This window comes from Paenibacillus sp. 1SOY10, assembly GCF_056836745.1.
Genome location: NZ_JBXENK010000007.1, coordinates 115,343 through 173,013, shown reverse-complemented (window position 1 = coordinate 173,013; position 57,671 = coordinate 115,343). Strand labels below are relative to the sequence as shown.

Here is a 57,671-nt window from a genome sequence, read left to right as displayed (position 1 = left end):
TGTTTCCTAACGAATATCGACGAGCAGCTTAACTAAGAAAAATAATCCCCTCAGTTTTGATAACCGAGGGGACTATGAATACTAATAGTTTTGTTTTTTAGTCTGTCTACTTGACAGGGAGCACTTCATCTCTAGTGAGCTTTTTTATTTGAGTTTTAGTGCCTCTCTTATTACTTGAACTGAGAATATCTCTGTTCAAATATGGATGCAAAATGCCTTGCAGCTTTCTGCACTGGTTCAAGTCCCTTTCGGTATATTATTTCCATGGCTGTATCGGACCGCCTTAATCCGGTTCATTACCTTGTTCTTTATAGCGATTCATGTACTGGAAACCCTTCAGGCGCTTACATTCCTCGGCAGTTTTAATATCAATGATGCCATTCAGAATACGATAGGCGCACCGGTGGATGGCATTAAATCATCTCCACCTGGCGTTCATGACGCATGATCCAGCTTGCAAGCAGGCAACCAATGGCGAAAAAGATAATAGCAATAAGGAATTCAATTCCTACTATTCTAATCCACGTGTACCAATGATTGTAGCTCATAAAGAGAAAATTGACCAAGCTATAGCTTAGCAGCGCCATTATGCCATAGGCAGGAATGAGCTTCATGATTAATGTAATAGGATTTTGGCTATATCGGGACAGCATAAAAGCAATTGTGGTCGTGCCAAGGCTAAGCAGATAGATCATAGCAATATAAGTTAAAATATACTTGCCGTACGTATAGGGAAGCAAGTAGAAAAAGTCGGCATTTAAAAAAGAAGACATTCCGGTGTTCCAGAACACCCAGGTTTCATTGCTACTATAAATAATTCCCATTAAAATTAATAACACAGTAGTCAAAATTAAAGCAGATAGCATGATAGCCATAAACTGATGTCGAATCAGCTTGCGACCTAGCTGTGATGAGTATTGAAGAAAGCGTAAATGGCTTGAGTGATCATTGACGAGCAGCGGAGAGACTAATACCATTACGGCAAGAACCACCAACAAACTGAAGTTAATCATGACGCGGGCCGTATTGCTGTACACCCAATAGCTCATGAGACTACGATATTCCCCAGTTTCTTGAATCTGATCAATACGTGATTGCTCATAATCTGTTTTTACCATTTCCTCCTTCATATAGGATAGATTATATCTAAGATAGCCATTATAATTTTCCTCAAGTGAATTAAGACTTTGCAAATTGAAGCCAATATAGTTGGCTTCAGCACTAAATAAGATTCTGGCAGTATCAGACGCGGCCTGATCCACTTGAATTTGACTATGCATGGCTTGCTCTTCTTGCTCACGTACTGTTAGATAATCAGCATAATTGAATATACCCACCTCAGCAAAGGCTGGGTTGGTTGAGATGTACTCTTCTGCTTCAATTACGTATTGATTACGTTTTTCTACTATGAAGTCGTGCAGTTGCTTCTCTTCCGGAACTGGTCCATAGCGTAGCAATAATTCTTTACTTAAGGCAACATCCTCGGTTGAGGGATGTCCATTCGGAAAGTATTTGATGTCAAATGAGATAAATAAGTAATAGAATAAAGAGCATAAAACAGCAACTGTGATTACATTTAGAGGTCGCCAGATTTTTTTGAGTTCATAACGCACGATGTTCACGCCAAATCTCTCCTTTTATAATGCATGGCTGATAGTAGACAAAGAATAATTAAGATAAATAAAGATGCAAAGAGTCCTTTTACTTCAAAGTAAGGCCAGATAATATCCATATCTCCATCCGTAAACCAAAGACTTTGTTTGAGCCAAAGCCAGACAGGTGTTAATATCATCTGGAATTTAACCCATAAACTAATGGATGTTGAAGAAGATATATACATAGGTAGCAAAATCATTCCTACGTTTACGGCAAGGAATACGAAGAAACTGAGATATAAGTGCCGAATAAGTATACCAATTATAAAGGCTAGAAGAGAAAAGCAAATAATAACACCAACCCTTATGCCAAGGGTCGCCCAAAAATAGGTCTTTACACTAAAGCTTTCCCAAGTAATGAACGGTCTGGTTCCTGTCAGCACATCCATTCGATAATTAAACAGACTGGATACATGGCTTGGCCATATGGCACCATAATCATAAATTTGAAAGAAGAGCATGTAAGTCAAAAAGCATATTAGGGCATACATAAGTAAACCGATGGACAGAGCTGCCAACAGCTTAAAGTAAGTTATTCTTCTTCCTGTTCGTGTAGAGCAAACCACGTCTTCTGTTCGATGTATAGTTTCATAGCCAATGGAAAGAAACATGAGCAGCGTTAGTAATAGTCCACCTTCTGTCAACATCCAGCCGGATATCAGCTTAAATAATTGCTGGTGCATGGTATACGTTAACGATGCAAAATAAAGGGACATGCTCTCATCACTTGCCGCCTTGTTGTCAACAACCTGTTGCAGACTAGTGTACTTGGCACGCATTTTCTCTGCCCAATCAGGAGTCAGTTGAGTAGCTTCAATATAAATGTCAGCTATATAATCCGTTGAGTAAGTATCAAATACATCTATCGCATCTGAGGTGTCTGCCTGTAAATAGTCGAATGGTGCCCTTTGTTCTGCTGGAATATTGATTTGAGACAAAGTATGTTGGTACTCGTCGTCCAATATAACGCCAGTTTCATAAGCTGTGCTGCTTATCAGGCGTGCGTAGGGGTCCTGGTAGTTATCCCAGACGAGCAATAGATTCAGTCCTAGACACAAAATGACGAATCCCCAGATGGCAGTGGAACGCATCAGCTTGCTGCATTCGTGCAAGTAAATACTCACAGCTCGTTCTCATCCTTATAAACATATAAAAAAACATCTTCTAATCCAGGCTGTACGGCACGTCCAGGGCCTTTGTAAGGAGCATCCTCACAAATAAACCGAATCAATTTTCGGCTCCCTTCTTGACGCTCCGTTAAGATAAAATGCGGCTGTTTTACCTGATCAATCTCCCACGTTTCATAAATGTTCCCGTTTAAGCGTTGACTAATATTTTCAGGCGTATCCTGACAAATCAGCTTGCGATCCTTTAGCATAATGATTTCATGAGCAATAGTCTCAATATCAGACACAATATGCGTGGAGAGAATAATAATTCGGTCTTGAGAAAGCGATGAAATTAAGTTGCGGAAGCGAACTCGTTCCTTGGGATCCAGACCGGCAGTAGGCTCATCCAGAATAAGCAATTTGGGGTCATTCAGCATAGCCTGTGCAATCCCTACCCGCTGAATCATGCCGCCAGAGAACTTGCGCATCTTTGTATCCATCACATCGGAGAGAGAAACAAGTGCAAGTAATTGAGCCGTTCGCTGCTTGGCATAAGCTGCATCCAGCCCCTTCAAGGCAGCCAAATAATGTAGAAATTGTCTGGGGGTCTGGTGCTTGTAATAACCAAATTGTTGAGGAAGATAACCAAGAAGCTGTCGATATTTTTCATTTAAGTCCGCAATACTTTGCCCATTCCACAGAATTTCTCCTTTGGTTGGAAAGATTAAAGTTGTCAGCATTTTAATGAGCGTTGTTTTTCCTGCCCCATTGGGGGAGAGTAAACCGTATACGCCATTGGTTAGTGATAAGGATATATTTTCAAGAGCGGTAAATGAGCCGTATTTCTTGGTAACCTCATTAATTTCCAACATTTTATATAACCTCGCTTGTGTATAATATCAGATTTTTTTTGATCTCATGCAATAAGAGCATAAGTACTAATATGGCTATCACTACAGTTAACGCCAACGGGAGCTGTTTTAAAAAGGCATTCCATTGTGTACCGAACCAGACATAGGGGAGTAGTCCGAATAGAAACCAATAGACCAGAGAGCAAATCTGACTCCAGTAGGAGTGAAAATGCCTCATGGTAAAGGCACTGACAAAGGCGCACAGGAATAACGCACTTAGTGATAAAGAGAGTAATTTGGGGAATTCCTCCATTGTTATTAAGTAATGACTAAAGTAGAAGCTCATTATTATCGAGAACAGACTTCCGATGAAGGAAAAGTATAGAATACGGACAACAACCAGTTGCCGAACAGTGTAAGTCAAGGTCATCTTCAATTCGTACAGACCGCTTAGCTTTTCGATTGCTTCAGTCAAAAGTACAATAATTAAAAAACAAATAGGAGAAACGGCAAAGAGAGCAGCATACAAATAATCCTCGCTCCAAGTAGGCCAGAGCATCAACAATAGCAACGTTAGTAATACGGTCATTACCCATGTGCTGCCGGTTTTAAAAAATAGATAGCGTAATCCGAGAGCGCGATGTAATTCGATAAGGTATTGCCAAAGACTTTTAGGTTTGGTTAGACCTCGTTCTAAAATCTGTTTAATCTCTCTATCTAATTCATCCGAGGATAATTTATAGCCATTCATCTTTAAACTCCTCTCTAAGTTTTTTTAATAGACGGAAATATTTTGACTTCACTGTTGATTCGGGTAGTGATAACAATGCTGCAATTTCGCTGAAAGTGTGTTCACCATATACCTTTAATCGTAGAATTTGCTGGGAACGGACATCCAGTGTGTTTAAATAGCTCTGCAAACTTGCAGCAAAGGATTTTAGTTCATACTTATAATCTACGGCTAGTTCTTCAGCTATATCTGGCTCTGCGTACCAGTCCCTGTATTTTCGCTCCGTGGCCTTGCTTCTGTAATAATCTATCGTCTTATTGGTAGCAATACGATAAAGCCAGGTACGGAAGCTGGCTTGCTTTCTTTGATAGTTGGCAATGGATTGCAGCATAGAAATGAATATGGACTGGGTTAAATCTAAGGCGACTTGCTTATCCGAAGTCTGTTTGAAAACATATTGATAAATCTCCTGATAATATAATCGCACCAGTGTATCGGCTGCTTCTTTGTCTCCTGTTCTCTGTATTTTATATATGAAACGCCAATCGGCACTCAATTTGTCCCCTCCGTTTCTGAGTTCCTACTGTGTATATTCGATCAATAGTAAAAAATAGTTTCATCATGTTTAAATGAATTGAGAATGCTGGTACGGAAGTTGATCTGGTTGCTCAACCATAGGACACCAGTTGGGAAAAGAGGGGAAAGTGTGTAAGAAAAAAGGCGCTGTGTGAACAGCACCTTTGTGGAAACCTTATTGGGATCAATCAAGCTACTACATTTTTGTCTGTTTTTTATCAGCCATCACTTGCCTTAGTCTTACATATTTGATGGCGAAAGATTCCTTGCAGTAACATTGAGCCTAAGAAGAGAGTTAATAGCATCCACCAACCAGCCGACTCGAAAACTTCCTCTGGAAACATAAACATGTAGCCAAAATAGGACAGAAACAACGCTCCCTGAAGAATTTTAAATGTGGCTGCATCAGCTGCATTATTCAATGCCACCAGCCGTTCGTCGTTCTCTTTAATCGAGATCTTCCGCATTAAAGTGGGGGATTTCCTCATTCTCGATACTTTTAGAAATGAAACAAACGCCATACTCAATGGTAACAGTGACAATGCCAGCAATGCCTTACTGTCTGAAATGAAGGTAATATCCCAAGATAGGGATAAAAAACCGACTATCAACAGGATAAGGCCGATTATTAACGATACAACCATTACCATCTTGGCATCTCTTACAGATTTCTCACCACGCATGTTCATTCCTCCCAGAATAAATCATCCAATGTTTTGTTAAGTGCCTTGCATATCTCAATACACAGCTTAAGGCTTGGATTGTAGCTACCAGACTCGATTAAATTGATGGTTTGTCTTGTGACACCGACAATTTCGGATAAACGCTCCTGTGATACGTCAGCTTCGACCCTGGCAATCTTCATTTTCTTATTTTTCAAGCTGCCTCGGCTCCTCTCAAAAACAATGTAGCATACCACATGACTAAATGTCAATTATATATTACATTTAGTCATATGAGATTCGATATTTCTGCTCTAAAGTATTATGAAGCATTTGATCTCTAATTTTTTGCCCATGTTAAATCCAGGCCCTGTGCGTTGTAGATGTTTAGACTCCTCAATCACATTGGGTTTTGTGCTGAACCCGGATTTTGGGGGAAATGGCATTTAACATTTAGAGGGGTGAGGGTGTTGGTTGGTGTTATGATGGGACTAACACTGGTCTTGATGATTACAGGAGAAATTATGTAAGTGTACTACTTGGATCTATAGCTGCCGTCTGTATTTTATTTGTCACTAATATAATTTAATAAGTATAAAAAAGATGGATTGTCAGAAACAAATAAAAACAACCTAATACTAAAGCGCCCCCTGTCTACTTGACAAGAGTTGCTTCATTTCGTGATGAAATTCTTATTAATTAATTTCCTTGGTCAATAAACAACTCAATCCGACTTTTTATAGCATCCCTAACGTTTCGGAACTGAGTCAAGATTTCTTCTTCAGTACCAGTTGCTTTCGCCGAATCGTCAAAGCCCCAATGCGATTTAATCACATTTGCATTCATGATAACTGGGCAATGCTCATCAGCATGACCACACAATGTTATGACATAGGTAGCTGCCCGTTGAGTTTGTTCCTTTGATCGCTAATGCATTGATCATAACTGTAGGCATATTGTTCATGATAGAGGAGAGGATAGCCACTATAAATCCTGTACCAACCGTAGCGTTGAATAAACCTTGTTCGCCTAACCACTTAAAGACAAGGCCAAGCTGGTCAGTCAAACCTACGTTCCTGAGTCCATAAACAACGACATACATTCCAATGGAAAAGACAACAATCGACCAGGGAGCACCTTTAACAAGCTTCCAAGTATTGATCTCCCGGTTTTGTTTAGCTAGTAGTAGAAAAACAATAGCTACAACACCTGCGAAGATGGATACGGGAACTTTAATAAATCACTAAATAAATAGGCAATCAGAAGTACACCCAAGATGAACCAAGAAATCTTTAACATTCTTTTATCTTTAATGGCATCCACTGGTTTTTTAAGCTGGGATAGGTCATATTGCTTAGGAATACTTTTTCCTTCTTGATTTAGGTAGGGGAGCAGGCTTTGATTGCTTTGTAGCATCAAAACAAGTAGGGAGAGCAATCATCTATGCAAAGAAATTATTTGGGATCACGATTGGTCGCTTTATACTTATGCCCCTTGTTATCATAGGTAATCCAATCCCCGACCGGCACTCCTTTATCAAAATACCCCGAACGTTTTAACGTACCATCAATCCGATACCATTCCCAGTAACCTTCGGGCTTGTCTCCAATCAATCTCCCTTTGGACCACATCGTCCTGCCGTTCGCATGATACTTGATGGTAAAGCCGTCTATAACCTCCGATTTCTTCTTGACGCCGTTTGATTGATTCAGGTCGCAATTATTGTTCTCCATTGACGTTCCTCCTCTCACACATGCAGCACAGCATACTCGTGACAAAAAACAATTGACATACCGATAATTCCTGTTGCGACAGCCGGCTTTCTGGGCTCTTCGTTACCATGTGGAGCAAGAAGTCTTTGTATTTTTTAACCATATCTTTTACTCTTCAAGTAATGCAGTATACCTCGACCGATTGCTGAATGTTATTCAAAGAGCAACTGATACGTGTGAACGAAAATATCTATAAACGGGTAGGGTTAAGATGAGCTGGGAGTATCACTATATGCAGGGTGATGCTTCATATCCTCGTACAGCCAAACCATTCGGTCCAAAAACCAGAGCTTCCCACCGTAAACAAATGCGGCTCCAAGGAGCGTCATGAATGGATGGAGTAGAATGACACCGACTATAACCAACAGAGCACCAATTGCTGCGACACCGCTTAGAAGGTGAGGAACCCTCAGATGATAAGCCGGTATAGACACCTTGTCTCGGTTCAGCCAAACCCTTTCGCCTAAAACGCATTTTGAAGCCCAACTGCTGTAAACGGCAGGGCTTGAAAATATATGTGGATTGATGATCGTCCATACTATTGCGGTAACGATGGGAACGATTGACCAGTAGCCGAGCCATTCCCTACTCCAGAAAGCGGCTATAAGCAAAGGCAACACAGTATTTCGGCTCCATACAGACCAAGGATTAGCATGTCGTTGCCACGCCTTATCGTCAAGCTTGTATAGCTTGCTTAATTTGCGTTCGAATGTCATTGTTCACTCTTCTCCTTCCGTAGGTTGTTGGTAGATGCCTAATTCAATAATTTTCAAGTAGGGTCTCATATTTTCAACAAATTCCTCTAAAAAATGGAGCGCATGATCTGGCTGTTTCTTATGTTCTTCAACAAATCTGGAAGTAAGAATGCTTGATATACTGGTTATCATATCAAGAGCTATGGCTGGAGTGACACCGGGGCGCAGCCTTGAAGCATCCATATCATTGAAGCTAGCCAAAGAATGTTTGGCAAACTGAGAGCGGTATTGCGAAATAACTTCCTCCAGTTCGCTTGGAACTGTACCAAAGAATGAATTTACAAGCAAATGGTACGTTGCAGGCTCTTGTACGAAAAATTTTACTTTCACATAGCTGTTATAAAGAATGCGTTCAAAAAAATCGGAAGACGGTTCCCTTGTCTCGATTGCAACAAAGTCGGCGATACGTTGTAAGGCGGATTCAAGTACTTTAGCGTACAATTGTTTCTTATTTGAGAAATAATGAAATAAAATCCCTTTGGAGAATCCGGCTTGCAGAACCATTTGGTTGGTTGAAGATCCCTCATAACCAAACTTTGAAAAGTGCTCCAGGGCGATGTCTAGAATTACCTGTTTTTTATCCGCCATTATAACTCCCCCAGTTTTTAGTTCTCCACATTGACCAGGTGGTCAATGTAATTGAGCATATTATAATCTGCGCTGGATCGTGTGGTCAAGAACAAATTATTTATGGGTCGACCTGTATTTTAAACCCTTCGTAATAAGTTAGGAGAGTAATATACCATAACGGGTGGAATGAAATTTTGAATTGAATTGATTAATCTATTGCTTGAAATAGCGTATAATTGTTTTCAATTCAATAATTATGACTCGGTGGAGCCTGTCAAACACGGGATACTTGCGTTTAAAAACCAAGATTCTGTGCTTTTGTCAGGCCTTTTTGTGTTCTGAAGCCAGGTCATAAGTCAGTAACAAATACGAAAGGAAGTGTCTAATTGAGCTTTGTCCTTAGTCTCATTTTAATTATCGTTGCCACAAAATTAGCAGGAGATTTGTCTGCACGACTCGGACAGCCGACTGTTCTTGGTAAGCTAATTGCAGGAGTCATACTTGGACCTGCCGTTTTAAATTGGGTGCAAAACGGAGAACTTATTCATGTCTTTGCAGAGATTGGCGTGTTGCTGTTAATGTTCATTGCAGGACTCGAAACGGATATGGAGCAACTACGGAAAAATTGGCTTCCCTCCGTTGCGGTAGCGATAGGGGGAATTATTCTTCCCTATATCGGAGGGTATTCCCTTGCATTAGCATTTGGTTTGTCCCAAACGTATGCTTTGTTTATTGGTCTTTTGCTATGCGCAACCTCGGTTAGCATCACCGTCCAGACCTTGAAGGAAATGAATCGACTAAGCTCTAAGGAAGGCACTACAATATTGGGAGCAGCGGTAGTAGATGATGTTGTCGTTGTGATCTTGTTTGCGGTGATGATGAGCTTACTTGGCACAGCAGAAGCTGTTTCTATTCCATGGATGATAAGTAAAAAGCTCATCTTCTTTGTAGCTATTGTCGCAGCAGGCTGGTTCATTGTTCCGTTCCTTCTAAAATACATGTCCAAGTTTAAAGTCACAGAGGGATTAATGAGTGCTGCGCTTATTCTCTGTCTGGGATTTGCCTACTTTGCGGAGTCGATGGGTGTCGCCGGAATTATTGGTGCTTTTGCTGCAGGGCTAGCCATTTCCAGAACAGATTATCAGCATGCTGTTGAAACGAAAATAGAGCCTATCGCCTACACGCTATTTGTACCGGTCTTCTTTGTAAGTATCGGACTCAATGTTACCTTTGAAGGACTCGGGGACCAACTGCTATTTATGGTGTTGCTTACACTTGTAGCGATTGTGACGAAATTAGTTGGCGGAGGAATTGGTGCGAAACTAACGGGCTTTACTATGCGGGAATCATTGGCGGTTGGATCAGGTATGGTATCTCGGGGAGAGGTCGCCTTGATTATTGCTTCCTCCGGTTTAACAGCGGGTTTATTGCCAGCAACGTACTTTACTTCGGTTATTCTGGTTGTCATTGTTACGACACTGGTGACTCCACCACTCATTAAGTTGGTATTTCAATCAAAAGATTCATCTATGCCTCAGCGTGTCAAGTCGGAGCATCATCAATCCTCTTAGGAAGTGAGCTCCATGCGGCTAAGTACACGTCCATCTGTACACTTGGCGAGCCAAACCGCCTCAGGCCGTCTATTGAATAAAGAACAGGGCAAGGCTGCGGCGACTCGCCGTTTTGCCTTGCCCTGTTCGTCATGTGCTGTAGCTTAACCCTCTTCAACTGCAAAATAGTTTATGCCAATTTGAATGCTTTCGACTTGCCCCTGTTTGCCCTCATCGTGGATGAAGAACAAATAATTGCCTACCTTGCCGTTGGGGTAAGCCAGTACGAGGGTATTGCCAGTTACACGATAAGAGCCGGTCAAATCGCTTCCGGTTACTCCGTCTGTCGGCGCTCCGCCTTGGACGTTGCCCATCATCATTTTGCTACTCTTGAAAGTGCCATTTTCGTAGAAGATGATGCTTTCGGACCACGAAGTGGAACCGCCGGAAATTCCGATAAGCCCGGAATAGCCCTGATAGATATATTCTTGATTTAGCTTCAAATTGTCTTTAGTAGGTTTTACCCGGTTCAGTGGCACATCATCAATCAAAAGCTGCCCATTTTGTACACTGATATCATACACGTCTCCGTTGTCTAGCTTCATTTTTCCATTGTTAATCGTATAGCTGTAACACGTATCAAGTGTGCAGTCAATGGTTTCGGGCCCACCATTGCTTGGCGTGTCGAGTACAACCTTGCCACCAGGCAAGAACGTATAGATGTCCCAGCACATGCCCCCACACTCATATCCACCATAGTCATCTCTCAAGCCATAATACATGCCTTGCAGCTTAGATAGGTCTACTTTATCTGATATAGCAGGCTTGTAGAGGCCGCTACCATCGGGAGCAGGAGGAACGGTAATTGGACCAGACGGTTTATCCGATCCTTGGGACGCTTCGTATTCTGCCTTGATGCGGGCTAATTCGTTATCAATATGTTTTTGGGCTTCCTCCTTGCTCATCCCAAGGTTTTCCCAAAAGCTTTGGGTAAAGATCAGAATTTCTGGCACATAAGGGTTCCACGCGACTAGGGCATCAGTCGATTCACTAACAAACCGAAGTGGAACCAGCGTGTGTCCATTCTGAATTCGTGGCGCTTGTAAAAGCTTCATCGTCTCTCCATTTACAGTGGCTGAGGTGCTACCAATACGCAGGACAATGGTCAAGTCGTCCTTGGTGCCTGTGACGATGCTATTGACGTTATCCCATTTCACTTCCATGCCAAGCTCCTCAAAGAGGGGGCGAAATTGTACAAGCGTCGTGCCCTCAATACTAATTGGGGCTTGTTCAAACGTAATGACCTTGTCATTGAGCTTTGTCTGGATTGACTTCGATTCCGCCGAGACGGTACCATTTCCAGTCAGGAAAATAACTATCGCCGCCAGAACAACAACAAATCCCGCCAACAAGCGAATACGGGGGATATTGTACTGTGTAATTGCCATCTTGATTATATAGCCTCCTTTATGTACGTATATCTCTTAACCTTTAAACAAATTCCCTGCATCATAAACATATCTTATTTTTGAAACAACCGAAGCATGATCGTTTATTGTGCGTCATTGTTAACCTGTTGCAAATGGACAGACGAATATAGCGTTGTTATAATCAAGTTATGAATACTTATGAGAAGATACTCGCAGCAGCTCTTCAGGTTCTTGAAGAGGAAGGCGGAGCCAAATTTTCTACACGAGCTGTTTGCACGATTGCTCAAGTTACTGCACCTACACTGTACCATCACTTTGGCAATGCTGATGGGCTGTTGAGTGCGGCTATCATGGAGGCTTTCCGGCAGTTGCTCCAAAGAAAAAGCGCCGCAACATTGTCTAGCCATCCGCAGGAGGCACTTCGGCAAGGTTGGGATGATTTTGTTGGATTCGCTGCAACCCGACCTCGGCTGTATTCGGCGATGATGGGGCGTTTGCTGGAAGGAGCTCAAATTGAGGCTGCTGCAAGGGCATATCAGTTACTAGTGCATAGCGTTCAGGCCATTGCAGACGAAGACCAACTGGCTGTGCCGTTGGAGACGGCAGCGGGTATAATTTGGGCCTCTGCGAATGCGGCCTCCTTATTACATGTGACGGCCGAGACTCGTAGGACACCTCCACCCGAGCCTTCCGTTGTACACCTTATTCGAGAAAGTGCCATGCAACTCATATTAAAATCAGACAGTGAGTAGGAAGGGCTTCGATGACGAAGCTCTTTTTTGCGTCTTAAATACGCCATAACTTTATATTGCGGATTTATATATAGCAGTGCTATAGACATTCCGTTATAGCACTGCTATAATACGGATATAGCGGTGTTATAGTGAGCCGCTTCTGATTCCTAAGGAGGGTTACTATGTCATCGAAAAATCAAGAATTAGTAGTGGTTACGGGTACGTCTAGCGGCATCGGTTTTGCTACTGCAAAACGTCTGGCGGAAGAAGGTTATCATGTGCTTGCAGGTGTTCGGCGCCAGGAAGATGCCGATATAATTAGTCGGAAAAATATTGAAGCAGTCATCGTCGATTTAACGAAGGTAGACACATTAAAGGCATTGGCACAAAGAGTGGTAGATGATCCATATCATCGACCTTTGAGGGCGGTTGTAAATAATGCAGGCATTGCCATCAATGCCCCCTTGGAAATGGTCCCCCTCGATGATTTGCGCCGCCAGATTGAAGTCAGTGTCATTGGTCAGGTTGCAGTTATTCAGGCGCTCACTCCTGCATTACTAGCTAGCGGTGGTCGCGTAGTAAACATTGGTTCACTTGGTGGCAAAATCTCCATGCCGGGGTTTGGCATTTATTCGGCGGCGAAATTTGCCATGGAGGCGATTAATGACAGTCTCCGCAGAGAGATGGCCTCATCAGGGCTAAAGGTCATTATGATTACTCCTGGTGGCGTTAGCACAAGGATGTCCGAGCAAGGAATTACGACAGCGGAAAGGCTCGCCAAGTTGATGACTCCAGAACAGCATCAGCGTCATGACCGTCTCTTCGCCGCTGTGAAAGCGCAGGCAGAAGCCTGGGCAAACCATGGAATTTCCCCTGAGAAAGTGGCAGCAGTCATTTCACGTGCTATTCAAGATCGCAAACCCAAAACCCGTTATCTAGTTGGTCGTGATTCGCAACTACTGACTCGCTTGGTACAATTTCTACCAGACCGGGTTCTTGATCGGATGCTTCGTAGCCAGATGAAATTGCAATAATATCTAATTATATTAGAAAACTCGCATCAGGCAGGATATTATCGTGCTCTGCCTAATGCGAGTGTTGCTTATTGGGTAACCTGCATAAGGCTTACCTTGAAATCGTCAAAGTCAATAGAAGCATTGGCATACCCATCGATGCCGAAGCGCTGGCCAGTCAGCTTGTTGCCGCCGATGTGGCGGAAGTTGTAGTCCGTTGCGACCGCTACATCATTGATATATACGGTATAGGTTTTGGCATTCCAGTTGGATACCATTTGAATGCTGTACCAGGTATCCAGAGAGAAGCTCTGAACGCTGTTCTTCGACCCTCCATCTTGCGCGATGATTTTACCCCCATCAAAAGCGGTAACCATAGAATAGTTGCCTGTACCGCTATCATTTCTGATCATGGCCCCATTGGCATAAGGAAAGTTGCTGTTTAATCTGGCGCGATATTCAATGACGATACGCTGATCAGCCTCAGTCATTACCTCCCCTGCAAAGGGCAGAAATAGATTGGCTTTACCCCAAGTTGCGGTTGTTGTCAGTCGAAGGAATTTGTTTCCGTCCTCTTGTTGCACAGTGGCGGTCGCCCCATTAGTGAGGTCTTCGGTGGTGAAACCGTAAGGATATTTGCCCACGGTGTCGCCAGAGAAATCCCGATAGGCGTTATAGACCACGCCATCCTGTATGTTATTGAGCGAATCCAGCAAATCGGCTTCCGCTTGAGCTAGTTGCTCCAGCTCCTCGTCATACTGCTCTTTACTTAGATCAGCATTTCCAGCCAACTGGTCTGCATGATTCACTTGAGCCACGAAGGCATCATATTTGGATTGACTATAGTTGCCCAGTCCCTCACCCAAAGGGTAGGAGTAATTAGCTAGTTTGTAGCGGAGTTGAGTGACAACTTCATCTAGTCCCCAACTGGGAACAACTTCTACAGGAAGGATGGAGGAGTAGAATTGTCCCTCCAGTTGCAGCGTAACAGGTACCTTGATTGTGCCAAGTGAGCTGAAATCAAGTCCGGCCAGCTCCCAACTGACGAGATCGGCTTCTTTGGATTCATGATTAGCCATGACGTCAACAACGTTAGGCATTCCAGGAATGACTCCGGAAGGTGTTCTCACGACAGAGACCACCTCAATCGTCTCGGAAGCCGAAGTGACCGTTAGTTTATGTGTCGCTATCTTGCCGTTGTATTCGGCTGTAATTACCGTTGTGCCCGGTTGTATTGCATAGACCGTATGGGTGACTGAGTCTGTCTCAATCCTGGCTACGCCCGGTTGGCTGCTGGTGTACTGGGTATTGGCTGTTGCATCTTGAACTTCATAGTTGTTATAGTGCGCGCTTACCTGCAAGGGCTCGCTTGTCTGCCCGCTAGTCAGGATAGGGTCCATTCCGCTCATCCTGACGGACTGTATCCATTTAGGCTCAGCCATAACGGTAACGGCGGCTGTTGTTGTTTTCCCGTCATACATTGCGGTGATGGTGGTGGTGCCTGCTCCAATCGCCTTAACCTTAGTTCCTTCGTCGATGACGGCGACGTTCGTGTTAGAAGAACTAAGTACCATACCCGTGTCGATAGCTGTATAGGTGGTGCCTGTTACGGTATAAAGAGGGAGATTGCGAATTTCACCCAGCCCCAGTGTGTATCCCGGAGAATCGAATAAAATCCCCGATGTATCCAGTGGGAGGAGGTCTATACTGTCCATTTCGGCGAAGTTATTTCCTTTGGAGAAGCGGAGGACATTATTGCCTTCCTCAAGATAGACCTTTACCGTGGAGGCTCCCCAACGATTCAAGCCGGAGTAGACCAGGTTCAGGTTAGCGCCGGAGCCGCCGTTGACCGACAAGATATAGGAGGCTTCCGCCGCATCGGGGGACCCGTTGGCATTACGCACGGATACCATATAAAATCCTGACACCGGTACCTTCACAGCAAATTGGACATAATCCTTGACGTTGTTGAGATTAGCAACCTTCATTCCGCCAGAAGCTGTGGTTTCCCGTCTGACGCTAGGATAGGAATCGCCATTAGGGGATTTTACCAGTAAGGCGTTTTCCGCTTCATAGCGCTGCCGCATGGGTTCTCCGGAAGGCTTGGTAATCGGTGTGTTGGGATCGACGGGCACTCCCAGATAGGGAGTATTGTCTTCGTTCCAGGTGAATTTCTGCGCGCGTACATTGCGGGTCCATCCAGATCCTGGCCAACGGGCGGAATGGTAAATAATCCAGTCCTCCGTACCGTCAGGCGAGGTGACAATGCTGTGATGGCCAGGCCCATAAACGCCATTGGCGCTAGAGAAGATAGGCTGATCCCGCTTGATCCAGGAGGCAGGGTCCATTAGATCGTCACCAATGCTGGCGGTGATAAGCCCAAGGCAATAACTGTCGGTCCAGCTTCCATTTGCAGAATAGACCAGGTTAATGGTATCACCTTTAATGGTAATTTGTGGACCTTCATTAATTCTTGCGGGGGATGATTCCCAATCATAATCAGAGGTTGAGATTAATACCCGCTCCGAGCTGATGGTTCGTGGATTGCTCATCTCGGCAATATATAAATTTTGAAAGCTCCCATCGGTGTCTTCCCATCCGGACCAAATAAAATAGAGCTGGTCATTAACCTCCAATGCTGTACCATCGATAGCCCAGCGGTCGGAAGAGTCGGTAATTTTCCCTTTGAACTCCCAGGTTCCGGTCATCGGATTAGCACTGGCATTTTCCAGCACGTACATGCGATGATTCGCATTAGTTCCGTTGTCAGCCGCGAAGTAAATGTACCATTTGTAGTCACCGTCGGTATCTTTGAGATAGTGCATTTCAGGGGCCCAAACGTTGGAACTATACATAGTATCTTTAACCGGTGTCCAAGCGAGGCTTCTCTCGCCTGCCTCAATCCCGGTGAGGGTCTTCGCTCTGCGAATCATGATGCCGCTGGCATTAACGAACACGTTATAATAATAGCCGTCTGTGTGCTTGTAGATCCAAGGATCAGCGCCTGTCTGCATAATGATATTGTAGAAATCCGATACCTGCGCTCCTTCCAGGGCTGTTGCTGACGCTGGGGTCTCCGCCGCTGCTGCGCTCCATTGCGGCAACATCAGCAGTAGGGCGAGACTGAACAACATATACTTGAATTTTTTCCTGACCATTTACAGTCCTCCTTGGGCTTTTAATGTAATCGCTTTCATTGTTTCGACATCATTATACCTTTCCAAAAAAATTTAAAACTGTACTATTTTTAGTTTTTTCTGTAATTATTTTGGGAAAAAGGGAGTTCACCCTGATGATCAATTGAATCTAAATTGAATGAATCATGTTATTCTGTTAATAACTTTACTGGGAGATGGTGTAGATGTTTAGCATTTTAGTAGCCGAGGACGACCAGGCGTTAAGAACACTGTTCTGCACGGTATTGTCGAAGAACGGTTACGCCTGTTTTGAAGCTGAAGATGGTGCCGAGGCATTAGATATTCTGGACAAGCAGTACATTGATCTTATGATCTCGGATGTCATGATGCCCAATATAGATGGATATGAATTAGTTAAGAACATCCGCGATATGGGCCACCACATGCCAGTGTTGATGATTACTGCGAAGGCGGCTTTTGAGGATATTCAGAGTGGGTTCCGCGCGGGTACTGATGATTATATGATCAAGCCGGTTAATGTGAATGAGATGATATTGCGCATTCAGGCATTGCTTAGACGAGCGCGGATTGTAAATGAAAAGAAGCTGCAATTTGAGGACATGGAGTTATTTTATGATGATTTGACGGTCAGCTTGAATGGAGAAAATATGGTCATTCCTCAGAAAGAGTTCTATTTACTATACAAGCTGCTATCAAATCCCAACAGAGTTTTTACCAAGCAGCAGCTTATGGATGAGATTTGGGGAATGGATACCGAGAGCAGTCCGCACACCCTGGATGTGCATATGAGCAGAATTCGGGACAGATTCAAGGAGAAGGCACCGTTCGAAATCAAGACGATCCGGGGACTCGGATTCAAAGCGGTGAAGCGTAATGAATAGGATTAAGGACAAACTGACCATTTCACAAATATTTGCCCTAATTATGGCAGTTATTATTACGGCATCCATGGTGCTTACTTTCCTGATTATATATATCCTGCTGCGGGTGACGGAAAGTCCATTAACGGGAGTAATCACCTCCTCCATGTTCATTGCTATTGTGAGCATTGTGGTCGGAACCTTGCTCTCTTCTTACGTATCCAAGAAAATGTTGCGCCCTATTCTAAATATCAATGATGCAGCCAAAAAAGTGGCTAAGGGAGATTTCACGGTGCGCTTGGAGGAAGCCAGCATAGCTAATGAGATCAGAGAGATCGCGGAAAATTTTAACCTTATGCTGCGGGAATTATCCAATACGGAGACGCTCAGAAATGACTTTGTCAGCAATGTCTCCCATGAATTCAAGACCCCCCTTTCAGTCATTGAGGGTTACGCTATGTTATTGCAAGATGAGACCCTGACCAAGGAAGAAGAAAGAAAGTACGTAAGCACCATTTTAGAGAATACAGGAAGACTGACGGAATTGACCCAGAGTATTCTTTCGTTATCCCAGATTGAGAATCAAGAAATCATTTTGCAAAAGGAACGGTTTCAACTGGATGAGCAAATCCGGCGTGTTCTGTTAGACTTTGAAACCATCTGGGAGAACAAGAATCTTACCATCGACCTTAATATGGATGAAACCTATATATACGGGAGTCAATCTTTGCTGGCAAGGGTATGGAGTAATTTGATCGATAATGCGATTAAATTTTCTGATCAGAATGGGATGCTATCGATTGAATGCAGTGAGGATGGCGATAACATTGTCGTCATCGTAAAAGATACGGGCATCGGGATGGATGAAGTGGTGATGAAGCATGCCTTTGACAAGTTCTATCAAGGAGAGCGTTCCCACCATGTGAAGGGTAGCGGCCTCGGTTTGGCGCTGGTCCATCGAATTGTCACATTATGTGGAGGTACGGTGTCCATGCAGAGTGAAAAAGGTAAAGGCACAGCGGTCATCGTCATGTTGCAGAAAAGTTGAGTTTAGTTAAATAATAATTGAGAAAAAGTTGAGAGAAGACTGGTAAGATGGATGCAGTGTATTAAAATGAATGTACGAAAGAAACGAAAATGATGGGGTGGAGCGTTTGAGTCATAAAATTGTAGTTGATAGTTGTTGTGATGTAACACCGGAGTTGAGTGAGAGTCTGGGTATTGTTACGGTTCCGTTAACCATAACCTTGGGAGACAAGAACGTTGTAGACGACGAGCATCTTGATTTGCCGAGCTTTATGGAAGAAATGAAAAATTGCACAGGTAAGGTGGGGTCCGCTTCTCCTTCGCCTATGTTATATAAAGAAGCTTTTCAAGGTGCGCCATCCTCTTTTGCAGTTACGATCTCCAGCCACCTGTCCAGTTCATATGCAAGTGCTGTGCTCGGAAAGTCCATGATAGAGGAAGAAGACGCGAATGCTGAGGTGCATGTATTTGATTCAAAGAGCGCCTGTGCTGGTGAGGTGCTAATTGCCGTGAAGCTGGCTAAATTGATCAAAGAGGGTCAACAAAGATCTAAAATTATCTCCACGATCGATAGCTTTATTCATGATATGAAGACGTATTTTGTGCTAGATAACTTTGATAATTTATTGAAAAATGGAAGGCTCAATAAAATAACGGGTAAATTAATCTCGGTGCTTAACATTAAGCTGATCATGAAAGCGGATGATGGAAATATCGGTCTGCATTCTCATGTGCGTGGACAGAAGCAAATTGTTGAGAAGCTGGCAGATACGATTGGCAAGAGCGGCAAAGACACCCGAGGAGAAAGCATGGTGATCGCCCATTGCAACAATCCCGGGCTTGCCGAGAAGTTGAGAGATAAGATCAAAAGCCAATTCCATTTCGATGAAATCCTGATTGTACCAACAAGAGGAATCAGTTCGGTCTATGCTAACGAGAAGGGCATTGTTATGGCATTTTGAGGTTTCTTCACTTAATTTGGAATAGCAGATTGCACCGAGGCTTTCCTATAAGATCCTCAGCAGGTTGTGGCCCTCGTATATTTTGCCAAGGTGATCAAGTGGGAGTAGGAGACCTACAGCTATTTTTGCTGCAGGTCTTTTTTGGGTTAAAGAGCGTTGTCCTCTTTTACCTTAATTCCGTTTGTGAATAATTCAGCTTGTATTCTTTGGGGCTCATTCCGGCATATTTGGAGAATACATGGGTGAAATAAGCAGGGGTCTCAATGCCGACGGCTTCCGCTACTTCAAATACCTTGCTGGCCGGATTCCTGAGTAGTTTCTTGGCTTTCTCAATCCGGTATTTATTGATGGCATCGATGATTGATTCGCCGGTTACTTTTTTGTAGAGGCGGCTGAGATAGCTGCTGTTGATATGGATATGGTCGGCAATAATCTGCAAATTCAGGTTCTGGTTATAGTGCTCTCTTATATATTTCTGACACTCGATCACGATGTAATTTGGTTGCTTGTCATTGAACGCCAAGGCCCTTGAACAGCTCGCAATCAAACGCTTGAGGATATCGGTTAACTGCTGGATGCTCTTGCTCTCCTGTATTTGTTTATACACCGTGGTCTGGTTGTCCGTAGGCTCCGGGGCAAAGGGTTGACTGGCGCTTAGCAAGCGGAAGCAGTAAGAACCGATTAGCAGACATGCCACCTTCACATTTTCAATCGGCTCTTGCGTGCTTTTGTAGCTTGCGAGTAATTGCTCCAGTTGCTGGATGGCCAACTCGGTTTGTCCATGTTGCAGATATTCGGCAATTTGTTCTGCCGTGTGATGAGGCGGTGCTCCAGGAGTGAGCGTTTGGTTGGTATGAGGCTTATAGATAGCGACATGATTATCGCTATAGAAATTGCCTTGCAGTGCTTCTCGGGCCTCGCGGTAAGCCGTTGACAAGGTTAGCACATCCCGGTGCATTGAACTGATTCCAATATTCAGATGGTATCTTCTAAAGCTCTGAGCCATGGTGAGAATTTCGTTGCAGGTCGTAAGCAGGGCCTGCGTGGAGACAGCGACATGACGGCCATCCATAGCGATAATGGCAAGCAAGGTATTCTGCTCCATGGCCATCATATATGAGGGACGTTCCTCGAAGGCTAGTGCAAGGAATTGGCGAATAGAGGCGAGGAACCGTTGATATTCATGAGTTGAGGGAGAACTATACGTATCCTCAAATTCCAGATAGATAGCAAAATAGTCCTCTAGCTGCAATCCAAGTTCAGTAGAGCGACTGAACAAGCTTGCTTCATCACTAATTAAGCCCTCAACGGTCTCCTTCAGAAACTTTTCACTAATTTCAGAGAGATGATCATTAATCTTGTTCTCCAACTGCTTTAATATCTCTCTTTGCTCTTTCTCCTTCTCCAGCAAACGGGTGGCCTTCTCAATAGCAACCGGAATGTTCTCCGTGGGGTTGATCTTGACCACAAAATCAACGACTTCATACTGTATGGCCGTTTGGGCATAGGAGAAGTCGGCGAAGGCGGTAAGGATGATGACTTTAATTTGTGGGAAATTCCGGTGCACATAGTCCGACAAAGCCAAACCGTCCATTCCCGGCATACGGATATCGGTGACAATAATATGGATATCATATTGGCTCAGTAATTCAACGGCCTCCATACCATTAGAGGCTTCACACACCACCTCACATTGCAAGGCTTCCCAATCCACAAAACATTGCAGCCCTTTTTTGATAACGGGCTCATTATCCACGATCATGACGTTATACATTTGCTAGTTCCCCCTGATCCGCGGGGATATGCAGAGTAACTTTGGCCCCCGCTCCAAATTCGCTCTCGACATCAATTCCATAAGGCTCGCCGTAGATCAGCTTGACCCGTTTTTGCGTGTTGATTAATCCAATGTTGTTGTGGCCTTGTTTGCGCCTGGCCCTGCTTTCAAATTCATTCCAATCTCGCGGAACATATTCGAACCCGCTGCCGTTATCCGTAATCTCAAAATAGATGGAGTCGTTGCGACGATATATGCGGATATGGATGAGCCCCTTGCCCAGCTTCTTCTCCACACCATGAACTACAGCATTCTCTACCAAGGGCTCAAGGCTCAGCTTGGGAAGTAGCAGATCCAGTATAGTCTCGTCCTCAATATCAATGGTGTACTCAATTTTGTCTTCAAATCTTTCTTTCTGTAGATAAAGGTAAAATTGGATAAAGTCCAGTTCCTGACGAATAGGTACCTTGGCCATGCTATTGGAATAAATACTTGCCTGTAGCAATTCCGTCAGAGAGGTGACCATCTTGTAAACGGTCTCATCTTGGGATAACTTGGCTTTGTAACCGATGGTTATCAACGTATTAAATAAAAAGTGGGGATTCATCTGAGCTTGTAGGAATTTAATTTCAGATTCTTTGACTAGCAAATGCTTTTCATAAACTTCCTTGATCAAGTAATTGATCTCTTCCGTCATATTATTGAAGGTGCTGCTTACCTGGTTGAGTTGTACATCCTTATAGGCCGGCATTCTGACATTATAATCACCCTTCTTGACTTTGCGGAAGCTCCGCAACAAGTCACGGACAACACGTGTAAAGCGCAGGGATAACAAGACGCCTGCTGCGAGGGATACGAAGGCGATTAGTGCGATAATCCAGATGTATCTGCGCATACTTTCGGACAAGGTCGACAGGATTTGTTTCTTGGGAATACCTGCTACGAAGGTCAGACCGGTGGTACCGATGCTGCGGGATACCGTCAGATAGCTCTCCTGATTAATCTTCACTTCACCTACCTCATGATGATCCTTAAGTGCATAGACGGCGGGAGAAACAATAGAACCCAGCGCTTGCTTATCGGCTGTAGAATAGACGGTCCCCTGGTTATCGATGATATAGGCTATAGCACCCGGGAAGGCGAGCAATTCGGCATATTTATCCGCTAAATCGGACTCTTTCGTGCCAAAAATCAGTACGAGACGATGCTGGGGAAGGTTGATATTGGACACGATTCGGGTGAAGTAGATCGTGCGATCCTCATCACTTGGCGGGACAATCTCCTTGCCGCGTTCCATATCGTGCAACGAATGATAGATGGCGAGGTTGTTCTTGTTAATCTGTTCTATGTTAGGCTGCGACTTTATAACGGATACATAATTGTCCGCATCAAAGAAAACGTAAGCGGTGGATAGCAGGCTGATATTCCAAGCATTATTAAACATCAGGCTGTATTTCAGGTCCTCTTCCATTTCAAGCTTATTGATAAATAATTTGTAGTAGTCGTCTCCCATCGATGCGTCTTCAATGGACCACGCCCGTACTGTTTTGTTGGCAAGGAAATGCAGTGAGGTATTATCAATAACCTGGAACGATTTCTCGATATTATCGTTGGTCTGACCGATCAGAAGTGACAGATTGTCATTGGCATTCCTGGTTAAAATTCCGGAGAGGCTCCAATAGAAATAGTAGCCGGCGAAGGTCATGGGTAGAAGAATAAGCAAAAAAATGATAATGACAATCTTATTCCTTACCGGAATGCGGGAGATAAAACTGAGATGTTCATTGGACATGCTATCTGCTCCTTGGTTAATGACGCTTATAGTAGGCGGTTCGGACAACCCTTATTATATAATCTTTTCTTTATGTCGAATAGCCGAACAGGGCCTTCCCTAGCCATTTGGTAAAGAAATCAATAAAGAGTTAAAGAAAACTGAAAGCCCTTTCAATAAACAGGCCATATTTCTCTATTTGCTCAAAATATTATAAAAGATCCTACCGAAAAACCAATTCATTTGCCGTATTCTTTGTTCTACAATGGGGGCTGTAACGAATCGCATTATCCTAAAGGGGGATTTGATTTGAGAAAGTCATTCTACAAAACGAGTTGTATTCTAGCAGGCACGCTCATGTTAGCCATGTCTATCTCGGCATGTGGATCACCAGGTTCATCAGGGAACAGCGGGGCACCTGCTAACTCTACGCCATCCGAGTCGGATCAGGCAGGTACGACACCCGCTAACAAGGCACCGGTAAAAATTTCTTACCTTACCTTCCGGGTAGGGACTCATGCATCAGCCAAGATGGAGGAGGAACAGATCAAACAGTTCAATGCCAAGTATGGCAATGAAGTGGAGGTTGTGGTTGAAGAGATTCCAAGCGATTCTGCCTACGAGGATAAATTGAAGATTCTAGCAGCCTCTGGAGATGTTCCTGATGTGGTCATGGGCAAAAACGGAATTAACGACCTTCTGATCAAGAGCAATCTTGCAACCCCTTTCAATGAGTATCTGGACAAGGACCCGGAGTGGAAAGCAGCTATTGGTGAGGCCGCCATCACGGCCAATACCCGAGATGGGAAGGTCTGGTCTATCAGTGATCAGAAGCAAAATATCGGCTATTTCTACAACAAGGAACTGTTTGAACAGGCAGGGATCAAGCCGGCGCAGACGTGGGATGAATTTATGAGTAATAATGAGAAGCTTAAGGCAGCAGGCTTCATCCCCCTCTCCTTGATGACCGGCGAGAATGCCTGGACGACCAACCTGATTCTTGCGGCGATCGTCGGCACTAATGGCGAGGCGGGCAATACGTTCATGAACACTTTGCATCCGTCCGACTTCAACACGCCCGAAATGGTTCAAGCTCTCAACCTGATGAAGACCATGCTGGAGAAGTATGCGACCAAGGATGCGCTTGGTGCGGGATATGCGAATGCAGCAAATAACTTCTGTCAGAACAAAGCGGCTATCATTGCCAATGGTCCATGGATGATCGGAGATTTCAGCGACCCCACCAAATGCAGCGAAGGCTTTGATCAAAAGGTAGGTGTCGCGGCGTTCCCGAACAACAGCATGGTCTCGACCTATGAAGTGGGATATATGATTGGGGCCAAAACGCAAGAAACCCGGGATGCGGCCGAAAAATTTATTCGTTTCAAGACAGGCATTGAGGGACAGACCATCGCGCTTGAATATGGCAATGTAATGCCCGTATCCGATGAAGTACAGCCTTCCGACGAGCTTAGACAAAAATATCCGCTGTTTGTTGAATCCATAGCGGTGGCCCAACAGACTGAGGTTCACTACCGGAACTTTGATGCTATCGTCTATCCCAACGTTACTGATGCTTGGAAGACGCTTTATCCGAAGCTGGTATTTGGCCGTTCGGCAGCAGAAGATATCACACAAGAACTGACGGATATTGCTGCTAAGAGTAAATAAACACTAGCTGATGATTGAGTCTACGAAATGTAGTTGGATCTCCGGCAGGCGTACCTGCTGGAGATTCGATTGGGGAGGACCATATGCATGGTAAGAAAAAATAGAAGGTATATTACGCTGTTCTTGTTGCCGACAGTTGCCTTGTTTATTGTCGTTTATGCCGTTTCACTGATTATTTTGTTCGGCACATCGTTTACCGAGTGGTCGGCCGGGCGCAAGCCAATTTTTATGGGTCTGGCCAACTACGTTGAACTCTTCACGAATGATTCCAATTTCGGCAAGAGCTTTCTGAATACCGTGATCTGGGTATTCCTTCAATCCACGGTTCACGTAGCCATTGGGACGCTGTTCGCCATCATTCTCAATCTCAAGGAATTCTATTGGAAATTTGCGCGAACGGTTTATATGTTCCCTAACATCATCTCAGGTGCAGCCGTAGGTATGCTGTTCCTGTGCTTGCTTAACCCTGACTTTGGGGCAGTGAACAGCATCGTTCGCTTGTTTGGCAATGCGGATTACGCTCAGAACTGGTTCATGGATTACGCAACGGCCTTCCTCTCGGTTACGATGACCTGGCTTCCTTATGCCGCTGTCGTTACGATTCTGATTCTGGCTGAAATCGCCGCTATTCCGGAAAGTTTGTTCGAATCAGCGCGTATCGACGGGGCTAGCGAGATGAAGATCAATCTGTATATCCTCCTTCCTATGCTCCGCAATATTATCGGCACTTGCGTCATTTTGGCGGGAACCAGCATGCTGCAGAAGATGGATATCATTATGATGACAACCGGTGGGGGACCTGGCAATGAAACGATGAATTTACCCATTTATATATACAAAACCGCACTGATGGATAACAACTTTGGTTATTCCAATTCAGTGGGTGTTTTCCTCATCGGCTTTGGCTTGATTTTTGTGCTGCTATGCCGAAATCTGTTCAGAATAGGCAGCTCCCATAACTGAATGGAGCGATTGGGGTGAGAATGATGAAAATAGGTTTGAATGTGCTTAAGTATGGATTTGTGCTTCTGATTATATTGCTCTCGCTAGGGCCGTTCCTTTGGGTATTTCTGGCCTCCTTCAAGACGAATGCCGAGATTTTGACCAATTCACTGGGCTGGCCAAGCAGCTTTAGCTTCTCCAATTATGTAATGGCCTTCAAAATTGCACCGATCTCCAGATTCTACATTAACAGTGTGATCGTGGGGATTTTCGGCACCGTATTGAATTTACTGCTGCTCGGAATGGCGGCCTATGCTCTGGCACGCTTTCAGTTTCGGGGGAAAAAGCTGCTGATGGCAGCGTTCTCCTTATCTCTCTTGATTCCGGGTGCTGCCATGCTGCAGCCGCTCTATTTGACCGTCAATACATTAGGCCTTTATGACAAGCTGATTGGACTCATTATTGTATATGCTGGCTTCGGGTTACCTGTATCGCTCTATATTCTAACAAGCTACTTCTTGACGATTCCGAAGGAAATGGAAGAATCCGCTTATCTGGATGGTGCCAGCTTCATCAAAACATTCTTCAAAATCATCTTGCCGATCTCAAAACCAGGCTTCGGCACGGCTGGTGTCATGCAATTTCTGCTCTGCTGGAACGAATTCCAGTTCGCTATTATTCTGACCACAGGCAATCAGAGCCGAACGCTGCCGCTGGCACTTTACTATTTCAAGAGTCAATTCGCCAGCGATTACGGCGTGATGTTTGCGGCTACGATGGTCGTAATCATTCCAAGTATTCTGGTATATATCCTGCTGCAGAAGCAAGTGGTATCCGGACTTGCCGCAGGTGCAGTGAAGGGTTGACCTGGAGGAAGAGACCGAAGGGAAAAGATCATAGAAATTGAGGGATGGCAGATGAATGAGGAAAAGCTGTGGTGCCTGAGGGAAGAAGGGTATCACGCCGAGTTACACAAATATTATGAGGGACTTTTTACTCAAGGAAATGGCTATATGCACGTCCGCGGAAGCTTTGAAGAAGGGTGTAGTGATGCCCCTCAGGATGAGGAATATCTGCGTTTTCCCGATAATGTCACGCTGGAGAAGCCAAGGCATCCCAAGTCCAAGCAAGGAACCTTTATTCCGGGGATTGTTGGTCAACATCCATTGCTGAAGGAGGAGATTGTTAACCTTCCTTATTATTTGGGGATTGAATTGAGGTCTGCTGGAGAAAGTCTGGACATGGATCGGTGCCATATTGAAAGCTACCAACGCTGGCTGGATTTGCGGGATGGAAGCCTGCATCGTGCATTTATATGGGACACAGCAGACGGCTTGCGTCTGGACTGCACCTATCATCGGTACATCAGCATGGCGGATTCCCATCTTTGTATTCAGCGCGTGCAAATAGAAGTTTTATCCGGGGAAGGAAGCCTGGAGGTAAAGCCGACACTTCGCGGTGATGTGCGCACTAATGGAATGAATCATTTTGCCCGGGTTATTCCTGGGGCGGAGTCTGAAGGCAGCTTGTCCCTGGACATCCTGACCGAGGAAGGCAATCAAATCTTCATGCAGTCCGTGCTGGAAGTCTCGCAAGCGATAACCTGGCAGGGTGAACATACTGCGATGATCGCATCGCTTCAGGGCGAATGCCTGTTGAAGGCCGGAGACCGATTGACGATCTCCAAGCTGACTGCGGTGACGACGGATCGCGATTTGGAGGAGGGGACGGTCCGTGACCGAGCGCTGATGCATCTGGATCATGCACGCGAATTGAGCTGGGAAGCGCTCTATCATCGGCATGCTGCTAAATGGAAAGGTAAGTGGCAGCACGCGGATATTCAAATCGAGGGAGATGATACGGCGCAAGTCAATGTTAGGGCCTCTCTCTATCACCTGATTCGCTCCAATGCCGAGCAGGATGATCGGGTAGCGATCTGTGCCAAGGGTTATGCCGGCGAGGCGTATTTCGGCAGATATTTCTGGGATACAGAGATCAACATGTTGCCGTTCTTCCTGCACACGAATCCGCAGGCTGCCCGCAATTTGCTGCTGTTCCGTTATCATACGCTGGAGGGGGCGCGGCGCAATGCCCGGAAGTACGGCTACCAGGGAGCCCGCTATGCCTGGGAGTCCTCGTTAAGTGGCGAGGAGCAATGTGCGAACTGGCAGTATGCCGATCATGAGATTCACGTTACAGCAGATGTTGTATATGCCTTGTACCATTATGTGAACGCGACCGGAGATGATGAATTTCTGGAGCGTTACGGCATTGATATTTTGGTAGAAACGGCTCGTTATTGGTGTGATCGAGTGGATTGGAGCCCGGAGGGGTACGGCGAACTGCTTGGTGTAATGGGACCGGATGAGTATCTGCCGTTCACCCGCAACAATGCTTTTACCAATCGAATGGTCAAGTTTAGTCTGGAGCAGACAGTCCTTTGCCTGAATCATCTGCAACACAACAAGCCGGATGGCTATGGAGCTGTGGTTGAGCGCTTGAACATCCATCAGGATGAACAGGAGCTTTTCCGGCACACGGCGGAGAAGCTGAGATTGCCGTACGACAGCCAGACGGAGATTATCCCGCAATCCGACGATTTCGCGCAGTATGCTGACCTGGACTTTAATACGCTCTGGACGAATCGTTCCAGACCGTTTGGTCATTTCATTTCCCAGGAACGAAATTACCGCTCGAAGGCATTAAAACAAGCTGATGTGCTTGAATTAATGTTGCTCTTTCCGCAGGAGTTCACCCCGGAGCAGATGAAGGCGGCTTATGCGTATTATGAGCCAATCACGACTCATGATTCTTCCTTATCGGCAGCGGTTCATGGCATTGTAGCCTCTTGGCTGGGGCAGAACGAGGAAGCGGCCAAATTTCTGCAGCGAGTCATGGGGATTGATCTGTCTGTGGAGAAGAGAGGGGCTGCAGAGGGGATTCACATCGCCAATTGTGGTGGCCTGTGGCAGCTTATTGTTTATGGCTTTGCCGGCATGGGCAGTGCAATGTGGAATGAAGACCTTCAACTGAAGCCTCGCCTGCCTGCGGGTTGGAAGGAACTGAGCTTCCAGATCGCTTGGCGAGGGGAACGCTACCAAGTATCCGTTCGTCCAGATTCGTATGAAGTGAACAAATTGAATGGGGGAGAAGCTGTTGCGATTCCAACCCTTTGAAGCAGCCATTTTTGATTTGGACGGCGTTATTGTCGACACCGCTAAATTTCATTATCAAGCCTGGAAGCGTCTTGCTGAGGAATTGGGGTTTGCTTTCAGTGAGAAAGAAAATGAGCAATTGAAGGGTGTCAGCCGTATGGACTCGCTTGAGCTCTTGCTCCGGGCGGGAGGGATAACGAATCTGGCAAGAGAGCAGAAGGAGCAGTTGGCTTCCCGCAAAAATGAGTGGTACAAGGAGCATCTCGCAACGCTTACCCCTGCAGATGTATTGCCGGGTGTAGCTGGTTTTCTTCAGCACTTGCGCTTAAATGGCATCAAGACAGCCATTGCATCGGCCAGCAAAAATGCACCGCTGATATTGGACAAAGTAAACATTAGACCGCTATTTGATACCGTGGTTGATGGAAACAGCATTGTCAAAGCCAAGCCAGACCCGGAGGTGTTCCTCCAGGCAGCCAGACTTCTGAACGTGGCTCCTTCTGCCTGTTATGTGTTTGAAGATGCGGCCGCTGGTGTGGAGGGGGCCATCCGGGCAGGTATGCGAGTGGTTGGGGTGGGTGCAGAATCACTGCTTGCCCGTGCCCATGTGACCGTTGCGAGTATTGAGCAGCTAGAGCCTGTTTTTTTGCTGAGCCGAATTGGTGTATCTGAGCTTGGTGTAACGGGAGATCGCCCGTATGAACAGTAAATCTGCTGGTGAGTTGATGTTGTCGGAATTAGAACCGGATACTCCTTATGAGTTGCCTGACGGCGGATTTGTTACCTTGAAGCTGTTTACAGACCGTTATGACTCGCACCTGCATCTGCTTACCATATCCAATGGTAAGCTTGTTTTTACCGTAATTCCTGAGAGAGGTATGGACATTGGGGAACTCCGTCTTGGAGCTGAAAAAATAAGTTGGGAGCGAGATACACGGTATTTGCTGCACCCAGATCATGTAGACCTCTCCGACAATGAACGTTCAGGCTGGGATGCAGGCTTTTATGCAGCGGTGGCGGCGATTGGCCCTGAAATCTTTGGCACTCCGGATGAAGTGAGAACCGTTCACGGGACGGGTTCTTACTCCCCGGCACGCCTGGAATCGATTCGGTTGGTTTGGGATGCCCGGCAAATTTGTCTGGAGGGAACGGTGCCAGTAAGAGGATATGAGGCATTACCCGTCTATGAAAAATTAATTCGGATGGTGACGAGTTACGGGGCGGACGTGCTGTATCGTGAGGATACCGTGCGAAATTTAACGGATGATGTGCAACCGGTAGACGACGGTTATCACATTCAATTGGCGGGGAAGTATATGAACGGCGGTGGTTGCTATGTTCTGCCGGTATCGAGCAAGCATCTGCTGTTACGCGACGCTGCCCCATCAGAGGAAAATCCGCTTATGATTTACGATTCGCAGACTAAGCTGGACCCGATTCGCTGTTATCAATATGTCCCAAGGCCCGTAGAGGGATTGTCGGCGTTGCCGCAGGTTCGAGATTACTACACGGCCGCGAGCCCTGATGAAGAACTGACGGCTGAGATGCTGGTGAATGCTGACAAAGACGCAGCGGCCTATGTCATTCGTTCGTTGGCATGTTATCCTCGTTCACTGATTGCCAAACGGGCAATCGCGGACCTCATGTATGCCCTTGAGCCTTGCAAGACGAGGCCCAATTCCATGGAGCAAAAAACGATAGATGGTGAGACTGTCTATGTTGGCGCCCGTAACCAGTGCACGGGTTGGATTATCTTAGGGGCGACACGTGATGCCGCAGAGATTGCCACCCTTGCAAGCATGATTGAACAGGCTGAGAAGTAACGTGAATGAAGCAAAGACACCTTCAAAAGACTTTAGCCTTGGAGGTGTCTTTTTGCTTTAAAAATAGCCAGTCACCGGAGATTTCCGATGACCAGCTTGGCGACTTAGCACAGACAGCTATTCTCTTGAATTTATCTAGGGATGTACACTTCCTCGATTAGGACATCCTTCTCCTGCACGACTTCATCAAGCTTATCATCATCCATAGCTTCGATTGTGTCGGTGGGATTCACCAGGGCAGAGCTATCTATGATATTCACGATGAATGTCACCGGATTACCTATATCAAAATGGAAGCTAAACTCTACCTGGTCACCGTTAGTCAGCCCAAGTGAAGCCAGATAATCGTTCTTAAGGGTCAAGGTGTTTTCGGATATGGAGTAGCTGTCTGGATTGACTTGATTTTCGTGATATACCACTTCAGTAACGGAAGTGGCTTGATTCCAAGTGATCTGGGTGTTGACATCCTCGGGATGATGGAGATCATAGATTACCCCTTCAGGAAGGGCTACCTCTGCCCCTGATGGGGTATAAACAATATTAGTCACCCCGCTAAAAACACTATCGCTCAGATTGCGAATTTCAATCTTCATGCGTTGATTATCGTTGCTCTGGTCATCGGTTAAACTTACCGTGGCACCGTTGGCATAGGAGGCACCCTCTACAGTAATGACTTTTCCATTACTTTTGTTAATGATTTTATAGTAGTCTCCGTCTTGTTCCAACCTCCACTGTTGCGTATCGGGGATGTTGGCCCCGGTCGCTCGTGTGTTCTGGCAGATTTGCTGAATGGCTGAGCCAGGAAGGATATCAATAACATGACCGCTTTGAACCGATTGAATCTGATAGTACCCTGTGCCAAGGTCCAGGAACCGCCATAATTGATTATTTCCGTCGCCATTGGCCCACTGGTTAATGACCGCTAGAGATTCGCTTGATACCCGGTCCACATCCAGAGCTTTCCCGCTATGCTTGGGTTGGATCTTCACCATCTTCTCCGGGATAATCTTCTTGGCATGGGAGCTTATGCTTCCGCCACTGAATTTATCAATGGTGAGGCTATCGATATTAAATCTTCCGGTATCTCCTGCTTCACGGGAGAGTCGAATCGTATTTTTCCCTGCTCTCAGATGAATGGACTCGGTTGCCTCCGCCCAGGTATCCCAATTCGCTGTTGGTGGCAAGGAGACTTGCTTGATCCGTTCATTATTGACATATAAGCTCATTGTTATATTTGATGACTGGGCACCGGAATACCTCAACGTCGAAGTGTAGGAAGCTGTATTGGGCACGTTGACTTCGAAGTTAATGGCATCTCCTTCTTGCTCGAAGCCTGCGACAAATCCGTTATTTTCATACCCTAGATGATCCTGGGCAACGGTTAAGCTACCTTCCTGCATCGCTTCTTCTGCTTGATAGCTCCAGGGCGTCCGTTTGTTCAGATGAATGCCGTCCAGGTTAATAATGTCAGAATTGCTCTCATTCTTATAAGTAATCGTGTTATTTCCCTCTTGCAGGTTTAAGGTCTCAAGCTGTTCCTTCCAGACGGTGAGCCCACCGGTAGCAGGGAGAGTTACATGTTTAACAAAGGCGCCATTCAAATACAGGGCTAAGGTTTTGCCCGCTGCTTCGTGGGCGTATCTTAGTTTAACATCATAGGACGCCGTATTCTCAATATGGACGGAAAATTGGATGGATGAATTGGCTTGTGACAATCCGGTAACATAGCCGATTCCCAAATTACCATCTTGCGCGTAAACGACACTAGTATCTGAAGCTCCCGTTGTGTGGGCATCTTCTGCTCCGTAATGCCAGGTCGCTGCCTCGGTAACGGTGATATAGTCCAGATTGACATTGCCGGTGTCGCCGTCATCATACTTGTACATGATGGTATTTTCCCCTTCTCGCAGGAACACGTTGTCATAACGATCAGCCCACTTATCCCAGCTTCCTAAGCTAAAGAAATCAACCGATTTGAGTTTTTGACCATTCACATACATACTCATGGTTCTGTCATCATCAAACCCTAAGCTGTAGCCCAGGTTAACGGAATAATTGCCTGCATGAGGGGCATTGACCTTGAAGGTAACGGCTGAATTTGGCACCCATAGTCCTCCGACAAACCCGGTGCCGCGATACCCTGTATGGTCCGTGTCTACTTTGGCGTTGCCGGATAGCACGGCCTGTTCTGCTTCATATAAGGTGCTTCTTTTTATAATCAAGGCATCCAGGGACAAGGAGCTCTTACCCGACAGACGAATCTTATTACTCCCGGCGTGAAGCTGAATCTGTTGAACAGTTTGAATATCAAAGTTGGCATCAAATCCTGCATTGGACGCAAAGCTAAGATCTCGTGGCTGCTCTTGATTCACCCCCAGCTTCATATTAATTAAAGCTGGTGTACTATTGTTGTATCTGAAATCCAGGGAGTACGTTCCTGAAGCCTTTGTGTTGACTGTAAACTCTATATAGTCATTGTTGCTGCCGTTGTTGTATTTGACATAAACGCCGTCCGAAGCGTACGCGCTTTTGCCAATAACCTTGGAAGCTCCCGATAGCAAGGCGTCCTCAGCTTCATAGATTTCGCTTTTTTCCTCTCCGGAGGGTCTGTTCAGCACGGTGCCTGGATTGGAAGGAATGCCGAGATTGATAAAGTCCTGGTCGTCCCAATGAATTCTTTGGGCCCGAATCCCCCGGTTCCCTCCACCTTGACCATGAGTCGGAATTCCGTGGTACATGATCCAATCCTCTGTACCGTCCTCAGACTTCAAGAACAGAGGTGAACCTGGCCCGTAGGAACTGTTCTCATCGGATCGCTTCATGACAGGCTCTGGATGCTTCAGCCAGGATGCGGCATTCATAACGTCCGCTGTTGCGTCAGCTACGGAGACACCAACGGCATAATTGTCATTCATAAAGCTGCTTACTGAATAGGCGAAATAAGTCTTGCCGTTTCGCTCAACTACGGCGGCACCCTCATTAATGTTGTCGCCATGCTTCTCCCAGTCATATTGTGGCATGGCGATAGTAACTTCCGGGCCTTCCAAGGTCCAGGGGTTGGCCATCTTAACAATGGTAGGACTCTCGTCGAATTTTGTGTTGGCAGGATTATTGGGATCAGGGTAGTAGTAGTATTTGGTATAGGTGAAATAGCTTTCTCCCTTGATGGTTACAATACCGCAAGCCAAGCCGTAGCCTTCTGTATTCAGTAGCCCCTTCTTGGTAGTAATTTGCCCGTCGCTGTCGGCATTTGCGGATTCCCCCTTGAGTTCCCAGACTCCTTCGAAAGGATCGGGAGATGGGTTCTCCAGGACGTAAGAGCTGGGGTGTCCGTAACCGAAGCTGTTCTCTGGACCGGAAGAGAAATAAAGATACCATTTGCCTTCCAGTCTATAGATATAGGGCCCCCATACATATCCGAAGTTATCGGGCTTCTCCCATACCACCTTGCTTTTCGCGGTGGATACGCCAAGAATAGTTTCATGCCTTTTCAAGGTGATATTATTGTCACCGGAAGAAGCAGAATAGTAGTAACCATCTGCAGCCCTGGCAATGGTAGGATCGGCGCCGCCCATCAGCGGGTTCGTATAATTGGATGTTACCTCTGCATTCGTCATACTTGAGAGCAATAATGAAACGATCATCACAAAGGGAAGTATAATTAGACTTTTTTGTCTCATTGTAATCTCCTTTTCAAATTAATTGAATACGCTTTCATTTTTTTGTAGCGCTACAAATTCATTATAAAGGAAGCAGAGGACCGTTTTTCGGCATCATGTTTTATGATATTTTGAGGAATTGCGTTTGCAGGAGAAGAAGGTGGACCGAGAACTCCTTTTTCTTGAGCTTTCTTGTAATTTTTTGACCAAGTGTAGATGTATCCGCTTTACCATAGCAATATATGTAATATTCATGTTAGATATATGTGATGAAAGCTGATTGACAGGTTAAAACAAAAAGCATATATTATTAATAAGTCCAGTGGACGTAATAATTATATTTCGTGCGAATAGGAGGGTCCGGACGGTTTTTTGGCGGTAAGTAAATAAGTTCAGGTTCTAATTTACTATTTCGAGGGGGGCATTTCAGAAATGCGTTCAAAAGCGATCTTGCCATTATTTTTTTGTTTTGTAATCGTTCTCGTAGCTGCTTGTGGCAACAATTCTTCCAAAGGATCTCAACCGTCGTCAACTGGTGATACTCCATCCGAAGTGAAAACCATTAAGTTCTGGCAGTTCATGGGCTCCATGGATGACAGTACGGATATTAACATTGCTCCAATCATCGAAGAATTTGAAAGCACCCATCCAGGAGTGAAGGTTGAGGTACAGCAGCTAACTTGGGATAACGGGTTGGACAAAATTACTACGAGCTTTGCTGCTGAAGAGGCGCCTGATGTGGTGGAACTTGGCAACACTTGGGTTACACAGTTCGCTTCCCAGGATGTACTACTGGATCTATCGGACAAGGTGTCCAGCATCAAGGACGAATACGTTGGTTGGGATGGTGTCACCTACGATTCCAAAATCTACGGTGTACCTTGGTTACTGGGGACACGCGCATTGTTCTACAACAAAGAGCTGTTTGAGCAAGCTGGCCTGGACCCTGAGAAGGCTCCAACGAACTGGGAAGAGCTGAGAGCAGCAGCCGCTCAAATTACAGAGAATACGGAAGCGAAAGGTTTTGGTATTGCAGCGGGAGAGGCTGAGACCCCTTGGACGCAATTCTCGATGTTCCTGTGGAGCAACGGCGGGAACTTCCTGAATGCGGACCAAACAGCCAGTGCGTTGAACGAACCGGCTGCAGTCGAAACACTGGAGTATGTTCAAGAGCTGTCCAAAGTATCGCTTGTCGCTCAAGATGGCATGATTGGCCAGGAATTTGCAGCCGGGAACGTAGGTATGTTCATCTCAGGTGCCTGGAACCTGCGGGGATTAGCGCAGAATGCGCCTGACTTAAAATGGGGAGTGGCAGAAATACCGGTAGCGCCAACAGGTAATTCGGTGTCCTTCTCGGGAGGAGAGATTTTGTCCATCTCGGCCAAGACAGAGCATCCTGAGGAAGCTTATCAATTTGTTGAATTCATGACCAGTAAGCAAAATGCAATGAAAATTACAGAGATAGCCACCTCCGTATTCCCTGCCTTTCCGGGAGTCGAAGCTGATCCGTTCTTCGCGGATAAGCCGGAGATCGCTATATTCGCCAAGCAGGTTGCGACTGCCCAGAATCCACCTTCTCTGAAAGCATGGCAAAAAATCTCCGAAGAGGTTACGACTGCGGTAGAGAAAGCTGTATTGCAGCAAACTTCTGCAGCAGAAGTGTTACAGACTGCCTCCGACAACATTAATAAATTGCTCGCAAGATAAAATTTCAAAGGGCAAGGGGACGTTCATCCCCTTGCCCATGGAGGTATAACATGAACACAGCAGGCCGTAATAAGCTGCGCCAAAACACCACAGCTTATCTGTTTCTATCGCCGTGGCTATTATCGTTTCTGGTATTCAGTTTGTTTCCGATTATTTTCTCATTATATCTTAGCTTTACTGAAACTGGATTGCTTAAGCTGGAGTCCAACTGGGTGGGGATTACAAACTATTTGGATACGCTAAGCGACCCTGTATTCAAGAAAGCCTTCTGGAATACTTTGTACTTCGTGGCTGTCACGGTTCCAATCACTACGGTACTGTCAATGGTGTTGGCCATTGCTGTGAACAGCCGCATCCCCGGTAAGATATTCTTCCGGGTTTCGTTCTTCATGCCGACTGTGACTTCGGTCATCGTCGTGTCCATGATGTTCATGCTGCTGTACGCACCTTCTGGCATCTTGAATTCAATTCTAGGCACTTTTGGTATTCAGAAGGTGCAATGGTTGCTGGATATTCGAACCGCTTTTCCTTCTATTATGGCGATGTCGATCTGGACGGCCGTGGGCTTCTATATGCTGATGTATGTGGCTGCCCTCCAATCGATTCCTTCCAGTCTGTATGAAGCGGCCATCATTGATGGCGCGGGGTTATGGAGTCAATTCATGAATGTGACGTTGCCACATCTGCGGCATATGAGCATTTTGGTTATTGTCATGAATACCATCAACTCGCTACAAGTCTTCTCTGAGGTATATGTCATGACCAAGGGTGGCCCTTTGAACTCAACGACCACGATGGTGTTGTATATGTACAATACGGCATTCTCCAGCTTGCAACTGGGGAAAGGATCGGCGATTGCCTATATCTTAATGATCTTCATTATGTTGATGTCGGCTGTTCAGATGTGGCTGATGCGTATCAATAAGGGGGTAGGAGAATGAGTCACCGGCAATCAACCTTGCGTACATCGATCGTCTTTCTGGTGCTCCTGATTCCCTTGATCGTTATGGTATTTCCGTACCTGTATATGATCAGTATGTCGTTAAAAGGCGATGGCATGATTATCAAGAGCTTCACGGATATCTTCCCTAAACAGATCACATTGCAAAATTATGTGGATGTGCTGGGTAGTGGTCCATTTGGCCGTTATTTCCTGAACAGTACAATTATTGCCGTATCCGTGGTGGTAGGGAACATTTTATTTGGCTCTATGGTTGGGTATGCTTTTGCGAAGCTGACCTTTGTGGGTAAGAACGTCCTGTTTATGATTATTCTGTCTACGATGATGATCCCATTCCAGGTTACTTTGATTCCGCTCTTTCTGCTGATGCGGGAACTGGGCTGGATTGATACGTACGCTGCACTTATTATTCCGAATCTGATTGCGCCAATGAGCATCTTTCTGATGCGACAGTACATGTCAGGTTTGCCCAATGAAATCATAGAGGCAGCCAAAATGGATGGTTCCACGGAATTCGGCGTATTCTGGCGTATTATCCTTCCGCTGGCGAAGCCGGCAGTGGGTGTACTCATTATCGTGCAGTTCCTGGGATCATGGAATAACTTTATCTTCCCGCTGATTCTGACCAACTCCGAGCATATGAGAACATTGCCATTGGGCTTGGCACTATATAAAGGCTTTAATTCAATCGATTGGGTACACATGATGGCAGCCTCTTGCATCTCAACCTTGCCGGTTCTGCTGGTATTTATTATTTTCCAAAAATATATCATTGCAGGGATGACAAGCGGAGCCGTGAAAGAATAAATGCATTTAAGACTGTTGGAGGTTCTATATTTATGAAAGTCAATAACGAAGATATGGCTACAATAAAGCTTAGTTTACGGGAAAAAGTAGGCAAAATGTGTGTGATTGGAGTGCCTTCATTGCAGGCCGGAGCATCATTTCAGGGTCGGCAGCAAGCGTACGGGTTTGGCGGCGTGGGTATTTTTCCGCATAACATTAACACAGAATCGCAGGTGCAGCAGCTCGTTGCAGAATTTCATAACCTGCATGAAGCACAGGGTGAACCGAGTCCCTACTACATTTCAGTAGATGAAGAGGGCGGGAGCTTATCTAATTTCAAGGCCTTCTACCCTTACATTCCCGGCAATCGGGCGATCGCATCCAGCGGTGATCCGGAAGCGGCCTATATGCAGGGACAAATTATCGGAAGCCAATTGCATGCACTTGGCATTCCGATGGACTGGGCGCCTGTACTGGACGTGAATACTAACATTAACAATCCCGTGATTGGGGTCAGATCCTATGGGGAGGACCCGGAGACGGTAGGCAAGTATGGTCAAGCCTTTATTCGTGGTATGCATGAGGCCGGGGTTGCGGTCACGGCCAAGCATTTTCCCGGGCATGGACAGGTTAGCGGGGATTCCCACTATGTCTTGCCTGAATGTCCGCTCACGTTGGAGGAGCTGGGCAAGGGGCCGCTGTTGCCATTTATAGATGCGATTAAATCCGGCGTAGATTCGATCATGATGGGACATCTGGTATTTCCTAATATTCCCGAGTCCCATGGGCTTCCGGCTTCGCTAAGTCCCTTTTTTGTTCAGGAACTGCTTCGCGGGCAATTAGGCTATGAGGGGGTGATTTGTACCGACGATGTGGAGATGGGGGCGATTAAGGACAATTATTCGCCAGAGGAGATTGGTGTTATGGCGGCAAAAGCCGGGGTGGACCAAATTTTGATGTGTCATACGCCGGAATTTCAAGAGCGTGTCATCGCGGGGATTGTCGAGGCCGTCCAGCGGGGAGAGATATCGGAAGAGCAAATTGATCAGTCCATCGCCAGAATCAGACGCCTGCATCAGTCATTTGAACGATATCAGCTTGCAGCAAAGCCGCTTCCTCGCGAGGCATGGGAGTCAGAGGCTCTAAAGCTGGCTAGCCGAACGGTCGTCGTGGAACGTGATCCGCAGCGATTGCTTCCTATGAACAGGAGCCAACGTTATCTGTTGATTTTGCCGAAGCAAGAGAAGTTGACCGTCGCCGATAATTCTAGCGATTCCGAGATGATTCTTGCTCGGTTATTAGAAGAAGCAGGCTTTCAGGTGCACTTAAGCACATGCTCGCTAGACCCTCAGACGGAAGAGATCACGGACCTCACTGAACAATCACAGGATTATGATTGCATCATTCAGGGAACGTTGAATGCGCATCTGTTCGGTGGGCAGGTGACTTTGGCCCGACAATTGGAGGCTACCCATAAGCCATTATTACATCTGATCTTAAGAAATCCTTATGATGTAGACTGCCTTTCGAAGGCTGCGGGAGTTGTCATGGTCGGCTCTACCTCAGACTATTCGATCAAGGCATTAACCCGAATTCTCGTAGGGGAAGCTTGATCAGTATAAATGTTAGATTTAGAAAAATATGATAAAATAAAGGCATCATTGCAAGAAGAGAAGGGGTATTATGGCTGTGACGATGAAAGGTAACCTTCAGCTAATGAAGGAAATAAATACCGCAACCATACTTAATTTGCTTCACCGCAAGCAGCGACTGTCCAGAGCGGAGATTACAAAGATAACGCGTCTCAGTGCTACGACAGTATCGGGCCTTGTGGAGGAACTCATTGCTGACAATATGGTCGAGGAAGCCGGGGAGCAATCCATGGTTGGCGCCGGCCGCAGGGCTATGAGCCTGCAAATTAAGCCCAATGGCGGTTACGTGTTGGGCGTCTCCGTCGGGAATACCTGGCTAGTATGTGCTGTATTTAATTTAATTGGTGAGAAGATATCAGAGTATAAGATTGAAGTCCGTACAGGGAATGAGGCAATCATTGGTCAGATCGATGCTTCCATTCAAGCCTGTATAGCGAAGGTGCCTGGCCTCAAGCTGGAGCTGGTCAAAGGGATTGGAATTGCGGTTCCAGGCATTATTAATGAGTCGGGCGAGGTTATTACACTTTCTAATTTTCTGAAAATTAAAGATTTAAATGTGAAGAGCGAGCTTTCGAGCAAATATCCAGACATTCCGTTCCAGGTGACTAATGATTCCAATGCTGCTGCCTTTGCCGAGATGCATGGCGGAGCTGGCGAGAACAGAAACCACTTACTGTATTTGACGATTAATGAGGGTATTGGTTCCGGCCTGGTGCTGAACAAAGAAATATTCTCCGGATACATGGGCGCCGTTGGCGAAATTGCTCATATCCCGATTAACTCCAGTGGTGGGAGCATCGAGACAGTAATTACAACCCCCTTTATTATCGAGCGCTGCAAGCAGGAAGCCAAGGCAATCGGGGTAAAAGTTCCAGACTCGATGGAAGATATCCTGCGAAGATATGAAGCCGGAGAAGAATGGCTCCAGCCCATATTCAAGCAAATTTTGTATGTGACGACGCTGCTGGTGGCGACGGTGGTTAATTTTATCAGTCCAGAGATAGTGGTGATTGAAGGTTGGATGATTGATTCGGAACTGTTCTTCGAGAAGCTACGTGATAATCTCGTACAATTCCCGTTCCCGCTGCCATTTGCACCTGAGCGCTTGATCGCTTCTTCTTATAGAGAAGAGGGCTCTTTGCACGGCTCGGCGACACTGATGCTACAGAAGTTATTCAAAGCCCCTTCCGTATTACAGTAAGGGTGCGGAGTTCTGTATAGGGTTGAATAAATATTTTGTCCATTGAACCAAATAAATAGGAAAGAAGGCGAAGGGATGAAAACGAACGTAGTTGGAAGAGTGCTGAAGGTTTGGGTGGCCTTGTTGTTACTGATTGGCGTATTGCCTGTCATGAAGAGTTATGCGGCAGGGACTAATCTAGTGACTAACGGAGGCTTCGAGTCGAATTTGGCGTCCTGGTCCAATTGGGACGGGGTAGCCACGGTGACTTCCCCTGTGTACGAAGGAAGCCGGGCGGCACGGTTAGGCACGGGCGAAAGCGGCGCAGGCCAGATTATTGACGGAATTACGCCCTCCACCAAATATGAACTTTCCGGGGTGGGACGGGTAAGTGTCACGGGAGAGACAGCGATCCTTGGCGTTGATTGTCTGGATGTCAACGGGGTTAGATTGGCCGGCGGGAAGTTTGAATCGTTTTATACGACCACGGCTTATACATCCAAGACGTTGACCTTCACGACAATCCCGGGTACAGCCAAACTTCAAGTGTACATCTACAAAAATCCCAATATTGGCGGGTATGGCTATATAGACGAGATCTCCCTCACTGCAGCTACCCCGGATAGTGGCACTGGCGGGGGAACGAAAGCGCTCTGGGTATGGGAATTGTCGGACTTGGCTACTTCTGCAGCACGTTCTGAACTGATTCAATTCTCATTATCTAAAGGTATTAACATGCTTTACGTAAATACGGGAACCAATCTGACGACGAATCCCGGCCACTATCGTGCGCTCATAGCACAGGCACATGCTAACGATATGCAGGTAGAAGCCCTAGATGGTCAGTCGGATTGGGTGCGAGCGGAGAACCATTCTATTCCGCTTGGCCGATTGCAGGATGTGATTGATTACAATGCGGCTTCTGCGGTGAACGAACGATTTGACGGGGTTCATCACGATAATGAACCTTACACCTTGCCCGATTGGTCTACGAATAGACAAGGATTAAGTGTAGATTATCTTAACTTGGCAGCGAAGTCCCAGCAGCTACTGACCAATAGCGGTTCTTCCATGACCTTCTCGGGGGATATTCCGTTCTGGTATGATACGTTCTCAATTACTCATAACGGGGTAACCAAGGAAATGCATAAGCATGTTCAGGATGTTATGGACTATGTAACGATCATGGATTACCGCGATTTTGCCGAAGGGCCGGATGGCATTATCCAGAACGGACAGAATGAGGTCGACTATGGTAGCACCATTGGCAAGAAGGTGGTCATTGGAGTAGAGACCTACGATGTACCGGGCGATCCGGAGTTTGTGACCTTCTACCAGGAGGGTGAGGCCTATATGAATCAGGAGCTGGAAAAGGTAGATGCTTATTTTACCGGCTCTGACGGATACGGCGGGCTAGCCATCCATTACTACACCACTTATAAGAACATGCTGCCTTAATACGTGACATTAGCAGAAAGAAGCCAATTTCCGTCATTCACGGGAATTGGCTTCTTCTATATAACATCATGTTCCTATGATTACTGTAACGACAGACGAAATACTAGTGCAATAGGGGCTGCATCCTGAAACGGAATCTCATCCGGAAGAGATACTTCAACCCCTTCCTCTGTAGGATGGTACTGGAGGTTTTCCATTCCGCTGACAAGATCCACCCTTTGAATTCCGCGGGATAACGGAATGAGAACCTTGCGCTCTAAACGCTCAGCCTCTTGATAGAGAGCGAGCGCATAGACATGCTCTGTGCCCCGGGTGAAGAAGAAGCGTCCACTGGCATGTACATCATGTATTCGGGTCCCATAGATGGCCTCCCCATGTAACCCCAGCCATTGCCCCAGTCCCTTGATTCGGTCAATGGCTGGTGCAGGTAATCGACCGTCGGGCTGCGGGCCGACATTTAGCGCGAGATTGCCCCCTTTGGCGACCGTTTCAATCAGCAGATGAACCAACTCACGTACCGATTTGTACTGGTCCTCATATTTGAAGGAGAAAGAAGTGCCCATCGTAATGCAGCTTTCCCACGGAATATCCATCGGTTGCTCAGGAACGGTCTGCTCCGGAGTTACAATATTTTCATAGGCTCCTCCTACCGTACGGTCGGCTGTCAGCAGCCAGGGCTGGTGCTGGCGCATCCGGTCCACCAGTTCACCGAGCCTGATATCCTGCTTGCGCTCTCCGCCGCGAACCCACCCGGCATCAAGCCACAATAGATCAATCCGCCCATAACGGGTAAGTAACTCTTCTAGTTGACGATGGGTGAACTGGACAAATTGCTCCCAAAGCCAAGGCTGCTTCTCTGGATCATAGGAGGGTCCACGCCACATGAAGTCGCCACGCTCCATCCCAGGTGCCCAATAGTAGGGAGTGTGCCAATCCGCCTTGGAGAAGTAGGCAGAAATAGCCAGTCCTTTGGCGCGAAAGGCATTGAACAGCTCCCGGCAAATATCCGCATATTGATGAAGGTGAAATGGAGTATCTTGTCCTGTAATCCGGTAGTTGGTCGTATGAGTATCCCACATGCAGAAGCCATCATGATGCTTGGTCGTGAACGTCAAATATTTGAAGCCACCCTCGGCGGCTAGCTCCGCCCATGCCTCTGGTTGAAAACGGATGGGATTAAACGTCCGGTTCAAATCGAAATACTCTCGCTTGAAGCTGGTCATATCCGTGGTCCAATCCACGTCATCCCGTGACCAGATGCCATCCTCATCACTGAGCGCCCAGGACTCCACCAGACCGATCTGGGAATAAGGGCCCCAGTGCATCATCAACCCCAGCTTCTGATCCTTGAACCATTCCAGCCGCTCTAACAGCAGTGGGTCGTCCGGCTTGACCCAACTGGATTCCGAACTATAATGGTGTACCCCTTCCAGCAATTCACTCATATCTCGATCCCTCCAGATTCCTCAGCTATTCCTTCACACTGCCCATAACGATCCCTTTAACGAAGAAGCGCTGGAGGAACGGATAAACACACAGGATCGGCAGAGCTCCGATGAAGATTTGAGCAGCCTTGAAGGTACGATTGGATACCTCCGCCAGCATGGCGGCCTGATCAGCGGTTACCTTGGTCAGATTCTCCTGCACAATGACGGTCTGCAAGTAACTGGAGAGCGGGTATTTCTCCGGCGTGTTCATCAGCAGCAAACCATCGAACCATTCATTCCACTGGCCAACGACCGTGAACAGGGTCACTGTAGCCATGGCAGGCAGGGAGAGGGGGGCGTATATTTTCCATAGACTGGTCATATAACCGCCACCATCGATGAAGCTGGCTTCCTCCAGCTCTTTGGGGAGCCCCCGGAAGAAGTTAAGCAGCAGGATGACATTGAATACGGCTACCGCGCCCGGGATGACAAGTGCCCAAAGGGTGTCGATCAATCCCGTATCACGAATGGTCATATACCTAGGAATCAAACCGCCGGAGAACAGCGTAGTGAACACGAAGAACCAGGCGTATTGCGTCCGAAAGGCAAAGTCTTTCGATTCCTTGGACAAGGGATAGGCGATCAGCAGCGTAAGCAACATACTGATGCTCGTGCCCAGTACGACACGCTGTACGGTAATCCACATGGCCTTCAGAAATTGCGGTTTGGTGAGCACATATTCATAAGAGCTAAGCGTGAAGTCGACCGGCCACAGCCCGACCATTCCTGCGGTTGCCGGTCCTTTGGAACTGAACGATAGAGCGAGAATATGGACCATGGGCAGAACACAAAGCAGCCCGAGTGCAATCAGAAAGGTATAGTTGCAGGCCATAAAAATTTTGCGACTAAGTGATGGTTTGATATGCATGCCCTAGTTCCTCCCCGATTAAAATATTCTGTAATTAGCGAATTTGGACGCCAAAGCATAAGAGGTGGTAATAAACACGAGTGAAACGATAGATTTGAAAAAGCCGACGGCTGTACCCACACCATATTGTGCGTTCTGCATCCCGATGCGGTAAATGAAGGTATCCAGGACATCGCCGCTCTCATAGACCTGCGGACTATACAGGTTGAATACCTGGTCGAAGCCGGCGTTCAGCACATTCCCCAGGGAGAGTGTAGCCATCAGGATGACGATGGGCATCATTCCCGGCAGGGTGATGTGAAGCGTTTGCTTCCAGCGACTGGCACCATCTACGGTGGCCGCTTCATACAAACTCGGATTGATCGAGGACAAGGCCGCGAGATATACGATGGTGCTGAACCCGAATTCCTTCCAGATATCGCTCATGACCAGGGTATAAGGGAACCATTTATTGCTTCCCAGAAAGAAGATCGGTTCAACGCCAAACCAGCCCAGCACCTGATTCACAATCCCGTTGGTGGGAGATAAGATATCGATCAAGATACCGCCGAGAATAACCCAGGACAGGAAGTGGGGCAAGTAAATGAGCGTCTGCACGCCCCGCTTGATCAGTTCGTTGCGAAGTTCATTCAGCAACAGAGAGATGGTGATGGGGGCGATCAGTCCGGCTACAATCTTCATAATCGAGATAAAGATGGTATTCCAGATAATCTGTCCGGTCTCCGGCAGAGCAAATACGTAATGGAAGTTATCAAGCCCAATCCACTTGGAGCCGAACAATCCCTTGAAGGGTGTGAATTTCTGAAAGGCCATTGCAATTCCGACCATGGGCCAATAGCTGTAGATGAGTACCAGAATAATTCCCGGCAAGATCATCAGATGAAGCGGCCATTGACGACGAAATTTTTTGGCGAGCATAGCGGGTCCTCCTTGGGAGTTTTTTTGGGAAAAGAAAGAGGAGAGGGATGAATCGACTCCTCTCCTCCTGAACTAGCGGTTCACTTTGGGTGGTTTATTTGGATGCGTTCCATTCGTTGACTTCTTCCGTGATGGCATCTCCGCCAAGCTTCTTCCAATTGCTTACGAAATCATCGAAGGAATCGGGACTGGCTTCGCCAAGAATGATGCGAACGAAGGTTTCCTGCTCCAGCTTATCCAGCGTAGCCTTCCGGTCGGCCATCGTTTCGGTCGGTGCGCCGACGAAGCTGTTGCTGATCACTTTTTTCTGATCGTTAAGCTCGCGCAACTGTCTCATGGAGCCATCTGGACCATTGGCTACATACCCGGACCAACCGGCTGGATTAGTGCCGTCAAGGAAAGTCTGGAATTCCTTGAACATGATCTTTGTCTCCGAACTGGAGATGGCCGCATCGCTGTTCGTTTTCAAGGCCTCTTCCAACTCCTGCTGACGGATCAAATCCTTATTGGGATTTACGACCTCAACCAGGGAGTATTTGTTCACGCCGATGGATACATCATCAACGATAACTTGACCGTAAGTATCAAATTCAGCTTCATCGCTGTACAATTTTTGATAATAGAGGTTAGCCAGCTTCACGATGACTTCCGGATGCTCATAATCCTTGGTCAGTACATAGTAGTGACTAACGGAGAAGGGCATTTGCACGGTAGCAGTACCGCCGTCTACAGAAGGGATCGGATAGGATTTCCACTTTACACTTTCATCTTCTTTGACCATATCCCAGAACGGCCAGGCCGGATACCAGCTTGGCCCTACGACCATACCGATCTTGTGACTAGTGATGGATTCAAACATTTTAATCGTATCTTTAACCCCGAATTCCGGGTCAATCAGCTTGTTCTTGTACATTTCCTGCAGCTTGGTGAGGGTCTCCTTCACCTCAGGCTGAATGCTGCCATACTCCAGCTTGCCATCCTTCTCGATCCAAATCCCGGGGTAGGCTTCGAAAGAGTTGAACAACCCGAGGGAAGTGGTAGCGATTCCGATATCTTTGGTCAATCCAATGCCATAGGTATCCGATTTACCGTTGCCGTCAGGGTCCTGGCTTTGGAAGGCCTGAGCAATCGCTACTACATCATCGAAAGATTGAGGTTCTGGCAGGTTCAGCTTCTCCATCCAGTCCTCTCTTACCCAAAGCAGCGGGGCAGAGCCGCCAATCACCGGCTGTGTTGAAGGGATGGCCAGTAATTTTCCATCAAATGTCGCTGAGGGCAGCGCATTATCTTCAATAGACATCAATTCCTTGAGATCATCACTAGCATATTTCTCAAAGGCTTCCGTCAGGTCCGCTAATTGCCCGGCATCCGCCAATTGTCTTAGCTGCTCTTCATTAACTTCCATAAAATCGGGCAAGTCGTTGGAGGCGATCGCAATGTTGACCTTGGATTCATATTGCTCCTGGCCTGTAACAATCCATTTATGATTTACGTTAATACCTAAGCTTTTGTAGAAATCCATCCAGACATTGTTGTTAATGTCATGTCCATTCGGGAATTTGGTTGATTCACTAACATAGCGAATGACACTTAGTTCGATTGGAGAATCGTATTTGCCAAAGGGATCGGTATTCCCTTCGTTGGCAACGCTTTCATTATTACTTCCACTGTCTGCAGCTCCTTGATTAGATGCAGCATTGTTGTCCTTGCCGCAGGCGCTTAATACTAGCGAGAAAGCCATGATCATAACCAGCATACTTAAACCCAGCTTGCTTTTCTTCATGTGTACCCTCCTCAAGAATCTGCTAGATATTGCTTATTTCCTCAAGCGTTGTTTCTCTTCTCTTTAAATTATAGAGAGCACCTCAAGCTCGATCTACTTCAAGCTTTTTACATTCCTATCTTCCGTTTACGTATTTTTTAGCTCTCGATACTCCTGAGGAGTCAAATGGGTAGCTTTTTTGAAGAAACGATAAAAATAAGGCGGCGAAATGAAACCAACGGAAGCGGCGACCTCATGAATTTTAATGTTGGTGCTGCTGAGCAATTCTTTCGCTTTGGCTAATCTGGCTGCTGTAATCGATTCGGACAAGCCTTCTCCTGTAATTTGCTTGTACAAGCGAGACAAATAGGAGGGGTTGTGTCCCACCATCTCTCCGATCTGGGTTAAGGACAAATCGCCAGCCAGATTGTGCTCAATGTAATGGTTGACCTTAATGATGACCTCGTGTTGCTGCTCGTATTTGTTCTGTTCCTTGTGGGAGAAGATCAGGTCTGATAATTGCCGAAGAAAAGCGCAAGCAGCTTCCCAGGATTCATGTGCCTTGAACTCAGTCAGCTCATCAAAATTAATCTGCTTCGTTCCACATACCTCCTGGAACTCGACGATATGGGGAATGAATACGGCAACCAATTCGTAATATATTTCCATTCGCAGCAAGAATTCATAACTTCCCGAGGAGGTGTCTGCTACATTCGTCACCTCAGTAAGCAGCGTATAAAATTCCTCCTTCTCCCCGTTATCCAGGCAGCCACGGAGCAGTTCGATTCTCTTCAAATGAATTCGCGAACGCGCCTTCATGCCGGGCTCTACCGCAGGTTGTACTTCGAGCGCTGTCTCGACGAGCAGTGATTCATGGCCAATGCCCAGACCGCTGCTCAATAGCTCGCGAAGGGTCTCCAGCTTGGAGGGAAGCTGCTTCCATGACACCCATTCATTAGAAGCGGCGAATGAGGTTTTAAGTTTCAGCAATGTTCGGCATTCCATTTGAATTTGTTCCAGTGTCCCGTGAACAAAGCGGGTTACCCGTTTAACGGCTTCCTCATGGCTTTCGCCAACCTCCAGTTCACCTTCACGATATTGGAGCAGCCACACCATCTTGGCTCGGTCGTACTCCACCGCGATATAAGACACCATAGGACTGAGCAATTCGCTCATAATGTTCTCGATGGCATACAGGTAGAGAGAACGCATCCCCAGGGAGTCCTGGTCATTCCAGGTATCGACCCGACACAACAGCATGAGGGAAGGAAGATCGGCATGAAGTGGCATATCCAGTTCCTCAAAACGCTCATGGATGTTCTGAACCTGCAAATATTCAGGTCCACTTTGCAGCCAGTCAAGGACAAATCTTTTTTGGAGGAAGGGGAGGGCCTTGCGCATATTCTCTTGGGCTTGGCTCACCAGGCTTCCAGCCTCCATATCCTGATCAAGCAGGCGAATGCCTTTCTCTAGTGCCCTCAGCACGGCGTCGTTGCCTTCGGCTTTGAGAATATAGTCAATGCTGCCTCCTCGGGTAGCCACTTGAATATAGGAGAACTGATCATGCCCGGTCAGGAAAATAATTTTGCAATGGGGCCAATAGCGGCGAATTTCCTTCTGGAGGGCCAGGCCGCTCAGTCCAGGCATCTTGATATCGGACAAGACAATATCAATCTTTGTCCGCTTGAGCCAGTTCAAGGCTTCGCTAGCCGAGTAGGATTTATAGACCTCCACTTCAAGCGTTTCAGCGCCTTCACACAGGTCTGCTAATCCATCAACGATATAAGGCTCGTCATCAACAATCAGTAATCTATACATCGTGGCTCGTCCCCTTTTCTGGTGGAAGTCTCATCTCAATCTTCAGCCCACCCAGGCGGCTGCGTGATAATTGCAAGCCTCCGGCTGAACCGAATTTTAGTTGTAAGCGTCTGTGTACATTGAGTAGTCCGGTAACCTCGCTGTTCACCTCAGGACATGCCAGTAACTGGCGTAGTTGCGTCAATTTGTCCTCGGTCAGGGCTTCCCCGTTATCCTCTACACAAATCGATAGGCCCTCGGCATCTTCATACATGTTGATTTCGATGCGTCCATCGGCTTCCTTATCTTCAAGGCCATGCTCGTAGGCATTTTCAATCAAAGGCTGTAGCACAAGTAGGGGTACGGCGTAGCTCGTATAAGCCTCCGGGATAGGCTCCCAGTGAGCCTTGATTCGGTGACGGAAGCGGATGGTCTGAATGTCGACATATGCCTTGGCATGGGCCACTTCAGCTTCCAACGCTACATCATCTGAGGCATTCCGTGTTATGAACTTGAAGTATTCCCCCAAGATTCGGGTGAAGCGGACGATATTCTCGAAGTCATGCATTTCACCCATCTGATGCAAGGTAAAGAAGCTGTTGTAGAGAAAATGCGGATTAATCTGCGATTGGAGTTGCTTCAACTCGAAGCGTTGAGAGCGAATCTTCTGCTCGTAGACTTCATGAATAAGTACCTCAAGTCGTTCGACCATCAGGTTGAACTGCTCATAAAGGTAGCGAAACTCATCATTATGTACATGGGTGAGCTTCACTTGCAGATTACCGATATCAATCTTGCGGAAGGCACGTACCATGCGATGAAGCGGACGATGAATTCGATTGTAAATCCAATAAGAGAATACAATGACGACGATGATGGAGAAGGTGGATAACCCGAATAATATCATCCGGTATTGACTCAGTGGACCAATGAATTCCGATTGCGGCACAAACATGACCAGGTCGGCATTCAAATAATCCGAATGCATGACGCTTGTCCAGTAAGCAGCATTGCCAAGTGATATATTCTCATCATACGACTGCTTGAGCAAGCGGGCCTCTGCCAAGGCTTCTTGATCAACCTTGCTCAGAATTTGGGCTCCAAGCTCTTCCCCTCCGGCGTTGAAGATGGACCAGCCTTGATCGGAGCTGATGATGGCCGCGCCACCACTACCTGTAGCCAGCGTTAACAGAGCTTGCTGTAAATCCGAAATGGAAAGTTCGGTGACAATGACGAAGCCCGGGTCCTTCCCGGAACGTGGATAGTCCGGATTGGCCAGACCGAGGAGCAGCTTGTGATTCCAGCTAAATATCACATTATTCGGCGCATCAATCAATGCAGCAACCTGATTTTCAGGGAGTGGGTCTACGTAAGAGGACTCCTGAATGGTTTTGCTGATTAAGGGGATGTATACTTTGGCAGATTCAATGTATTGATTGGAGCCTTGAAGCAGACGCATCTTATCGTGCAATCGGTTAACAGACTGGAAATATTCCGAGCGGGGCATAGCGGGTGCAATGGTGCTTAGCTTTTGCAGATCAGAGTCCTGGGATAGATTGTTCATCAGCATTTTGGTACTGCTTAATTCCTGCTCCAGTGAGCGCATATAGAAGGTCATCCGGGCCTGAATGGATTGGGTGTTCTTCTCCCGAACATGGTTGGCGCCGGATTCATTAAGTATCATCGCTACAATGTACACGGGGATAATGGCTAACAAGAAGCCCGTAACGAGCTTCGGGTAGATTGAGTTGTTCCATAGACGGCTCATGGGTGCAATCATCCTCCACAGAAGTTCTTGTAGCCGTTTTTCCTGAATGGGACTGACCAGGTCATTTGCTACCAAATAGGAATCGGCCTGGTATAATTGGATACTAGTAACTTTTGTATATTCTTGAATTCAAAATTGATTCGCGGCTATCCAAGTATTTTTGTCTGCATAATTGCTTGGCCTTGGAGTAATCTGAGGAACAAATTGCTTCATAAATCGATGTATTTAGTAGATTGCCAGAATAGTGAATCTGATTAGGGGTTAGCTTCCAATTGACAATACCGAACTGAATCATTTTATCTATTATGGAGTCCATTAATTTGAGCATGACTTGGTTATTTGTGGCATAGACTAAGCTGCGATTGAATGCCATAGCATGATTGATATACGCAATATAATCATTTTCTTGCTCTGCCTTTATTTGCGCATTTAAGTGTATTTGGAGCTCCTCGCTATTTAGTGAGGAGTTTCTCTCGATTACGGTATTTATAGCAAATTCCTGGAGGCACAAAAAAGCCTCCAAAACATCAAAAATCTCCTTTAAAGACAACTCCTTGACAAATATCCCTCTATTTTTGAACGAAGTCACAAATCCCTCTACTTCTAAATGGGCAATAGCACTTCTAATGGGCGTTCTGCTCATACTTAGTGTATCCGCCAGTTCATTTTCGGACAATAAATCCCCGGGCATGTAGTGGGCCGTTATAATTTTTTTTCTGATTTTGCTGTAAGCAACGTCAGCCAAGGATGGAGATGGCATTTTTCATTTCCTTTCCAAAAGAATTAGCAAAATAATCTTATCTTATATTCTAAGCTCATGCAATCCATCATAAAGCGATACACAGACAAGTTTCAACGTTACATTTTTACATAGATATGAATATTTCACTATTCAAAATTTACAATTTCTCGCTATCATTTATAAAATACGAGTTGTATACAACTGCTAAAAAGGAGGATTAGCCGCCGGCTAAAGGATGAAAGGCATATCTTTTGATCAACAGACGGGAGTCCACAATTAAGAGGAGGAAATGTTTTTATGTTACTTAGAAAAATATTACTAATGGCTTTGACTGTAGGTTTGGCAACAGCGATTCTAGCGGCTTGCGGAAATGAAAAGGGCACTTCTTCAAAGGGTGCTGGCTCAGAAATGCCGGACAAAATTACGATTGTGCAAATGCCTGATGAAAACAATCCAGATGCAGGCACCAAAAATGATGCTTTTCGCGAGGCTATGGAAACAACGCTTGGCATAAAGGTAGAGGAGCTAGAGGGCGCTGAATATTCAGTAGGACTTGAAGCTCTGAAGGCTGGCAAACTGGATATTTTGCTCGTCTCCCCTATGAGCTACTATCAGGCTAAAAAAATGGCTGACGTAGATCCGTTGGTTACTACAAAAACAATGGGTGCTGATCCTTATAAAACGGTGTTTGTTACGCAAAAATCAAGAACAGACATTAATTCCCTTGAAGATTTAAAGGGAAAAACATTTGCCTTTGTTGACCCCGCATCCTCGTCTGGTTATATGTATCCCAAAGCTAAATTGCTAGATGCTTTGAAGCTGGACACGGATCAGCTTGAAAATCCGGATTATTTTTTTAAAACAACTGTATTTTCAGGAAAACACGATACAAGCTTAATGGGTGTTGCTAAAGGTGATTACGATGCCGCAGCAGTAGCATTTCAAGTGATTAATACGATGGACAAGGCGGGTTTGATTAACAAGGATGAGCTCAAAATTATTGACGAAACGGCAGAAATTCCAAATGCCTTATATGTCATTAGACAAGATCTGCCACAAGAGCTGAAGGACAAAATCAAGGATTTTTATCTTAAATATGATGATGAAGTCTATTTTCAAACCTTCTATCAAGATCCTGCCACTCGTTTTATAGAAGCAAAGGATTCCGATTATGCTGAAGTGGAAAAGATGGTTAAAATTTTGAAAATAGAGGAGGAATAAGGCTTTGAGTAGTCCGCTATTATCAATTAGAAATTTAAAGAAAACTTATGATAAGCACAAAACATATGCTCTGAATGGCATCGATATTGAGTTTAACGCAGGCGAATTTGTCGTAGTCATCGGTCCATCAGGTGCTGGTAAATCGACATTTATTCGCTGTATCAATCGCATGATTGACTCATCTGCAGGAGAAATTGTATTTGATGGAGTTCATATGGAGCAAGTTAAAGGCCGTTCCTTAAAGATGCAGCGGGCTAACATCGGTATGATTTTTCAGCACTACAATTTGATTGATAGAGTGAATGTAATTAAAAATGTATTGTATGGACGCTTGGGTAAAATGTCTCTTTTTCGCAGTACATTGGGGTTATATAGTGCGGAAGACAAGCGTGAAGCCTATGCTTTGCTCAAAAAGGTTGGTCTTGAAGAGCATATTTATAAAAGAGCGTCTGCCCTTTCGGGGGGGCAGATGCAACGGGTAGGCATCTGCAGAGCGATTGTGCAAGAGCCCAAATTGCTGCTGGCTGATGAGCCGATAGCCTCGTTAGATCCGCAATCTGCAAATATTGTAATGGATCAGATTAAAGAAATTACGACTGAAAGAAATCTGACGTGCATCGTTAACCTACACCAGGTTGATTTTGCCAAAAAATATGCAAGTCGAATTGTAGGGATAAAGGATGGCTTAGTAGTGTTTGACGGCAAGCCAACTGAACTAACCGAAGATATGATTGCCCATATTTATAAAGGAAAAGAAGAACAAATGACGTTAGCTTCCCAGCAGCACCAAGTTGAACTTAGCGATAAGGAAGTATCTTCATATGCGTAATAAAGTTGAAAATGCGGAAGTAGCCTTATCAACAGCAAATCGTTGGAAAACAAGTGTAATTATTTTGCTTGTTGCAGCTGTCATTATCGGCGCATTTATTTTACTGGAAATTAATCCGTGGTCAGCGCTTGTTGCTGTGCCTGAATTTATCGCATTTTTTGTTAATAATTTTTTGCCGCCCAATTTTGGCAATATCAATAAGTATGTGCCGTTAATTGTCGACACTATTTTATTTGCCGTTGTGGGAACCTATATCTCTGCTGTGCTAGGGTTGTTATTTGGCATATTACTCTCCGAACAAACGAATAGATTTGCTTGGCTGAGGTTCACTGTTCGGTTTGTTCTATCGTTTCTTCGCAATGTGCCTGTATTGGCATGGGCAGCACTTCTTGTGTATATATTCGGCATTGGCAATATGGTAGGGCTGATTGCTCTGATTTTGGCAACGTTAGGTTTTCTGGCGCGTTCTTATTCAGAATCTATTAATGAAATTGCAGGCTCTAAGCTTGAAGCCCTGAAGGCTTGTGGTGCATCTTATTGGCAAATTATTATTCACGGGCTTATCCCTCAATTTATACCCGCCTGGATTAACTGGACTTTATTTTCCTTTGAAATCAATATGAGAGCATCTGCTATTTTGGGAATGGTAGGAGCCGGAGGGATCGGGATTATGATCCAGACCAATATGAGATTGTTCAAATATCATGAAGCTCTCTCATTAATTATTATTCTTGCTGCTATGGTTCTTATTACCGAATACTGCACAAATAAGCTGCGTAAATTGATTCACTAAGGGAGAGAGGAGGCAGAGAATGAATACGACGGTTAAATTGTCAAGAACGAAGGACAAAATCAGAACAGTTAGCATTGCTATTGCTTTAATCGCTCTTTTTTATGTTAGCTTTATGTCCTTGGATCTGGATATTGGTAAATTTATTACACGTATTGGTGATGCAGGAACCGTACTAAGTAAATTAATGACGATCGACTTGAGCAATATTGGTCCGATTTTATTAGCGATGTTGGCATCAGCGGCAATCGCAATTTGTGGATTGTTTATTGGCTTGATTATTGCCATCATTTTATCATTTTTATCAGCTAGCAATATCACCCCGAATGGAATCTTAGCAGCGTTTATTAAAGGAAGTGTTGCCGTTATTCGAGCCGTGCCTGCCTTAGTATGGATTTTGATGGTCGTGGCAAGTCTTGGCTTCGGCAGTACAGCCGGAATGATTGGGTTAATTATTTCAACAGTAGGCTACCTGACCAAAGCATTCACAGCTAGCATTGAGGAACAGGGTTCACATATTATTGAGGCGCTCAAAACAACAGGAGCAGGCTGGGTTTTAATTGTAATTAAAGGCTTGCTTCCCAGCGTAATTAGACCGTTTATGTCATGGACAGCTATTAAGCTGGAAATTGGTATTGCAGAATCTATTAATCTAGGGATGGTAGGCGTAGCAGGTATCGGAAGTATGTTAATGAAGTCGCTAGGCAGATATGATTATGCCGCTATTTCTACGACGATTATTGTTATATTTATTAGCATGCTGATCGTAGAGATTTTTGTGAATCGATTGAAAAAATTGATCTAAAGGAGTCTATAGGTAACTATGAAGAATATGGTTCATCTACCTTTGAAAAATGCTTTTAACGTAAGAGAATTGGGCGGATATCCGACAAAAGACGGGCAGGTAACTATGTATTGCTGCTTCCTACGCGGGGATGATTTATCAGCATTAGATCAGCAAGATATCGATTTTTTATTAAATTATGGTCTAACCTCAGTTGTAGATTTACGAAGTGCTATAGAGCTTGATAGTCATCCTGATGCCTTAGCGGCCGTTAGCCCAATTAACTATATTAATATCCCCTTGGTTGGATCTGATGCAGTAAACCCTGATCTTACAAAAGCGAGAACAATACTTCCAGAACAATTTATTATGGACTTTTATCTGGAAATTCTTAAAAGTGCAACGGCCGCTATTAAACAGGTTTTTGAATTTATGGCGGCACAGGAAGGATGCGTGTTGTTTCATTGTGCAGCAGGCAAGGATAGAACCGGTATTATCGCGATGTTATTGCTTGGCTTAGCGGGTGTTAGTAAACCGGATATTATTGCTAACTATATCGTTACAGAGGTATATATTAAAGAAAATCCAATACTGCAACAGTATCAAGAAGATTTACCATTGGAGCTAATGCAATCCAAGCCAGCGTATATTGAGACTATGCTTGATTATATATTGTCTACGTTTGGAAGTTTTGAAGGTTATCTAATGCATATTAACTTAACGCAAGAGACGCTGTTGCTTGTTAAAAATAAACTTGTTGCAGAAACATTTCAAGTCACAGACAGCATGTTATAGAGCTTCATTTTGCGGATATCGTCCTTGGAGATCTTCAATTCGTTAATCAATTCCTTTGTTTCGTCCAAGGGAGTCTTCGAGAATAACATCTTCAGCGCGATAGGCATGAAGGGACGGAACGATACACCGGACATCAGTCCCCACTTCTGCTCCGATTCCAGAAAGGAAGCCAGAATATGAATCGTGAGCTTCTCCAGGGGCGTTGCCTGATTCGTCAGGATCAGCGTGGTTAGTGTGTCATAGTGCACGGTGTAGCCGGAATATGAATTCTCGCATTGCAGATAATGCTCGAAATCCTTGACGTTCATGTATAGCAGCGTTTTGTAGCCGCCGCCTTCTGTTTCGGCCATCATATCCACCACACATCGGACCAGCTTATTAATTCGTCCATCGTAGAAGTAGGAATAGAAGCGCGTGGAATTGCGGAAGAAGCTGGCCGGGAGGCTTGGGGTAAGCGGCGCGGGAGTACGCGGCTCCATGTACAGCAGTTGCTCTACCTGTACATTCAACGCCTTGGCAATGGCGTATAACGTCTCCACATCCAAGGTAATGCTGCCGCGTTCATATTTGGATACGGTGGCCTTGCTCTTGAATATCAAAGTGGCCAAATCCTCCACCGAAAGTCCCTTATACTTGCGAATACTCCGAATTTTCTTGCCAATCTCCTCATTAATCTGCACGATCGGTAACCACTCCTTTAGAGCTGTTTCGTTAGAATACACTAAACTGCAAAAAAACACATACATTGATTTTTTTCATGATTATAGCATGTTTTTCATTGTTAAGTGTATTTAAAAGAAACAAATGTGAGGTTTTGTTTCTTATGACGACATTATTGTCTCGTGAGGCGATCCAGGGAATATGGAATAATGACTGTAAGAGATTTGAAGCAGGAAGAAGGAAGAAGGAGTCGAGCAGCATGAAATACAACTTTGACGAGATTATCGATCGGACAGGTACGAATGCGATGAATACGGACGGATTTCGTGAATTTATTTTTGGCAACCACGATCCCGATTCCTTGAGCTTTCCATGTCGTGATGAAGAATTGACACGGATGTGGATTGCCGATATGGAGTTTGCTACGCCACCGGAGATTATTGAAGCGATTACCCAGCGTCTGGATAGAAGAATTCTCGGCTACAGTCAGGTGTTCGATCCAGCTTATTATCAAGCTGTAGTGTCCTGGACGAAGCGATATTACAATTGGACCTTCCCCGAGGAACAGCTTTGTACTTCTCCGGGCATCATCCCGGCCCTTTACGAGCTGTGCGAGTATATTTGCAAGCCCGATGAGAAGGTACTATTCCTGACTCCATCCTATGCTTACTTTCAGAAGGCTGCGGACCATCATGGCCTGGAGTGGGTTTCGTCGGAGATGATCTATGAAAACGGACAATACACCATTAATTTCGAAGACTTGGAGCAGAAGGCCAGCGATGAGAAAGTAACCCTCTGCATCTTCTGCAATCCTCATAACCCTACCGGGCGGCTGTGGACCCAAGAAGAATTGCAAAGAGTCGGAGACATCTGCCTGCGCAACAATCTATGGGTCATCTCCGATGAGATTCATTGTGATCTTCTGCGGCAGGGCCTTACCCATACGCCTCTGGCCAAAATACATCCGGCTTCCGACAGGATCATCACTTGCATGGCCCCCAGCAAGACATTTAACATGGCGGGCCTGATGTTCTCCAACGTGATTATCCCTAACAAGGAACTGCGGGAGATTTGGTGCAAACGTCATTATGCCTTCAAAAACCCGTTAAGCATTGCGGCAACGCAAGCGGCTTATGAGCATGGGCATGATTGGCTATCTGAGCTAAAAAGCTACCTCGACGAGAACTTCAGGTTTACACAGGCTTTCCTGGCAGAGCATCTTCCATTAGCCGTGTTCCAAATTCCCGAGGCGACCTATCTGGCCTGGGTAAATATTAGTCATTATGTTGAGCCTGGAG

General features: G+C 45.7%; 49 protein-coding genes and 3 pseudogenes (2 of these 52 running past the window's edge). 27 read left to right on the top strand and 25 right to left on the bottom strand.

Annotation, left to right across the window (positions count from 1 at the left end):
- Together AC1VOR_RS16860 and AC1VOR_RS16855 are read left to right on the top strand one after the other, a co-directional pair.
- A protein-coding gene (locus AC1VOR_RS16860) for an IS3 family transposase (RefSeq protein WP_482619496.1) crosses the window boundary here: on the top strand, nt 1-32 show its 3' portion. Its footprint begins 130 nt before the window's first position; the window shows 32 of its 162 coding nt (coding positions 131-162); its start codon lies beyond the left edge, outside the window; its stop codon occupies nt 30-32.
- 209 nt (nt 33-241) lie between these two features.
- Nucleotides 242-406 (top strand): annotated as a pseudogene (locus AC1VOR_RS16855) (VanZ family protein); the annotation flags it as partial.
- Between the two features lie 7 nt (nt 407-413).
- Here AC1VOR_RS16855 and AC1VOR_RS16850 read toward each other — a convergent pair.
- The 12 genes and pseudogenes from AC1VOR_RS16850 to AC1VOR_RS16795 form a co-directional block, all read right to left on the bottom strand.
- Nucleotides 414-1,622 (bottom strand): hypothetical protein, encoded by a 1,209-nt coding sequence (locus AC1VOR_RS16850; RefSeq protein WP_482619445.1) that lies wholly within the window; start codon nt 1,620-1,622, stop codon nt 414-416.
- Nucleotides 1,619-2,779, bottom strand: coding sequence for a hypothetical protein (locus AC1VOR_RS16845; RefSeq protein WP_482619444.1), 1,161 nt, complete (start codon nt 2,777-2,779; stop codon nt 1,619-1,621). Before AC1VOR_RS16845 ends, AC1VOR_RS16850 begins: the two co-directional genes overlap by 4 nt.
- Nucleotides 2,776-3,636: an ABC transporter ATP-binding protein gene (locus tag AC1VOR_RS16840; protein WP_482619442.1), complete on the bottom strand. Its 861-nt coding sequence runs from the start codon at nt 3,634-3,636 to the stop codon at nt 2,776-2,778. Before AC1VOR_RS16840 ends, AC1VOR_RS16845 begins: the two co-directional genes overlap by 4 nt.
- Nucleotide 3,637: 1 nt before the next feature.
- Nucleotides 3,638-4,366 (bottom strand): hypothetical protein, encoded by a 729-nt coding sequence (locus AC1VOR_RS16835; protein WP_482619441.1) that lies wholly within the window; start codon nt 4,364-4,366, stop codon nt 3,638-3,640.
- Nucleotides 4,353-4,901 (bottom strand): RNA polymerase sigma factor, encoded by a 549-nt coding sequence (locus tag AC1VOR_RS16830; RefSeq protein ID WP_482619439.1) that lies wholly within the window; start codon nt 4,899-4,901, stop codon nt 4,353-4,355. Before AC1VOR_RS16830 ends, AC1VOR_RS16835 begins: the two co-directional genes overlap by 14 nt.
- 238 nt (nt 4,902-5,139) lie before the next feature.
- Complete coding sequence (locus AC1VOR_RS16825; protein WP_482619438.1) at nt 5,140-5,604, bottom strand: hypothetical protein; 465 nt, start codon at nt 5,602-5,604, stop codon at nt 5,140-5,142.
- Between the two features lie 2 nt (nt 5,605-5,606).
- Nucleotides 5,607-5,801: a helix-turn-helix transcriptional regulator gene (locus tag AC1VOR_RS16820; protein ID WP_482619436.1), complete on the bottom strand. Its 195-nt coding sequence runs from the start codon at nt 5,799-5,801 to the stop codon at nt 5,607-5,609.
- Between the two features lie 481 nt (nt 5,802-6,282).
- Nucleotides 6,283-6,483, bottom strand: a pseudogene (locus AC1VOR_RS16815) (low molecular weight phosphatase family protein); the annotation flags it as partial.
- 1 nt (nt 6,484) lies between these two features.
- Nucleotides 6,485-6,951: pseudogene (locus tag AC1VOR_RS16810) on the bottom strand (ArsB/NhaD family transporter); the annotation flags it as partial.
- An 86-nt stretch (nt 6,952-7,037) separates the two neighbouring features.
- Entirely contained in the window at nt 7,038-7,316 is a 279-nt protein-coding gene (locus tag AC1VOR_RS16805; protein ID WP_482619434.1) for a toxin-antitoxin system YwqK family antitoxin, read from the bottom strand.
- A 245-nt stretch (nt 7,317-7,561) separates the two neighbouring features.
- A complete protein-coding gene (locus AC1VOR_RS16800) occupies nt 7,562-8,071 on the bottom strand; it encodes a DUF6653 family protein (protein WP_482619433.1) in 510 nt (169 codons plus the stop codon).
- 3 nt (nt 8,072-8,074) lie between these two features.
- Nucleotides 8,075-8,698 (bottom strand): TetR/AcrR family transcriptional regulator, encoded by a 624-nt coding sequence (locus AC1VOR_RS16795; protein WP_482619431.1) that lies wholly within the window; start codon nt 8,696-8,698, stop codon nt 8,075-8,077.
- A 368-nt stretch (nt 8,699-9,066) separates the two neighbouring features.
- Here AC1VOR_RS16795 and AC1VOR_RS16790 point away from each other — a divergent pair, with 368 nt between their 5' ends.
- Both AC1VOR_RS16790 and AC1VOR_RS16785 read left to right on the top strand, forming a co-directional pair.
- Entirely contained in the window at nt 9,067-10,251 is a 1,185-nt protein-coding gene (locus AC1VOR_RS16790) for a cation:proton antiporter (RefSeq protein ID WP_482619430.1), read from the top strand.
- Between the two features lie 12 nt (nt 10,252-10,263).
- Nucleotides 10,264-10,398: a hypothetical protein gene (locus tag AC1VOR_RS16785; protein WP_482619429.1), complete on the top strand. Its 135-nt coding sequence runs from the start codon at nt 10,264-10,266 to the stop codon at nt 10,396-10,398.
- Here AC1VOR_RS16785 and AC1VOR_RS16780 read toward each other — a convergent pair.
- A complete protein-coding gene (locus AC1VOR_RS16780) occupies nt 10,395-11,678 on the bottom strand; it encodes a stalk domain-containing protein (protein WP_482619427.1) in 1,284 nt (427 codons plus the stop codon). The genes AC1VOR_RS16785 and AC1VOR_RS16780 overlap by 4 nt on opposite strands.
- Nucleotides 11,679-11,848: 170 nt before the next feature.
- Here AC1VOR_RS16780 and AC1VOR_RS16775 point away from each other — a divergent pair, with 170 nt between their 5' ends.
- Together AC1VOR_RS16775 and AC1VOR_RS16770 are read left to right on the top strand one after the other, a co-directional pair.
- The gene (locus AC1VOR_RS16775; RefSeq protein ID WP_482619425.1) at nt 11,849-12,412 is read left to right on the top strand and encodes a TetR/AcrR family transcriptional regulator; all 564 of its coding nucleotides are present in this window, start codon (nt 11,849-11,851) and stop codon (nt 12,410-12,412) included.
- A 164-nt stretch (nt 12,413-12,576) separates the two neighbouring features.
- On the top strand, nt 12,577-13,428 hold the full coding sequence (locus AC1VOR_RS16770; protein WP_482619423.1) for an SDR family NAD(P)-dependent oxidoreductase: 852 nt from the start codon (nt 12,577-12,579) through the stop codon (nt 13,426-13,428).
- A 68-nt stretch (nt 13,429-13,496) separates the two neighbouring features.
- On the opposite strand, the gene AC1VOR_RS16765 is transcribed toward AC1VOR_RS16770, so the two are convergent.
- On the bottom strand, nt 13,497-16,565 hold the full coding sequence (locus AC1VOR_RS16765; RefSeq protein ID WP_482619421.1) for a family 43 glycosylhydrolase: 3,069 nt from the start codon (nt 16,563-16,565) through the stop codon (nt 13,497-13,499).
- A gap of 203 nt (nt 16,566-16,768) precedes the next feature.
- Between AC1VOR_RS16765 and AC1VOR_RS16760 the strand changes: the two genes are divergently transcribed.
- The 3 genes from AC1VOR_RS16760 to AC1VOR_RS16750 all read left to right on the top strand — a co-directional run bounded on the left by AC1VOR_RS16760 (nt 16,769) and on the right by AC1VOR_RS16750 (nt 19,413).
- Nucleotides 16,769-17,446 carry a response regulator transcription factor gene (locus AC1VOR_RS16760; RefSeq protein WP_482619419.1) on the top strand — a complete coding sequence of 226 codons (678 nt, stop codon included), beginning with the start codon at nt 16,769-16,771 and terminating at the stop codon, nt 17,444-17,446.
- Nucleotides 17,439-18,473 (top strand): HAMP domain-containing sensor histidine kinase, encoded by a 1,035-nt coding sequence (locus AC1VOR_RS16755; protein WP_482619417.1) that lies wholly within the window; start codon nt 17,439-17,441, stop codon nt 18,471-18,473. The genes AC1VOR_RS16760 and AC1VOR_RS16755 overlap by 8 nt, the downstream gene beginning before the upstream one ends.
- Nucleotides 18,474-18,579: 106 nt before the next feature.
- Nucleotides 18,580-19,413, top strand: coding sequence for a DegV family protein (locus AC1VOR_RS16750; RefSeq protein ID WP_482619415.1), 834 nt, complete (start codon nt 18,580-18,582; stop codon nt 19,411-19,413).
- Nucleotides 19,414-19,579: 166 nt separating this feature from the next.
- Here the strand turns inward: AC1VOR_RS16750 and AC1VOR_RS16745 are convergent, their stop codons facing one another.
- Together AC1VOR_RS16745 and AC1VOR_RS16740 are read right to left on the bottom strand one after the other, a co-directional pair.
- On the bottom strand, nt 19,580-21,187 hold the full coding sequence (locus AC1VOR_RS16745) for a response regulator (protein WP_482619413.1): 1,608 nt from the start codon (nt 21,185-21,187) through the stop codon (nt 19,580-19,582).
- Entirely contained in the window at nt 21,180-22,979 is a 1,800-nt protein-coding gene (locus tag AC1VOR_RS16740; protein ID WP_482619412.1) for a sensor histidine kinase, read from the bottom strand. The genes AC1VOR_RS16745 and AC1VOR_RS16740 overlap by 8 nt, the downstream gene beginning before the upstream one ends.
- A 288-nt stretch (nt 22,980-23,267) precedes the next feature.
- On the opposite strand from AC1VOR_RS16740, the gene AC1VOR_RS16735 reads away from it, so the two are divergent.
- From AC1VOR_RS16735 to AC1VOR_RS16710, 6 genes are all read left to right on the top strand, one after another.
- On the top strand, nt 23,268-24,629 hold the full coding sequence (locus AC1VOR_RS16735; protein ID WP_482619411.1) for an ABC transporter substrate-binding protein: 1,362 nt from the start codon (nt 23,268-23,270) through the stop codon (nt 24,627-24,629).
- Nucleotides 24,630-24,716: 87 nt separating this feature from the next.
- Complete coding sequence (locus AC1VOR_RS16730; RefSeq protein ID WP_482619410.1) at nt 24,717-25,592, top strand: carbohydrate ABC transporter permease; 876 nt, start codon at nt 24,717-24,719, stop codon at nt 25,590-25,592.
- Nucleotides 25,593-25,612: 20 nt separating this feature from the next.
- A complete protein-coding gene (locus AC1VOR_RS16725) occupies nt 25,613-26,437 on the top strand; it encodes a carbohydrate ABC transporter permease (protein WP_482619494.1) in 825 nt (274 codons plus the stop codon).
- Between the two features lie 51 nt (nt 26,438-26,488).
- Nucleotides 26,489-28,747, top strand: coding sequence for a glycoside hydrolase family 65 protein (locus AC1VOR_RS16720; protein ID WP_482619409.1), 2,259 nt, complete (start codon nt 26,489-26,491; stop codon nt 28,745-28,747).
- A complete protein-coding gene (gene pgmB / locus AC1VOR_RS16715) occupies nt 28,728-29,435 on the top strand; it encodes a beta-phosphoglucomutase (RefSeq protein WP_482619407.1) in 708 nt (235 codons plus the stop codon). Before AC1VOR_RS16720 ends, pgmB begins: the two co-directional genes overlap by 20 nt.
- Nucleotides 29,425-30,549: a DUF4432 family protein gene (locus tag AC1VOR_RS16710; protein ID WP_482619406.1), complete on the top strand. Its 1,125-nt coding sequence runs from the start codon at nt 29,425-29,427 to the stop codon at nt 30,547-30,549. Before pgmB ends, AC1VOR_RS16710 begins: the two co-directional genes overlap by 11 nt.
- Before the next feature lie 131 nt (nt 30,550-30,680).
- Here the strand turns inward: AC1VOR_RS16710 and AC1VOR_RS16705 are convergent, their stop codons facing one another.
- Entirely contained in the window at nt 30,681-34,229 is a 3,549-nt protein-coding gene (locus AC1VOR_RS16705; protein WP_482619404.1) for a CBM35 domain-containing protein, read from the bottom strand.
- Between the two features lie 531 nt (nt 34,230-34,760).
- Here AC1VOR_RS16705 and AC1VOR_RS16700 point away from each other — a divergent pair.
- The 6 genes from AC1VOR_RS16700 (at nt 34,761) to AC1VOR_RS16675 (ending at nt 41,952) form a co-directional block, all read left to right on the top strand.
- Entirely contained in the window at nt 34,761-35,915 is a 1,155-nt protein-coding gene (locus AC1VOR_RS16700) for a sugar ABC transporter substrate-binding protein (RefSeq protein ID WP_482619402.1), read from the top strand.
- A 50-nt stretch (nt 35,916-35,965) separates the two neighbouring features.
- A complete protein-coding gene (locus AC1VOR_RS16695; protein ID WP_482619401.1) occupies nt 35,966-36,856 on the top strand; it encodes a carbohydrate ABC transporter permease in 891 nt (296 codons plus the stop codon).
- Complete coding sequence (locus tag AC1VOR_RS16690) at nt 36,853-37,683, top strand: carbohydrate ABC transporter permease (protein ID WP_482619399.1); 831 nt, start codon at nt 36,853-36,855, stop codon at nt 37,681-37,683. The genes AC1VOR_RS16695 and AC1VOR_RS16690 overlap by 4 nt, the downstream gene beginning before the upstream one ends.
- Nucleotides 37,684-37,715: 32 nt before the next feature.
- The gene (locus AC1VOR_RS16685) at nt 37,716-39,275 is read left to right on the top strand and encodes a glycoside hydrolase family 3 protein (RefSeq protein ID WP_482619397.1); all 1,560 of its coding nucleotides are present in this window, start codon (nt 37,716-37,718) and stop codon (nt 39,273-39,275) included.
- A 70-nt stretch (nt 39,276-39,345) separates the two neighbouring features.
- The gene (locus AC1VOR_RS16680; RefSeq protein ID WP_482619395.1) at nt 39,346-40,515 is read left to right on the top strand and encodes an ROK family transcriptional regulator; all 1,170 of its coding nucleotides are present in this window, start codon (nt 39,346-39,348) and stop codon (nt 40,513-40,515) included.
- A 75-nt stretch (nt 40,516-40,590) separates the two neighbouring features.
- On the top strand, nt 40,591-41,952 hold the full coding sequence (locus AC1VOR_RS16675) for a carbohydrate binding domain-containing protein (protein WP_482619393.1): 1,362 nt from the start codon (nt 40,591-40,593) through the stop codon (nt 41,950-41,952).
- Nucleotides 41,953-42,032: 80 nt separating this feature from the next.
- On the opposite strand, the gene AC1VOR_RS16670 is transcribed toward AC1VOR_RS16675, so the two are convergent.
- The 7 genes from AC1VOR_RS16670 to AC1VOR_RS16640 all read right to left on the bottom strand — a co-directional run bounded on the left by AC1VOR_RS16670 (nt 42,033) and on the right by AC1VOR_RS16640 (nt 51,312).
- Complete coding sequence (locus AC1VOR_RS16670) at nt 42,033-43,397, bottom strand: alpha-L-fucosidase (RefSeq protein WP_482619392.1); 1,365 nt, start codon at nt 43,395-43,397, stop codon at nt 42,033-42,035.
- 25 nt (nt 43,398-43,422) lie between these two features.
- A complete protein-coding gene (locus tag AC1VOR_RS16665; protein WP_482619390.1) occupies nt 43,423-44,307 on the bottom strand; it encodes a carbohydrate ABC transporter permease in 885 nt (294 codons plus the stop codon).
- Nucleotides 44,308-44,325: 18 nt separating this feature from the next.
- Nucleotides 44,326-45,225 carry an ABC transporter permease gene (locus AC1VOR_RS16660; RefSeq protein ID WP_482619389.1) on the bottom strand — a complete coding sequence of 300 codons (900 nt, stop codon included), beginning with the start codon at nt 45,223-45,225 and terminating at the stop codon, nt 44,326-44,328.
- Between the two features lie 94 nt (nt 45,226-45,319).
- Complete coding sequence (locus AC1VOR_RS16655) at nt 45,320-47,008, bottom strand: extracellular solute-binding protein (protein WP_482619387.1); 1,689 nt, start codon at nt 47,006-47,008, stop codon at nt 45,320-45,322.
- Nucleotides 47,009-47,134: 126 nt separating this feature from the next.
- Nucleotides 47,135-48,805 carry a response regulator gene (locus AC1VOR_RS16650; protein ID WP_482619386.1) on the bottom strand — a complete coding sequence of 557 codons (1,671 nt, stop codon included), beginning with the start codon at nt 48,803-48,805 and terminating at the stop codon, nt 47,135-47,137.
- Nucleotides 48,798-50,552 carry a cache domain-containing sensor histidine kinase gene (locus AC1VOR_RS16645; RefSeq protein WP_482619384.1) on the bottom strand — a complete coding sequence of 585 codons (1,755 nt, stop codon included), beginning with the start codon at nt 50,550-50,552 and terminating at the stop codon, nt 48,798-48,800. Before AC1VOR_RS16645 ends, AC1VOR_RS16650 begins: the two co-directional genes overlap by 8 nt.
- A gap of 103 nt (nt 50,553-50,655) precedes the next feature.
- Entirely contained in the window at nt 50,656-51,312 is a 657-nt protein-coding gene (locus AC1VOR_RS16640; protein ID WP_482619383.1) for a GntR family transcriptional regulator, read from the bottom strand.
- A 279-nt stretch (nt 51,313-51,591) separates the two neighbouring features.
- Between AC1VOR_RS16640 and AC1VOR_RS16635 the strand changes: the two genes are divergently transcribed.
- The 5 genes from AC1VOR_RS16635 to AC1VOR_RS16615 are packed head-to-tail and all read left to right on the top strand — an operon-like array spanning nt 51,592 to nt 55,713.
- Entirely contained in the window at nt 51,592-52,515 is a 924-nt protein-coding gene (locus tag AC1VOR_RS16635; RefSeq protein ID WP_482619382.1) for a phosphate/phosphite/phosphonate ABC transporter substrate-binding protein, read from the top strand.
- A 4-nt stretch (nt 52,516-52,519) separates the two neighbouring features.
- On the top strand, nt 52,520-53,344 hold the full coding sequence (gene phnC / locus AC1VOR_RS16630; protein ID WP_482619380.1) for a phosphonate ABC transporter ATP-binding protein: 825 nt from the start codon (nt 52,520-52,522) through the stop codon (nt 53,342-53,344).
- The gene (gene phnE, locus AC1VOR_RS16625) at nt 53,337-54,137 is read left to right on the top strand and encodes a phosphonate ABC transporter, permease protein PhnE (RefSeq protein ID WP_482619378.1); all 801 of its coding nucleotides are present in this window, start codon (nt 53,337-53,339) and stop codon (nt 54,135-54,137) included. The genes phnC and phnE overlap by 8 nt, the downstream gene beginning before the upstream one ends.
- Nucleotides 54,138-54,156: 19 nt before the next feature.
- On the top strand, nt 54,157-54,939 hold the full coding sequence (locus tag AC1VOR_RS16620; RefSeq protein WP_482619376.1) for a PhnE/PtxC family ABC transporter permease: 783 nt from the start codon (nt 54,157-54,159) through the stop codon (nt 54,937-54,939).
- A gap of 18 nt (nt 54,940-54,957) precedes the next feature.
- Complete coding sequence (locus tag AC1VOR_RS16615; RefSeq protein WP_482619374.1) at nt 54,958-55,713, top strand: tyrosine-protein phosphatase; 756 nt, start codon at nt 54,958-54,960, stop codon at nt 55,711-55,713.
- Here AC1VOR_RS16615 and AC1VOR_RS16610 read toward each other — a convergent pair.
- Nucleotides 55,689-56,393: a helix-turn-helix domain-containing protein gene (locus tag AC1VOR_RS16610; RefSeq protein WP_482619372.1), complete on the bottom strand. Its 705-nt coding sequence runs from the start codon at nt 56,391-56,393 to the stop codon at nt 55,689-55,691. The two genes, AC1VOR_RS16615 and AC1VOR_RS16610, sit on opposite strands and share 25 nt — an antisense overlap.
- 239 nt (nt 56,394-56,632) lie before the next feature.
- Between AC1VOR_RS16610 and AC1VOR_RS16605 the strand changes: the two genes are divergently transcribed.
- A protein-coding gene (locus AC1VOR_RS16605) for a MalY/PatB family protein (protein WP_482619370.1) crosses the window boundary here: on the top strand, nt 56,633-57,671 show its 5' portion. It continues 212 nt past the right edge of the window; only the first 1,039 of its 1,251 coding nucleotides appear in the window; its start codon is at nt 56,633-56,635; the stop codon falls past the right edge of the window.

Bases quoted from the DNA above. Each gene is read 5' to 3' on its own strand.
- AC1VOR_RS16775 (WP_482619425.1), top strand. From the start codon at position 11,849: ATGAATACTTATGAGAAGATACTCGCAGCAGCTCTTCAGGTTCTTGAA.
- AC1VOR_RS16740 (WP_482619412.1), bottom strand. From the start codon at position 22,979: ATGTCCAATGAACATCTCAGTTTTATCTCCCGCATTCCGGTAAGGAAT.
- AC1VOR_RS16685 (WP_482619397.1), top strand. From the start codon at position 37,716: ATGAAAGTCAATAACGAAGATATGGCTACAATAAAGCTTAGTTTACGG.
- AC1VOR_RS16770 (WP_482619423.1), top strand. From the start codon at position 12,577: ATGTCATCGAAAAATCAAGAATTAGTAGTGGTTACGGGTACGTCTAGC.
- AC1VOR_RS16825 (WP_482619438.1), bottom strand. From the start codon at position 5,604: ATGCGTGGTGAGAAATCTGTAAGAGATGCCAAGATGGTAATGGTTGTA.
- AC1VOR_RS16710 (WP_482619406.1), top strand. From the start codon at position 29,425: ATGAACAGTAAATCTGCTGGTGAGTTGATGTTGTCGGAATTAGAACCG.
- AC1VOR_RS16755 (WP_482619417.1), top strand. From the start codon at position 17,439: ATGAATAGGATTAAGGACAAACTGACCATTTCACAAATATTTGCCCTA.
- AC1VOR_RS16765 (WP_482619421.1), bottom strand. From the start codon at position 16,565: ATGGTCAGGAAAAAATTCAAGTATATGTTGTTCAGTCTCGCCCTACTG.
- AC1VOR_RS16660 (WP_482619389.1), bottom strand. From the start codon at position 45,225: ATGCTCGCCAAAAAATTTCGTCGTCAATGGCCGCTTCATCTGATGATC.
- AC1VOR_RS16675 (WP_482619393.1), top strand. From the start codon at position 40,591: ATGAAAACGAACGTAGTTGGAAGAGTGCTGAAGGTTTGGGTGGCCTTG.
- AC1VOR_RS16690 (WP_482619399.1), top strand. From the start codon at position 36,853: ATGAGTCACCGGCAATCAACCTTGCGTACATCGATCGTCTTTCTGGTG.
- AC1VOR_RS16665 (WP_482619390.1), bottom strand. From the start codon at position 44,307: ATGCATATCAAACCATCACTTAGTCGCAAAATTTTTATGGCCTGCAAC.
- AC1VOR_RS16780 (WP_482619427.1), bottom strand. From the start codon at position 11,678: ATGGCAATTACACAGTACAATATCCCCCGTATTCGCTTGTTGGCGGGA.
- AC1VOR_RS16640 (WP_482619383.1), bottom strand. From the start codon at position 51,312: ATGCCATCTCCATCCTTGGCTGACGTTGCTTACAGCAAAATCAGAAAA.
- AC1VOR_RS16745 (WP_482619413.1), bottom strand. From the start codon at position 21,187: ATGTATAACGTCATGATCGTGGATAATGAGCCCGTTATCAAAAAAGGG.
- AC1VOR_RS16805 (WP_482619434.1), bottom strand. From the start codon at position 7,316: ATGGAGAACAATAATTGCGACCTGAATCAATCAAACGGCGTCAAGAAG.
- AC1VOR_RS16785 (WP_482619429.1), top strand. From the start codon at position 10,264: ATGCGGCTAAGTACACGTCCATCTGTACACTTGGCGAGCCAAACCGCC.
- AC1VOR_RS16840 (WP_482619442.1), bottom strand. From the start codon at position 3,636: ATGTTGGAAATTAATGAGGTTACCAAGAAATACGGCTCATTTACCGCT.
- AC1VOR_RS16835 (WP_482619441.1), bottom strand. From the start codon at position 4,366: ATGAATGGCTATAAATTATCCTCGGATGAATTAGATAGAGAGATTAAA.
- AC1VOR_RS16720 (WP_482619409.1), top strand. From the start codon at position 26,489: ATGAATGAGGAAAAGCTGTGGTGCCTGAGGGAAGAAGGGTATCACGCC.
- AC1VOR_RS16635 (WP_482619382.1), top strand. From the start codon at position 51,592: ATGTTACTTAGAAAAATATTACTAATGGCTTTGACTGTAGGTTTGGCA.
- AC1VOR_RS16670 (WP_482619392.1), bottom strand. From the start codon at position 43,397: ATGAGTGAATTGCTGGAAGGGGTACACCATTATAGTTCGGAATCCAGT.
- AC1VOR_RS16800 (WP_482619433.1), bottom strand. From the start codon at position 8,071: ATGACATTCGAACGCAAATTAAGCAAGCTATACAAGCTTGACGATAAG.
- AC1VOR_RS16680 (WP_482619395.1), top strand. From the start codon at position 39,346: ATGGCTGTGACGATGAAAGGTAACCTTCAGCTAATGAAGGAAATAAAT.
- phnE (WP_482619378.1), top strand. From the start codon at position 53,337: ATGCGTAATAAAGTTGAAAATGCGGAAGTAGCCTTATCAACAGCAAAT.
- AC1VOR_RS16795 (WP_482619431.1), bottom strand. From the start codon at position 8,698: ATGGCGGATAAAAAACAGGTAATTCTAGACATCGCCCTGGAGCACTTT.
- AC1VOR_RS16695 (WP_482619401.1), top strand. From the start codon at position 35,966: ATGAACACAGCAGGCCGTAATAAGCTGCGCCAAAACACCACAGCTTAT.
- AC1VOR_RS16760 (WP_482619419.1), top strand. From the start codon at position 16,769: ATGTTTAGCATTTTAGTAGCCGAGGACGACCAGGCGTTAAGAACACTG.
- AC1VOR_RS16730 (WP_482619410.1), top strand. From the start codon at position 24,717: ATGGTAAGAAAAAATAGAAGGTATATTACGCTGTTCTTGTTGCCGACA.
- AC1VOR_RS16705 (WP_482619404.1), bottom strand. From the start codon at position 34,229: ATGAGACAAAAAAGTCTAATTATACTTCCCTTTGTGATGATCGTTTCA.
- AC1VOR_RS16615 (WP_482619374.1), top strand. From the start codon at position 54,958: ATGAAGAATATGGTTCATCTACCTTTGAAAAATGCTTTTAACGTAAGA.
- AC1VOR_RS16655 (WP_482619387.1), bottom strand. From the start codon at position 47,008: ATGAAGAAAAGCAAGCTGGGTTTAAGTATGCTGGTTATGATCATGGCT.
- AC1VOR_RS16650 (WP_482619386.1), bottom strand. From the start codon at position 48,805: ATGTATAGATTACTGATTGTTGATGACGAGCCTTATATCGTTGATGGA.
- AC1VOR_RS16620 (WP_482619376.1), top strand. From the start codon at position 54,157: ATGAATACGACGGTTAAATTGTCAAGAACGAAGGACAAAATCAGAACA.
- AC1VOR_RS16725 (WP_482619494.1), top strand. From the start codon at position 25,613: ATGATGAAAATAGGTTTGAATGTGCTTAAGTATGGATTTGTGCTTCTG.
- AC1VOR_RS16645 (WP_482619384.1), bottom strand. From the start codon at position 50,552: ATGAGCCGTCTATGGAACAACTCAATCTACCCGAAGCTCGTTACGGGC.